Below are 40,581 nucleotides of genomic sequence, written 5' to 3'. Positions count from 1 at the left end.
TGCCCCCTGCCTCCTAACACCTGCCAGTAAAGTTGTCACAACACTATATTTTAAATGTGCCAGAAGCTTGATATGCTAAAAGCCGAGACTAGCTATATCGCCAAACCATGCCTGCGCCTACTATCAATCCTCAAATCACTTCCTTCCCTCTGACAGCCGTAGTCGGACAAGAAGCGATTAAATTAGCTTTGCTATTAGCTGCTGTCGATCCGGGATTAGGTGGAGTAGCGATCGCAGGTCGTCGCGGTACGGCAAAATCTGTGATGGCGCGGGCTATTCACGCTTTGCTACCACCTATTGAAGTTGTAAAAGACTCGATTAGCAACTGCGATCCCAATCAACCCCAAGAATGGGATGATTTACTTTTAGCAGAATACGCAGATCAAGATATTCAAGATGTCCCTACCGCCATTATCCCTGCGCCGTTTGTACAAATTCCGCTTGGCGTGACAGAAGATAGGCTTCTCGGTTCTGTGGATGTGGAACAATCAGTCAAGCAAGGAGACACGGTATTTCAGCCGGGATTACTCGCCAGCGCCAACCGAGGGGTGCTGTATGTGGATGAAATCAACTTACTTGATGACCAAATCAGCAATCAACTGCTTTCAGTATTATCGGAAGGACGCAACCAAATTGAACGGGAAGGAATCAGCTTTCAGCATCAGTGCAAACCGTTGTTTATTGCTACCTACAACCCAGAAGAAGGGGCGTTAAGAGAACATTTACTCGATAGAATTGCGATCGCATTATCAGCAGACGGAGTCCTGGGGTTAGATCAAAGAGTACAAGCAGTGGAACAAGCGATCGCTTATTCGGTATCTCCCCAAGAATTTCTCGCCCAATACAACGAAGACTTAGACGGACTAAAAACTCAAATTATCCTGGCGCGGGAATGGTTGAAAGATGTCATCATTACCCACGATCAAATTGCATATTTAGTCAATGAAGCAATTCGTGGCGGCGTTCAAGGACACCGCGCCGAGTTATTTGCTGTGCGCGTAGCTAAAGCCGCCGCCGCGTTAGATGGACGCAACACCGTCAACGCCGACGACTTGCGCCGTGCTGTGGAATTGGTAATTGTTCCCCGCGCCACAGTCGTGCAGACACAGCCACCAGAACAAGCACCACCCCCACCACCTCCGCCACCCCCACCACCAGAAAGTCAAGACGAATCCGAACAAGAAGAACAGGAAGAAGAAGAACAGGAACCAGAGGAACAAGAACAACAAGAACCACCCAGCATCCCCGAAGAATTTGTCTTCGATCCAGAAGGGGTGATTCTCGATGATAGTGTGCTTTATTTTGCACAGATGGCAAAAAGGCAAGGTAAATCTGGTAGCCGCAGTATTATCTTCTCAGAAGATAGAGGGCGCTACATTAAGCCGATGTTGCCGAAAGGAAAAGTCAGACGCATCGCCGTAGATGCCACATTAAGGGCGGCTGCCCCGTATCAAAAAGCACGTAGAGAAAGACACCCAGGACGCAAAGTCATCGTAGAACAAGGAGACATTCGCGCCAAGCGGTTAGTCCGCAAAGCTGGGGCCTTGGTAGTGTTTGTGGTAGATGCTTCTGGCTCAATGGCACTAAACCGGATGCAGTCAGCTAAAGGTGCAGTCATGCAACTTTTGACCGAAGCATATCAAAACCGCGACCAAATCGCCTTAATTCCTTTCCGGGGCGAACAAGCAGAGGTTTTATTACCTCCCACTCGTTCAATTGCCTTAGCGCGCAACCGTTTGGAAAGATTACCTTGTGGTGGCGGTTCCCCCTTAGCGCATGGTTTAACCCAAGCTGTACGCATTGGGTTAAATGCCCAAATGAGTGGTGATATTGGTCAAGTTGTGGTTGTAGCCATCACCGATGGCCGGGGTAATATACCCTTAGCCCGTTCCTTAGGCGAACCCCAGGAACCAGGAGAAAAGCCAGATATCAAAAGCGAATTATTAGAAATTGCGGCGAGAATTCGCGCTTTGGGAATACAGCTGTTAGTAATTGATACGGAGAGTAAATTTGTCTCTACAGGCTTTGCCAAAGAATTAGCGCAAACAGCCGGAGGTAAATACTATCATCTACCTAAGGCGACCGATAAAGCTATTGCGGCTATGACCAAAGGAGCGATCGCTGATTTAAAATCTAGGTAATAAATTTAAGGTTAAAAGTCAAGGGTCAAGGGTCAATGGTCAAGGGTTGATGAAATTTTGGACTTTGGACTATTGACTTTGGACTATTGACTTTGGACTATTGACTATGACCCACTAGCTACCGCTTGAGGTTGCAAATAGCTAATCAAATCTTGAATACCTTTTTGCAGATATCGCGTTACAGTCATCGGACTTGTACCGATATTTTTCGCCGCATCTTTGCGGGAAAGTTCTTTCAAAAAGACTAACTCAACAGCCATCCGGGGCTTTTCTTCTAATAAATTGATTGCACCTTGGAGTTGTTGACGTTCTTCTTCTTGTTGCTGAAGTGCGTTAGAACGAGGACAAGGTAAAGCTTCACCTAAAGTGATTTGGCAATCAACATAGTGAACAGCCGTAGCATCTAAACTTAAAGGCATCCGGTTTTGCGCCGCTAATTTAGTTTCTTGCCATTCTTGCACAGATACGCGCAATTCACGGGCAATTTCTGTGTCTTTGGGTGGGCGTCCCAAAGCAATAGCCAAGTCCTTGCGTACCTTTTGCCCTTCATTATATAGTTCTTGCCAACGCCGGGGAATTTTTAATAGAGTACTGCGATCGCGTAAAAAGTGCAGCATCTCTCCACGAATATATGGTACAGCGAAAGAACTAAACGCATATCCTTGACTGGGATCAAAACGTTCAATAGCTCTGATTAAACCAAAATAACCGATCTGTTCTAAATCTTCATAAGGTTCATTACATTGATGGCTAAATTTATGAGCCATCTTCCGCACTAAACCAGTATGTAGCTGCACAAGTTGATTACGCAGTTTAATAGAGGGATTCTGGTGGTATAAGTGTAATAACTCTATACCATCTATTCGCACAGAGGACTCACTTGCTGCCATATAAAAATTCCTTTGTTGTAACTCCTTTTCCTAAAAAAATGGAGTTGCGTATATTGTTATCAAAGCTGTCATTATTTTCCTTAGTCACCGTTGAATAAACCATCGTCGTTATACTGAACTTATCAGGGTCTCGCAGCGATTGTTCAGTATTTCTACGCATGATTTTTTATGAGTAACCCTGATTTTTTATCATCATTTAGTGCAGCTGACTTCTGTTTGATCAACCAGGATTCGCATTATTCATGGTCTTTTATCTGCTGGCAGAGAAATTATCCATTACTACAGAAAAATCTAGTAATTACACTACAGACATCTATCACAATCAGCAACAGATCAATTTCCCCTAGAGTTACCATTTTTCTGTGTCAGCAAGACCCAAGAATATGCTGTCAGTAGAAACAAGACTGTAAAATCTTTGGGTTTTATAAATGAGAAATTTTCAGCACAGAACCCTTGATTTATTTGACTGCTACATTCACAAACATGATTTATCTCGTTTGGCTGAGTGGTGATTAGCTCAGAATATTGGTAAAAATGGAACTATACAGGACGTTTCTCAGTAAAACAAGTTTTCCACATGAGCAACACCAGCAATTTTCGCGATGCTATCCGCGAGGCTAGAACTCAAGCCCTAGTAGGGCCTAATGTCATAGCTAATGCCCTACCCTATGTAGGTGGCGGTCTTGTACTTACCGCACTAGGAACCTACGGTGGTTTAGGAGTGATCCGCAATCATCCCGGACTGTTTTTCCCCACCTTTATTGGTGCAGTCATCGTTGAGTTAATTCTGTTCTTTGTCGCCCAAAATGTTGCCGAAAAAGGCAATAAAGGTCTAGCTCTTCCTTTACTGGCTACCTACAGCCTTTTATCTGGTTACACTCTCAGTGGCTTAGTCTTTGTCGCTTTGAGAACCCAAGGTGTTGGTATTCAAGGTATTGGCATAGCCGCCCTTGGTTGTGGCGTTACCTTTATTGTTGCTCGTCAAATTGGTTCCAATCTCTCGGAACAAGACGGGATGGCTTTGACAAAAACTATCTCTCTCGGCATCATTGCCTTGGTAGTTGTCTGTTTGACTCAATTTGTCTTTGCCTTATTCGGTGTCTATACGCCAACTTGGTTAGAAATCGCCATTTCCGGGTTGGGAGTATTTCTGTTTGCTGGCGCATCTGTGGTTGATTTCTATATCTTGCCACGTACTTATCGCAACGATCAGTACCTACCAGCAGCTTTATCTATGTACCTCACCTACATCAACCTATTCATCTTTATTTTGCGGCTATTAATTGCCCTCAATAGCCGCGATTAAATATCCGTAGGCACGAGATAAAAGTAAAGTTTTGTAAAAATTACCGTGGTCTAGCCTCAGCAGCCACGGTTTTTTCATGGGATGAGTGGTTGACCAACAACACCATAAATCAATACCGTTCAGTTAACGTCAAAAACCTTAAACTGCGTAGGTTGGGTTGAGGAACGAAACCCAACATTTTCGGCGATTTGTTGGGTTTCACTTCGTTCAAACGCCAGTTGCTACAACGGGGGGAACCCCCCTTCGGGGTTCGCCAGTCGCCTGCGGAGGGAAACCCTCCCGCAGCGCTGGTCTCACCGCAACGCACTGGCTCCCCAACCTATATTTATCCTTAACTGAACCGTATTGCACCATCAATATAGAGGCTGGAAACAAAGAACTTGCTCAACAACAGCTAAAATCAATAAAGCAAATAGAATTGAGAGCAAGTTCTTAACAATTAGACACGCTCTATCGTTAAGTAAGCAATATGGATGTTTTAGAACTCAAACGCGAAATCGAAACGTTGGCTTATCGCCTGGGTAAAACCCAGGACTATCTTTGACGTACCTGCACTGACAGCCAAAATTCAAGATTTAGAACAAATCTCTGCTCAACCAGAATTTTGGAACGACCAAACGACAGCCCAAGAAACATTACAAGAACTCAACGACCTTAAAGCCCACCTCCAGCAGTATCATCAATGGCAATCTAGTCTAGAAGATACGAAAGCTGTGGTTGAGTTATTAGAGTTAGAAACTGATGAAGGGCTACTGCAAGAAGCGGAATCTACTATTACTAAACTCAACCACGAACTCGATCAGTGGGAGTTACAACAATTACTTTCCGGCACCTACGATGACAAAGGGGCAGTACTGACAATTAACGCCGGTGCGGGTGGTACGGATGCTCAAGACTGGGCGTTTATGCTGATGCGAATGTATACACGCTGGGCAGAAGCTCACGGATATAAGGTGACTTTGGCAGAAGAGTCAGAAGGGGATGAAGCCGGGATTAAATCGGCGACTTTAGAAATTACCGGTCGTTATGCTTATGGTTATTTGCGATCGGAAACTGGTACACATCGTTTAGTGCGAATTTCCCCATTTAACGCCAACGGTAAACGCCAAACCAGTTTCGCTGGGGTGGAAGTTATGCCCCAAATAGATAGTTCTGTGCAGCTAGACATTCCCGAAAAGGACTTAGAAATTACTACATCCCGTTCTGGTGGTAAAGGCGGACAGAACGTCAACAAAGTCGAAACAGCCGTGCGGATTGTGCATATTCCCACTGGTTTAGCTGTGCGTTGTACAGAAGAGCGATCGCAGCTGCAAAATAAAGAGAAAGCCCTCACCCGTCTCAAAGCCAAGCTGTTAGTCATCGCCCAAGAACAACGCGCCCAAGAAATCGCCCAAATTCGCGGTGATATGGTCGAAGCTTCTTGGGGTAACCAAATCCGTAACTATGTATTTCACCCCTACCAAATGGTCAAGGATTTGCGTACCAACACAGAAACCACAGCCATTACCGATGTCATGAACGGCGACCTTGACGCCTTCATTCAAGCCTATCTGCGACAAGAAAATCAACTTGTGGAGAGTACGCCAGCTTAGGGGCTAGGGAAGGAGGACAAGGGGGACAAATGACAATTGTACAGACGCGATTCATCGCGTCTCTAACAAATGACAAATGACAAATGACAAATGACTATTGACCATTGACCATTGACGATAACTGTTACATTTATATATAAAAGAGTTTGTTATCGAATCATCATGAGCAGTTCTCCGTCAAAGGAAGCTCAACCGAGCTACGTTAAACTCGCCATGCGCAACATGGTGCGTAAAGGTGGTACTTCTGTTAAGCATTTTGTGCTTACTACTGTGGGACTTTTAGCTCTCTTCGTAGGTCTTGCTTACCTAACTCGCTGAACTTAAACCTAAACCTCGAGTTACTAGGAGACTTTGTAGCTAGTGCAAGTTGAACTAGATGTACAAGATTACTTTTATGAATCGTTCCCAGAAACAACAAAAAATTTTGGGACTAATGATAACCGCATTGCTGTGGAAACTTGGGAAGACTGGTTTAATAGCTGGCTAGAAATACTTCACCCTTATCTTCCCTCAGCACCAGGTTATGAAATCGGGTTGCGGTTCACGGATGATGTAGAAATTCAGTCACTCAATTCCCAATATCGTCACCAGGACAAACCTACAGATGTATTAGCTTTTGCTGCTTTAGAGGTGGACAGTCCTCACAATGAGGAAATGTTTGCCTCTATGCCTTTATATCTAGGGGATATTGTGGTATCTGTAGATACTGCACAGCGTCAAGCCCAACAGCAGGAGCATAGTTTGCAAACTGAATTGGCCTGGCTTGTGGCTCATGGTTTGCTGCACTTATTAGGCTGGGATCATCCTGATGAAGAAAGTTTGGTGAGAATGTTAAAACAGCAGGTAATATTGCTGAGACAAATAGGTATTTCTATTGACATAGAGTAACCTCTATTATTATTCTTTGCTACTCCTAAAACTTCCGGATAAAATTGCCTAAACCTAAATTAAGCCCTTAAAATCGGCAACACCAACAACTGTATCTACTTGATGTGAGGATCTTGAAGCCTATGTCCCAAAAAGTTTCGCCACCACCCACTAATAACCGCATACCAACACTAGTGACTAAAGAAAGAGAATTTTCTTGGCAAGTGGCGACTAATTTATTTATTAGTTTTAAGTATGCTTGGGCGGGAATTAGCTATGGTTTTAAAACTCAACGCAATTTTCGCATTCATGTAGGCGTTTGTGCTGTAGCGATCGCTCTCAGCATCATTTTACATTTATCACCTGTAGAAATCGCCATTATTGCTATAACTAGTGGTTTAGTTTTAACTTTAGAACTACTAAATACAGCATTAGAATCACTAGTTGATTTAACAGTTAAGCAAACTTACCACGAGCTAGCCAAAATTGCGAAAGATTGTGCGGCTGGTGCTGTACTTGTCTCAGCATTAGTATCGCTTTTGGTAGGTAGTATACTTATACTGCCGCCTTTGGCAACTTTAATTATCTCAGCTTTTTAAGTAAGATTGCTAACTTTGCTTATTTTCATTCGATAATTGATGACGTTTACAGCTCCAATCTGGTGACAATTAAACAAAATAATCAAATAATCTGACCAGGAGTTATTAGCTGTGATTATAGTCATCGACAATTACGACAGTTTTACTTATAATATAGTCCAATATCTTGGAGAGCTTGCCGCAGAATTTCCTGTAGCAGCAGATATTCGAGTTTTTCGCAACGATAAAATATCTGTAGACGAAATTAAAGCTTTAAATCCTGAATTTGTCGTCATTTCTCCCGGACCTGGTCGTCCAGAAGATGCGGGAATCAGTTTAGAGTTAATTGAACAGCTAGGATCTAGTTTGCCAATTTTGGGTGTCTGTTTAGGACATCAAAGCATTGGTCAGGTATTCGGTGGTAAAATCGTTTCTGCTCCTGAATTGATGCATGGCAAAACTTCTCAGGTGTCTCATACTGGGGTGGGAGTTTTCCAGGGATTAGAAAATCCTTTAACGGCTACCAGATATCACAGTCTGGTGATTGACCGCGAGACTTGCCCCGATGTGTTGGAAATCACTGCTTGGGTTGAGGATGGTACGATTATGGGAGTACGCCATCGGAACTATCCTCATATTCAAGGCGTCCAGTTTCATCCAGAGAGTGTTTTGACATCTTCAGGTAAGCAGTTGCTGCGAAACTTTCTGGAACAATTACAGTCGAGAGCGTAATTAATGAAACGACGACAGTTGATAGGCTATGCTGGGGCGGGTTTGGCTACAGCTTTTTTTACTACCTTAAGTTCTGAATTTCCATCCCAGGCCCAATCTAGCGGCTTATCAGTTCAGTGGTTGGGTCATACCTGCTTTCTGTTGACGGGTGGCGGGGTAAAGATTCTCGTCAATCCCTTTCGCACAGTCGGCTGTACTGCTGGATATCGTCCGCCAAAGGTTGCAGCAGATTTAGTGATGATTAGCAGTCAACTGCTGGATGAAGGTGCTGTAGACGGACTCCCCGGAAAGCCGAAACTAATCTATGAACCAGGGGTTTACGAATTCCAAGGAATTAAGTTTCAAGGAATTGGTATAGACCACGATCGCAAAGGTGGTAAACAATTTGGTATTAATACTGCTTGGAGTTGGAAGCAAGGCGGAATTAATATCCTACATTTAGGCGGCGCGGCTGCACCAATTTCGGTTGAGCAAAAAATTCTCATGGGTCGTCCTGATATCGCCTTTATTCCTGTGGGCGGTAGTGCTAAAGCTTATAATGCTCAGGAAGCCAAGCAAGCGGTGGAAATTTTAAATCCGAGATTGATTGTTCCTACCCATTATCGTACACAGGCAGCAGATGCGACTAAGTGTGATATTTCGCCGGTGGATGATTTTCTGAATTTGATGCAGGGTGTGACTGTACGTCGGGGTACTAGTGACAGTATTACTATTAGCTCTGGAAGTTTACCTGAAAATAGCGTAATTCAAATTTTGAGTTACAAATTTTAACTAAGTATCAACATAATTTGTAAGGGCGGGGAGACCCCGCCCCTACGATGTGGGATAATTGATTTGGTAGAATTCCCTCGATCCTGAGTTGTGTTCCGGCTCAGAATGAAACTTTTATGTAGAGATGGTATTGTGGCTTAACTCTACTCAACTTGGCTTTGTGCGATCGCTGATATTGCGTTATTAAAAACGCTACAGTCTTTGCGTGAATACCGATAAGCTAATTATTTTCTAGCAATCTAGAAGGTAACCCATTTTCTCAAGGGTGTACCATCTGGGCCGAGGACAGGATTACCATCTTCTCCTACTTGAATTGGGGAAAGTCTTTCTGTGTCTGCGATTGGAGTTCTGGTTACGGTTGTTCCGTCTGCATTTGTAATCCAAATTTCGTCCGCACCTGTAGCGTAATCGCGCCAGTAGATATCTGTTCTACCATCGTTGTTGAAGTCGCCAAATGTTGCTTGTGCGGTGGTGGAACTGGGTGCGAGGAAGGTTTCAGTGACAATTGAACCGCCATCCATCAACCAGGTGGTGTTTTCACCGGTTGTTTGATTACGCCAGAAGATATCTGTCTTACCATCGCCATTGAAGTCAGCAATGCTAGATTTCCAATTAGCATCTAGTGTTGTTAAAGAACCCTCGGTGAAGAAGATGTTATTGGGAATCAGGGAATTAGTTAACCAAACTTTGTTTTCACCTGTGGTTGTGTTGCGCCATAAGATGTCAGAACGGAAATCGCCGTTAAAGTCTCCTAAGCTGAAAGTCCAGCTGGCGTCTTGTGATTGGAGAGAATTCTTATTAACTTGAGTACCATCAAAGAACCAAGCGCTGTTTTCGCCGGTGGTGCTGCGCCAGAAGATGTCAGTGACACCGTTACCGTCGAAATCAACCATTGTTGGTGTCCAAGTAGCGTCGAGTCCCTCAAGTCTGATACCACTTTTAATGGGTTGGCTGGAGTTACTACCATCTACTAACCAAATGGCGTTTTCACCTGTGGCGTTATTCCGCCATAATATATCAGTTTTGCGATCGCCATCAAAATCGCCAATGAATGGTGACCAGTTTCCATCTAGTGGATCTAGTGAAATCAGATTTGTAAAATTGGTGCCATCCATCAATACCAGGGTATTAGCACCTGTTACTTTATTGCGTAACAAGAAGTCAGTCTTATTATCGCCATTGAAATCGCCGATTTTGTAATCTATTGAGCCAGGTGGGTTATTTGGATCGGCAGGAAAATTCCCTTTGGAGATAACAGTTGTACCATCCATCAACCAAATTTGAGTTTCGCCAGTTTGGGCATCAACCCAAATTTTATCTGTTCTACCATCACCGTTGAAATCTGGTACAATTGCGGCGCTGGTGATATAAGGATTAGGGTTTGGGTTAGCGTTAAATAAAGATTGTGATGATACTTGATTTCTATTTACTGGTTGATTTGACAGTGCTGAAGAAGAACTGGCACGGCTAAATGATGATGAAGAATTATCTTCAAAACCGTTGCTAATTTGTGCTGATTTTTCAAAAGAAAGCGCTGCCCAGCTATTTGTATCCAAATTCAATTCAGGCATGGTTTGTTTTTATAGCTTGTTGTTATCCAAGTTTTAACTTTTTCGGTTAAATATTTTCTGTGCTTTAATAACATTTGCTTAAAAAATATCTGTTTGACTTTTTCATGCTTTCATGTTTTTGCTCGTGCGAATACATATATATAAGTTGCTCTTTTCTAGCTAGCTTATTTAATTTTTTCAAGTTCCAGATAAGCATTTATGAAAATATTTTTGTTTATATCAGCATTTGTAGATAAGTCACAAAAGCCGGAAATAGCTTTAATTTAGAGGTTTTAGGCTAACAAGATAAATTTGTCTATCATCTAAAATGTAAGGTTATGCTGAATAATTACTGTTGGAAGTATGCCAAGTACAAACAGATATAGTCTGATGATTTCAGCAGCCAATTCTCAATATATATATGCTAGATAGCAGTTCAATTTTTTAGAGCATTTCCCGAATTAGTAAGGTATACTTATGGGCGCATACCTGGCGATATAATGTTGTACCTCATCTGATTGAGAAAAGCTATATAAAAATCTAAACAATTAAAAACATGACTTATTCAAAAAGTTACGCTCGTGCTTGCCAATGATTTATGATATGTATATAACAAGTTGGCATAAATATCAAAAAATGATAACTTTATGTTTCTAGACTTTAGTTTTAAATGTAAAATTATGAGATACAGATTGTCTTAATTTCATAACATGAATTTGACAAGATACAGGCAATATGTATTTGCAAATAATCGCAATATTAATCCTGAGATATAAATATCAAGCACAATGAATAACTATTAATTAAAACTGGATACATATTATTGATGTTGAGAGTGCTTGGCACTACATATAATATTTGTGATATATGCAATCTGTAGTGCGAAAAGGTTAAGATATCACCATAATTTGAAATATAAAGTAGCTATGCAAGCAGAATATCAGAAGCGTCGTCAGCAGTTGATGTCAAAACTTGGTAATGGTACGGCGATTTTTCGCAGTGCGCCAATGGCGGTGATGCATAATGATGTGGAGTACAATTATCGCCAAGACAGTGATTTTTTCTATTTGACTGGTTTTAATGAACCGCAAGCTGTAGCTGTGTTAGCACCTCATCACGCAGAGCATCAGTTTGTGTTGTTTGTTCAACCGAAGGATCGGGAAAAGGAAGTTTGGACTGGTTACCGTTGTGGAGTGGGAGCAGCGAAAGAACTGTATGGTGCTGATGAAGCTTACCCGATTACCGAACTTGATGAAAAACTACCCCAGTATTTAGAAAAAGCCGATCGCATTTTTTACCATTTGGGACGCGATCGCAATTTTAATGACAAAGTTCTCAAACATTATCAAAGTTTACTCCGCACCTATCCTAAACGAGGTACAGGGCCGATCGCTATTGAAGATACCAGCCCTATTTTAGGTAGCATGAGATTGATTAAAAGTAAAGCTGAGTTGGAATTGATGCGCCAAGCAGCTGCGATCGCTACAGAAGCGCACAGTTTAGCACAGCAAGTAACTGCACCCGGACGTTACGAGTATGAAATTCAAGCGGAAATTGAGCATATTTTTCGCTTGCGCGGAGCGATGGGGCCAGCTTATCCTTCAATAGTCGCGTCTGGTGTAAATGCTTGTGTGTTGCACTATATTGAAAACGATCGCCAAATGCAGGATGAAGATTTACTGCTGATTGATGCTGGTTGTGCCTACGGTTATTACAATTCCGATATTACCAGGACATTTCCTGTCGGTGGGAAGTTTACAGCAGAACAAAAGATATTATACGAGATTGTCTTAGAAGCACAAAAACAAGCGATCGCTCAAGTGCAACCCGGTAATACTTTCAACTCAGTTCACGATACAGCAGTGCGCGTCCTCACAGAAGGTTTAGTGGAAGTGGGTATTCTTAAGGGTGAAGTAGATAAGCTAATTGAAGAAGAAAAATATAAACCATACTATATGCACCGTACTAGCCATTGGTTAGGTTTGGATGTCCATGATGTCGGTGTGTATCAGCATGGTGATAACCCACAGATTTTACAACCAGGACAAATACTCACCGTAGAACCAGGACTTTATATAGTACCAGATACCAAACTGGCAGAAGATCAGCCAGCAACCGATCCGCGTTGGGTAGGGATTGGAATTCGCATTGAAGATGATGTGTTAGTGACTAGCACCGGACATGAGGTGTTAACTGCTGGGGTTCCTAAAGAAGTGGATCAAGTGGAGAGACGATAATAATTCTCCAAACCAGCGTTACAGGAAATATGGTAGGGTGGGCAATGCCCACCATATCTGAGTTTTTAGGACATTTCAGTTGTATAGGAATTTATGTAGGAGTTGTGAAAAGTATTTTTTTAATGGAACCGCAGAGACACAGAGAACACAGAGAGAGTAGAAAGTGGTTAACAACTTCGACCTATAATTTGAATTTTGTTTGTCTAAGTCAGTAGATATAAATAAACCAAACTATATAGCAATCCTATCTGAGTTGTGAAAATATTTTTTTAATGAACCGCCAAGAACGCCAAGGATAAGAGAAAAATACTGAGATTTGGTAAATTTTACAAATGATTGAGGATTGCTATATTACGAAACGTAAGTATATAGGACTTACGCAAAATCATGAAAAAACGAACCGCGAAGTACGCAAAGAACACGAAGTAAAGAGGGTTTGGGAGAGTTATCGCGTAAGTCCTGGTATATTTGAAACCCTTACCAATGACAAATGACAAATGACAAATGACAAATGACAAATGACAAATGACAAATGACAAATGACAGCCCTTAACAGTTATATTTAATTACGCCGACCTAGTTAACTAAGTTAAATGATATTTATTGAACTTGTATTACAAAACTTTGGCCCCTACGCGGGGAAACAGGTAATCAATCTTGACCCAAGAAATCATGAAAATTCTCGTCCCATAATTCTTTTAGGTGGGATGAATGGTGGCGGAAAAACAACTTTAATGGATGCTATTCGGTTAGCGCTTTATGGTCATCGCGCTCAATGTTCTACCCGTGGTAATTTAAGTTATAGTGATTTTCTCACGCAATGCGTTAATAGTAAGACTGACCCTGTTGAAAAAACTCGGATTGAATTAGTTTTTGAACATATTGAAAATGACCAGCCGATAAAATATCGGGTAGTGCGGACTTGGGAGAAAAATCCGCAAGATGGTAAAGACCATTTAGGGATTTTAGATGCTAATGAATGGTTAGATACGGCTTTAGTGAATATTTGGGATGAGTATATTGAAAATTTATTACCTTTAGGTATATCTAATTTATTTTTATTTGACGGCGAACAAGTTAAAGAATTAGCAGAACAGGAAACACCACCAGCAATTGTAGTCGATGCAATTAGCGGACTTTTAGGGTTAGAGTTAGCTGATAGGTTGGCTGTTGATTTAGATATTTTAGTTAATCGCAAACGCAAGGAACTGGCTGGTACTAAAGAATTAGCTAATCTGGCAGAAATTGAAGAGAAGTTACAAGGTTTACAAGAAACTTATAACCAAGAATTGCAAGCAATTACATCTTTGCAAGATGAATTAAAATCTGCGGAAATTCGGCAGCAGGAAGCTGTGAATAAATTTATTTCTGAAGGTGGGAAAATTGCCGGAGAACGCAGTCACTTAGAAAAACAAAAGAATGAAAAAACTACAGCAGCCGAGAAAGCGCGTCAGGTAATGTGCGATTTAGCGGCTGATGTTTTACCTTTAGCTTTAATTACACCTTTATTAAGTGAATCTCTGAATCAAGGAGAGGCAGAATTTCGGATTCAACAAATGCAGGTAGCTCACGATTTATTGGTAGAGAAAGAGCAGAAGTTACTGAATTTTATTAATCAATTAACTATTTCTGAGTCAGAAGTTACTCAAATTCAAGAATTTATCAAAAAAGAGAATCAAGATTTACATAACGCCGTTACCACCGAACCTTGGCTATTAGCTGATAGAGAAAGCCTGAATCAGTTAGATAATGTAATTTATCATTATCTGGGTTATGTGAAAACTCAGGCTCAAGAGAAAATTAAATTTCTCCAGTCTCAAGAAGAAGAAATTATCACTTTAGAAAGACAAATTCAAACCGCAGCTTCACCAGAAGAATATCAAAGACTGGCTGATGAATTGCAACAAGCACAACAGGAAGTTGCTGAAGCTAAGGCGGCTTATGAAGTAGCAAAACGCCGTTTAGTTGAATTAGAAACCGAGATTTACACTACTAAAAAAGACTTAGAAAGCTATACAGAGACAAGTCTAAAACGGCAAAATAAAGAACATATTATTGAATCGGCGGCGAGAGTGCAAGAAACACTCAAGGTTTTTCGCGAAAAATTAACTTTGAGAAAACTGAATAAATTAGAAGTGGAAGTAACAGAGTGCTTTCGTTACTTGCTACATAAATCTGATTTAGTTCATCGCGTTGCTATCGACAGTAATACATTTAGCCTGTCACTTTACGATTTAAAAGGTAAACCAGTCCCCAAACATCGCCTTTCTGCTGGGGAAAAACAACTATTAGCGATCGCCTTTTTGTGGGGTTTAGCACGAGTCTCCGGTCGTCGCTTGCCAGTAGCGATTGATACACCATTAGGTAGGCTCGATTCTTCTCACCGCAGTAACTTGGTAGAACGTTACTTTCCCTGCGCCAGTCATCAAGTAATTTTATTATCTACGGATACGGAAATTGGTAAAAAAGAAGTGCAAATACTGAGAGAGAATGAAGCGATCGCTCACGAATACCTTTTACAATATGACTCTGCAACTCGGCAAACAACAGTATTAGAAAATCAATACTTTTGGTAAGTAGATTATTTTACATTTGATTTGTATTTATGCCCACACTGACCGTAGAAACTCTCTGCTTAGAAGCAGGAATATTTTCAGCATCCGAGTCTCAACATTCAGAATCTCTACTTTATGGAGTTACAGACGGTAAAGCAGTTGGAACATATCTAGAGCAAAAATTTAAGCTTTATCTAAAAGAAAAATATGAGTTTTTGCAGGGTAATTCAGCAAGCGGTATAGATTTTCCCGGATTATTAGTAGATGTTAAAGTGACCAGTATTAGACAACCACAATCATCTTGTCCCTTCAAATCTGCGCGACAGAAGATTTTTGGTCTTGGTTACTCACTCATTATTTTTGTTTATGACAAAACAGACAATAGTGAAAATCGCACCGCAACTTTGAGTATCCTACACACAATTTATGTCAGTGCTGAAAAGACAGCAGATTTTCAAATGACTCGGGGAATTCGCAATATCTTAGAGAATGAGGGTAACAAAGATGATCTCATTGCTTTCATGCTAGATAAAAATCTACCTGTTGATGAAATTGAAGCAGGAAATATTGCGGATGAGATATTGATAAATCCACCAATGCAGGGATTATTGACTATTTCCAATGCCTTGCAATGGAGATTGCAATATAGCAGAGTTATCGATCGCGCTGGACAAGAAGACGGTGTAGTTGCTGTTTATAGGTTGATTTCATGACTCAAACTTTCAGGTCAAAAATAGAATATGGCGATTTTCAAACTCCTATAGAGTTAGCTGAAAAAATTTGCCATAAACTAGTTGAACTGGGTATTAAACCTGACATAATTATTGAGCCAACTTGCGGCTTAGGCAATTTTATTAAAGCCTCTGCACAAATATTTCCATCAGCAAAAAAAATTATTGGTATCGAAATCAATCAACATTATATAAATGTAATTAATAATGAAGAATTGCTTTTAGCAGACGAAAGAATTAAAGTTCAGCAAGCAGATTTTTTTCAGTTTGATTGGCAGTCAGTACTCAGAGAAAACCCAGAAAATATTTTAGTAATAGGTAACTTTCCTTGGGTTACTAACTCACGACAAGGAGTAATTCATGGTGTTAATTTACCCTTGAAAAGTAATTTTCAAAAGCTGAATGGATTAGATGCAATTACTGGCAAAAGCAATTTTGATGTTTCTGAATGGATGTTAATCCGTATAGTCCAATATTTACAAAAATGCCATGCCTATCTTGCCATGTTGTGCAAAACTTCTGTCTCAAGAAAGTTACTGAATTATATTCATGCTCAAAAAATCTCTCTAGAATATTGTGCAACTTACAAAGTAGATGCAAAAAAGTATTTTGGCGCAAATGTTGATGCTTGTTTATTATTATGTAAATTTGATTCAACTTCGCATAATTATTTTTGTGATGTTTTTAATAGCATTGAAGATAAAAATTACCAGCGAATAGGCTATCAAGACAACATTCTAGTGAAAGATGTATTGATTTTTGATAAATTAAAAGATTTATATGCTTTCAAATCAGCAGAAAAATGGCGTTCTGGTATTAAACATGATTGCTCAGATGTAATGGAGTTATCTAAAATTAATGATATTTATATAAATGGATTAGGAGAAATTGTTGATATCGAAGAAAAATTTATTTTTCCTTTAATTAAAGGTTCTGATGTAGCTCAAGGTCGAACGCGAGTTACCAATCGATATGTTGTAGTTCCTCAAAGATTTATCGGTGAGTCAACTGAATATATTAAAAATATAGCACCTAAAACCTGGAATTATTTAGAGTCTCATGCAAATTATTTAGATTCTAGAAAAAGTAAAATATATCATAATAACCCCCGCTTTTCTATATTTGGTGTCGGAAATTACACGTTTTTACCTTGGAAAATAGCAATTTGTGGATTATATAAAAAACTTAACTTCCAACTCGTTGGAACGCTCGATAATAAACCTACTATTTTTGATGATACTGTTTATTTTCTGGCTTTTGACAATGAGCAATCAGCCGTTCAAGCTTTAATTATTTTAAATTCTACCTTAGCTTCTGATTTCTACTCTTCACTGATTTTTTGGGACGAAAAACGCCCAATTAAATCTAGTATATTGAATAAATTAAATTTATCTGCCCTAGCACAGAGATTGAACCAGGTGCGATCGCTACAATAAATTAAAATGAAAAATGTCCATCATTTAAAGAATGGCTCAGACAATTTAAACATCAAAATCTACTCTATTGCCGGGTGACACTGTAAAAAGCTTGATAAATTTTAATCATGGAATCGCCAATCGAAAGAATAAAACTTTCCCAAACCGCTAAAGAGCAACTAGTCAAACTCCGTCGCAGCACCAAAATAGACCAATGGAATATATTATGCAGATGGGCTTTTTGTCGTTCTCTCGCAGAACCAACCCCACCTTCCCCTGTACCCATACCCCAAGATAGCAATGTGGAAATGTCTTGGCGCGTGTTCGGTGGCGAAATGTCAGATATCCTGCTCCTTGCACTCAAGCAAAGGTGTCACAACGACGGTTTCCCCATCGATCAAGAAACCCTTGCTAGCCAATTTCGCCTGCATTTACATCGGGGAATTGGCTACTTAGCCGGCGATCCAAATATCAAGAAAATTGAAGATTTAATTGTACTAGCGCTGAAAGATTGAAAGGATATTAGTTAACTGTTGACTGTTGAGTGTTGACTGTTGACTGAAATATTATGCCTGAAGCGTTAGACATCGAACGTCATCGAGCTGCGATCGCTCGCATTGATATCTCTCGTCCGGTACGATTGGCTATAGAATGGGCAATTCTCAATCCTGAAACTACCTTTTTTGACTACGGTTGCGGCTATGGTGGTGATGTCCAGCGCGTCGCCAATTTAGGTTACACTAGTGGCGGTTGGGACCCTTATTATTATCCTGATGCATCGATTACCTCTGCTGATGTGGTTAATTTGGGTTATGTTCTCAACGTCATCGAAGATCCCCAAGAAAGGCGAGAAAGCCTAGTTAAAGCTTGGGAACTCACCCACAAAGTTTTAATTGTCGCTGCGCAGGTTTTAATTAACGCGCCTAGCAAAACCCAAATAGCTTATAGCGATGGAATTGTCACCCGGCGCAATACATTTCAAAAATATTACCAGCAAGAAGAACTAAAAAGTTACATTGATGAGGTACTGAATGTAGATGCTGTACCTGTAGCATTAGGTGTCTACTTTGTCTTTCGCCATGAAGCCGAAAAAGAAAGTTTCAAAGCCATTCGCTTTTTTACTCGCAGTTCTACGCCCAGAGTTCGCATTCCTAGCAAGCGCTTTGAAGATTACCAGGAAATACTCGCACCATTAATGGACTTTTTCACCCAGCGTGGAAGATTACCAGTTAAGGGGGAATTGAGTAACGAACAGGAACTACTGAGTGAATTTGGTAACTTCCGCCGTGCTTTTGGCGTAGTATTACAAGCTACTGATGAGGCAGAATGGGATGCGATCGCTTATCGTCGCTCTCTGGATATTCAAGTTTACCTCGCCCTTACCCACTTTGAACAACGCCCCTCATGGCATAAACTAGCACCAGAAATCCGCTACGACATCAAAGCCTTTTTTAGTAGCTATGAAGAAGCTTGTGGTGTCGCCGATCAAAAACTCTTTAGCCTCGGTCAACCTAGAGTCATTCAAAATGCTTGCGACAAAAGTAAAATCGGTAAACATACCCGTGGCGCTTTGTATGTCCATGTTTCCGCCTTAACAGAACTTGATGCTTTACTGCGGATTTATGAAGGTTGCGCCAGCCGTACCATCGGGCGGGTAGATGGTGCTACCTTAATTAAATATTGCACCGATAAACCGCAAATTTGCTATCTCTTTTATCCAGAATTCAACACCGACCCCCACCCAGCTTTAAAAGCGAGTATCATAATTGACTTCCTCACCTTAAAAATTACTCACCGCGACTACCAAACCAGAGACAATCCACCAATATTGCATCGTAAAGAAACCTTTGTTACGCCTAACTACCCACTCTACGAACAATTTGCCCAACTTACCCAACAAGAAGAAGAATTAGGACTCCTCCAGCAGAAAAACGAAATTGGTACCCGCGAAGGTTGGGAAAAATGTCTAGCTAGCCACAAAGTAGAAATTCGCGGACATCAGGTTTATCGGAAATAGTCAGTTGTCAGTTGTCAGTTGTCAGTGGTTAAAAAGTCAACCGTCAACAGTCAACCGTCAACCATCAACAATCAACTCAACCCCAATTCCTGCTTTAACAACTCTGGGACATTTAGCGCTGTCTCTAATCCCCGGACTGTTTCCCATTGCTGTTTTTCTCCCCAAGTCATTTCTTTTAGGTTGGCTTCTGTGACATCTGCATTACTGAGAATGGCGTAGCTGAGGTTAGTATGGCTGAGGTCTGCACCATTGAGTAAAGCACCACTGAGATTGCTACCACTGAGATTTGCTTTGTTAAGATTGGCATAGCTCAGGTCAGTACCAAAAAGCATGGTATAACTTAAGTCAGCACCAGTGAGGTCAGCCTCACTCAGTAGAACACCACTAAGGTCAGCATCATTTAAGATCACTCCACTCAGGTCTACACCACTGAGATCGGCTCCTAAGAACATTGCGCCGTTGAGTTTGGCATAGTTAAGTTTAGCTCCATTTAGCTTGGCATAGCTGAGGTCAGCAGCAACTAAAATCGCATCGCTAAGATTAGTGCTAAAAAGAATAGTATCACTGAGGTTGGTACCGTTAAGAATAGCACGACTTAGATCGGCACCACTGAGGTCAGCACGACACAAGTCAGCATGGCTGAGGTTGACACTACTGAGTTTAGCTTCGCTGAGATTGGCACCGAAAACAATAGCGTGGCTGAGATTGGCATTGTTGAGATTAGCATCTTTCAGGTTACTACTACTGAGATCGGCATGGCTGAGGTGAGCATTTTTTAAGTTCGCGCTGCTGATATCCGCATGGCTGAGGTTAGCGCGGCTCAAGTCTGTGTGGCTAAAATTGGCACCACTGAGGTTGGCGCTACTGAGGTCAGCATGGCTGAGGTTGGCATTTTGCAAATTAGCACCACTGAGATTTGCATCGCCAAAGTTAGCACCACTGAGATTTGCATTAGTAAAATTCACGCCTGTTAAATTGGCATCTCCTAAGTAAGCACCACTGAGGTTGGCACCGCTAAAGTTAGCACCTGTTAAGTTGGCATTACCTAAGTAAGCGCCGCGAAAATTCCCTCCTTTGAGGAATTCACCGACAATACTAGTGAAATTACCAATTTCAATCGCATCGCTATAGTTTATTATCCGCAGTAGTTCGGAGGTGAAAAAACTTTCTGTATCTGGTTGGCTAGATGGATAAAAGTTAATTGACTGCTGAAGTTCATCTCGACCTTGGGCGTAGCGATGTAACTCCAATAGTAAAATTAATACATTCAATCCAGTATATATATCTACTTCCCTCAGTCCGATAGTTATATTTTGTGCTAACAGAGTTAACATTTTTTTCTGAGGTAAGTTATTATCAGGTGCAGCATCAAGAAACTCACCCTGACACCAGCGACGATAAAATTCCTCTAAACGTTGGAACAGGAGCAGTGGCTGAAATGTTTTCCGAGCTATGAGTAAATTTATTACCTGTTCAACTATATCTGGTGTTAAAGCTGCATGACCAAGTAGATCGTAAATCTCTTCATAAAATTGGCGCTGTTTGGGGGCTGTCACTATTTCGTTCTGAGCCGATAATAAACCATTACCGGGTTTTCCCCATTCTTCTAAGCTTTTTTGCAATTTTTGAATGAATAAAGAGTATTGTAAATTATTTTGAACATATCTAGGCTTTTTATCTAAATCTTGAGAAATTTTTGTACTAGGAAAAAGTGTTTGGGCTTTCACAGAGTTAGTCTGTGGCTTATCTGTTAACTTTTTACCCTGAGCGTAATTCCTGAAACGCTGCCAAATTTGTGATAAATATGACATTTTGTATTTTGGATTACTATTTAATTACTAATTTATGAAAAATGATTCTACAGTGTTGATGAACTCAGATGCGGCGGAAATTAATCAAATACTTGTATCGTATATGACTTTTGTAAAATAAGTGGCGATCGCCAAAGTGAAAAGTCTTTGAAGCTTAACTATTTTTCTCTGTATAAATTGAAATTGATAACGTGAGAAGTGGTGCATTTGCCAGTAATTTCCTTGGTTTAATCCAGATTGTTATACTTTTTTATCAGCAAGTTTACTAGTCTGATGTCAGAATAATACGTACTGTAAGCTACAGATACAATTGTTAGCAAAAATACTACAGGAAAACTGGCTAATAAAATTGCAGAATCGTGATGATAGCTGAAATGAAAAGTTTACTGCTGCATATCAGACAGCTAACAATATTTTTTAAATAAGCTTATGTTAGATAACAGCAAAGCCGATGGACTTTGCCAATAATGAAAAATAGCTAATGATTGTTGTCGGGGGTAGATTAGATGAATAAATTAAGTCTTTATGTAATTTTATTGTCTGGTTTGTTTTTGGGAGTAACAACTGCTAGTGCTAAGTCATCGCCTCCTAACAAAATAAACACTGAGTTACATAACCAACAAAAACAAGATAGATTTGGTGTAAATCAGACTACACCAGGAGTTATAGCGCCGTCTTCTAATGGTAAGTCAAGTTTAAAACCATTAAATAAATTAGATAATTCTGCTAAAAAACCTGCTGTACCAACATCTCAGTTATCTAATTCTAGGGGAAAAGGCGGACAGCAAGTTTGGGTAATGAATCAAAACCAACAGCTACAACAACAACCGTTTAATTGGATCGTTACTAATCCTAAAGAAGCGGGAAAACAACCGTTGTTAGTAGCGGGAAAAACTCCAGAAAAGCCTAATGAAAAACCCAATACATCGACTAAACCACCAAAGAAGGACGATCTAGAAGCTTTTGATGAAGTTACAAAAGATACAGAAAAGCAACAGGGACTATTCACCATTTATCGCCAGAAAGAAAAGAATAAAATTTATTTAGAAATTCAGCCAGAGCAACTCAATAAAAATTATTTAGCTACATCCACCTTAGAATCGGGGATTGGCGAACAGGGTATTTATAGCGGGATGCCTTTGCAGGATTTTTTATTTTATTTCAAACGGGTAGACAATAATTTACAATTTACTGTGCGGAATGTAAATTTTCGTACCAAAGACGGAGATCCCCAGGCGCGATCGCTCGCTCGGTCGTTTAGCGATTCTATACTCTACACTATCCCCATTAAAAGCATTCATCCAGAACGCAAAACCCTGCTAATTGACTTAGGAGATTTATTACTCACAGATTTAGCTGGTTTATCTTTGAGTTTGGGGATTCCTGGCGGTACAGATCAATCTTATTTTGGCAGCGCGAAAGTCTTTCCCGAAAACTTAGAAGTCCAGACAGTATTAAATTTTTCTGGTGGTGGGAGTAGCAGCAGTCGGGAAAATCCGATGCTGAATTTTGAGTCTCTAGCAGACAGTCGTGGCTTTACTTTACGCATCCACTATAGTCTTTCACAACTGCCAAATAATAAATATCAACCGCGTTTAGCAGACGATCGCGTCGGTTATTTTATCACAGCCTATCAAGACTTATCCAAAGACGATCGCGGCGATCCATTTGTCCGCTATATCAATCGCTGGAACTTGGAAAAAGAAGACCCCCAAGCACCTATATCTCGACCGAAAAAGCCGATAGTCTTTTGGATTGACAACGCTGTCCCTTATGAATACCGCGATGCGATTAAAGAAGGGATACTAATGTGGAATAAAGCATTTTTGAAAGCAGGATTCAAAGATGCGATCGAAGCTCGGCAAATGCCAGATAATGCTACATGGGACCCTGCGGATATTCGTTACAACACAATTCGCTGGATTAATACCATCGACGGCTTTTTTGCTAGGGGGCCATCCCGCGTCAATCCCTTAACTGGGGAAATTTTGGATGCAGATATTTTAGTCGATGGTAGTTTTGTCCGCGTCCTCAAAAATGAGTATCGCCAAATAGTACAACCCAACCAAGTACAAGGACGTAGTTCTTTAACAGCGTTGATGCAAAATAATACGCTGTGCGTCAATAAATTGGGCGGAAAAACCCAAAACAATCAGCAGCAGCAACAGCCAATGTTGAATCGGTTAGCTAAAATGGCTGGGGAGTCAGATTTGTGTTACGGAATCGAAGCTTCTAACCAGTTTGCTTTGGGTGCAATGGCGATGACATTGTTAGAAGACAACACCACCACTCAAGAGCAACTTAAAGAGTATATCCATCAATATCTACGTTTAATTATCGCCCATGAAGTCGGACATACCTTAGGGTTACGCCATAACTTCCGGGGTAGTAACTTGCTACCACCAGAGGAGTTAAACGATAAGCAAGTTACTAGTAATAAAGGTTTAACTGCTTCAGTTATGGATTATATTCCGCCAAATATTGCACCCCAAGGGACAAAGCAGGGCGATTATTTTCCAAGTATAGTAGGGCCTTATGATGACTGGGCGATTCAGTATGGCTATATGCCAACTCAAGCTTCAACTCCCATCGCCGAAAAGCCAATTTTAGACGAAATTGCCGATCAATCCGATCGCCCAGAGTTCAGTTACTCTACAGATGAGGATCGCTACGATCTCGATCCTACAGCTAACGCTTGGGATAATAGCGGTAACGTTCTCCGCTATGCTCAATGGCAATTAGATAATTCTCGCGTCATGTGGGATAGGCTGAACAAACGTTATCCAGTAGCAGGTGAAAGTTATAGCGATCTTAGCGATCGCTTTGGTTCAGTATTGGGTAACTATTTCCAAAATATATTTTATACCACTAAATATATTGGCGGTCAGTCTTTTTATCGCGTCCATGCGGGGGAACCTCCTAGCAAAGCAGGTATCCGTCAACGTCGGTTACCATTTGAACCTGTACCCTTAGAACAACAACGCCAAGCTTTAGAAACCTTACAAAAGTATGTATTTGCTGAGGATGCTTTTAACTTCTCACCAGAACTGCTGAATAAATTAGCCCCTTCTCGTTGGTATCATTGGGGCAGTTATCCCTTAGTTGGACGTTTAGACTACCCCATTCACGACTTGGTTTTAAACCTGCAAAGTGCGGTATTGGTAGATTTACTTTCAGGCGATCGCCTTTCTCGTCTCAAGGACATCGAACTCAAGAGTCCCCAAGGTAAAGCTTTGAGTCTGCCTGAATTATTTGATACTTTGCAAACTGGTATTTGGACAGAAGTTCTCAAACCCAAAGGCAAGCCCCTGATGATTTCTAGCCTGCGTCGCGGATTGCAGCGTGAGTACGTAAATATACTAAGCGATATTATATTACGGAAAGAATACGTACCCGAAGATGCACGTACCTTAGCCTGGTATAAAATTCGCCAACTCAACGAGAAATTAGCAGGAGTAAATTCTGAAGATGAGTATACCAAAGCCCATATTCTCGAAACACGCGATCGCATTGAGAAAATTTTGAATGCGCCGTTAAGGAGTAATTAAAAAGGGCATGGGGCATGGGGCATGGGGCATTGCTCAGGTTCCTGCCCTTGTCTTTGCTTGTACAGTAGCTTGCAAAATACCGCAGATTGCCAGTTGGTGAGGTACAGATGATTGTTGATTGTAGGGGCACTGGCACTGCCATGCCCCGAAGCGCTTACCTCATTTACCTGAAATATGCTGTATATCTAAATACCAATTTAAATAGTGTTGGCGGCACATCAATATATTCTAGAGGGCATGGCATTGCCATGCCCCTACCATTTGTCGCATTATTTTTTCAAATAAATCTAATCATTTACGATGTTGAAACAGAGGAAATTATTCTATGGCAGACTTAAACCAATACCGTGAATGTATTCGGCAATTGCTGACAGAATATGCCCAGCTTACTGCATCTAATGATGAGATAGAATCACAAACAATTTTTGATGTAGAAAAAGACCATTACCAACTAATATATATCGGTTGGCAAAATAAACGCAGAATTTTTGGCCCGGTGATGCATTTTGATATTAAAAACGGCAAAATTTGGATTCAGTGGAATGGAACTGAAGAGGATGTAGGCGAAAAGCTAGCTGCAATGGGAGTACCAAAACATGATATTGTAGTCGGATTTCATCCGCCTTATATCCGTCAGTATACAGATTATGCCGTGAGTTAAATATCTACAAATTATTGAGGCAATAAAATCTTAGTCAGAAAGCAATTTTTTCAATTAAAAAAATAGGGAGAATTGCTAGGGCACAATATTATTGTGCCCACATGTTTTAACTACTCAAAGCCTTTAAGAACCGTTGTAAACCCTTCAGTACGCTAGGCTTTTTCGCAGGTGCAGTATCGATTGCTGTTTGCGGCTGTCCTTTCATGAGGATGAGATCTAAGTCATCACCAGATGGCTTTGTCGCTAATTCCGCAATTTTTTGATACTCATCACCCTTTTCTACCCAAACTGACCACTGTCCGGGATAGCATCGAAAAACGGCAGTTTGGTCATCTACAGGGCGTAAGTAGTAGCAAGATTCGATGTTACCAATAAAACGCTGACGCACTTGTCTGGCGGCATAACCCAAGCCGACTACACCATAATCTTCTAAGCGAGGATTTAAGAAAATTACAGGGCGATCGCCAATTTCTGCCATTAACTTTTCCATTTGCGGTACTTCCACAGAAGTTGGTGCAATAAACAGAAAAATTTCATCCTCTGGTTTAATTTTGGTACTAGGCGCATTAGCTCTACCCGTACCAATATCTGTAATTTTAAATGCAGCGTCTTTCCATTGGTTGCGCGCCAAAGCTGCTGCACCCGCATCAGCAAAGAAAACCTTCAAGCCTGAACCATATTCAGCAAATACAGGCAAATAATCTTCCGCTACTAGCATAAATTTGAGTTCAGGAAACAAAAACTCAACTTGTAGGCGAGTTTGTCCATCTGCTAAGGCTGCTTGGGTAGCTACGCGAGATTGGGCGATCGCTTCTTCAAGACTCTTGGGAAGTTCACTCATAATCTGGCTCTTACTCTGGCTCGTAATTTGGTGTCTACTTTCATTGTTTCAGGATTAGCGATCTAAGTTAGCAACCCTTTGTTGCTAAATGTAGTTCAAATTTGTCACCCTGGAGCTTAAAAATTGAGTCAGTCTTGAGGATAGTTAGATATACAGCCTAGAGGCAGATTAAATCTGCCAAATTTTTGCATAAATTAATCTGGGATGTCTGTTTAAGCACCAGGATATAATCAGGCTTGGCTCAATGCCGAGCCTTTTTTTTGGATGAAGTAGCCGTCATGAATTGCTTACACCAGAACGGATGAAAAAACTTTCTTAAGAGTCAACAGTCAACAGTCAACAGTCAACAGTCAACAGTGCTAAACAGTAGTTGGTTGTAAAAAAAGCTTCTCCCAGTCAATGAAAGTCGGTCTTGTTCCTTTATTCGCCAATTCATAAATTTGTCTTGCAGTTGCTGGGATAAAAATGCATTCTACACAAGCTGATGCGACATCAATGCGGCTAGCATCACCTGCAAGTTTATCGCCTTGACCGATAACTACACCTAATTTACTATCGGTTTTGGCTTTTAAAAGACTGTTGAGGTCGTATGAGGTATAAGGGCCATCAATCAAACGTCCCGGACGGATAATAGTGTAGGGTAATCCAGAATTAGCGATCGCTTGTTCACCTTTTTGTTTCGCATCCAGCACGCCAAAACCATTGAGAATATTAAAAGGCGGCTGATCTTTACGCAAAACACCACAAGAAGACACAAACACAAATCGCTGAAGATTAGGCGGTGCGGCTGCTACTAAATTAATTACACCTTGCGCATCAACTTTTTGGGGACTGTTCTTTGCTCTAGATTCACGCAACTGCGGATCAAATAGTAGTTGCGCCCATTCAATCCAACTAGGATCGGGATCGAATTCCCATCTCCCAGAAGGAAAAGCAGTAGTACCAGTACAACAGATAATATGAGTAACATTTGTCATTGCGGCGGGTAATGTAGCGGCGTCGCGAATATCACCAACAGCAATTTCCACGCGATCGTTAAACATCTTTTGGGCTTTTGCAGGATTCCTTGTGAGAATGCGAACCCCTAAGCCTTTCTCTAGTAGTTCACCTACTACTAATTGTCCTACACCACCAGTAGCACCAGCAACCAGCACCAAATCTTTAACTGAAGAAGTCATAATAGCCCTTAATATCTTTATCTACTGCTTAATTTAATTAAAAATGCTGTGCTTGCCATCGCTCCCAAGGCATTACTCAAGCATTATTAAATTATTTCATTCAAACTATTTCAATTCTTAGCCCCCTCCTCGCTTGCGGGGAACTCGGGGCCCCCACTCTGTGGGGATTAGGGGCAGGGGTTGGGGGTGGGGTTCTACCGACTTTGCAGCTCATGCACAATCTTTACCAACGTCTCATCAATTGAATTCAAAACATCCTCATTTTTCAACCTCATCACCTTTAACCCAAGACTTTCCAAAAATTCTTGACGAATTGCATCTTCTTGTTGGGTATATTCGTGAATTCCACCATCAACTTCAATAATCAAATGCGCTTGTTGACAGTAAAAATCCACAATAAAGCGATCGATTACATGCTGACGGCGAAACTTAAAACCTAGTAGTTGCTTAGATCTCAACTTCTGCCATAGTTTCTTTTCTGCAAGTGTCGGTTCGCGCCGCATCTGTCGTGCTAATGGCTTGAGTTTTTCCCAAAGTTTTGGTGGTGCTTGCCAAGGAACCCCACCCCCTAACCCCTGCCCCTAATCCCCACAGAGTGGGGGCCCCGAGTTCCCCGCAAGCGAGGAGGGGGAATCGAAATTGGAATTTGATTGTTGGCTTTGAGACATTTATTTTTGCCTAATTTTTTTCTTTGTCTATTGAGTTTTCCCAATCTTCGTGCTGCTAAAACTAGAACTACTCTGCTCCATGAATCAACTTGCGGCTTTACTCTATAAAATCCATTGATTAATGACTCATGTTTAAAAATATTGACTTTTATTCTCAAAAGTTTTAGATTGCTTTAAGGATTTACTTGCAACTATTTTGCAAAATTTTTGAGAAAAGTTCTTAATGGAGAGTGAGCAATGAGTGTGAGGAAAAAGGGCTTGTTGGCTGCTGGGGCTGCACTAACTGCCCTTGCAGGTTTTGCAGTCAGCACTTTTGGTGGATTAGAACCAATTACTGCTAATTCAACTATTAGTCAACAAGTTAATCAACAAGCACCTACTTTGCTTGCCCAAAGACAAAACATCACTTCTTTAACAGTAGTTTTCCCTAGTAGATCTGATTCCACTGATTTGCAAAATAAAGCCAATGCTGTAGGCGCGTTTTTATCTAAAGAATTGGGAATCCCAGTTAAAGCACAAGTGGGTGATGATACAGCTGCGGTGGAAGCATTAAGAGCAAATCGTGCTGATGTCGCTTTCTTGAGTAGCCGTCCGGCGTTGAAAGCAGAACAATTAGCTAATGCTCGTTTGTATTTAGCTGAAGTGCGCGATAACTATTCCGGAAGATACACCTATAGCTCAGTATTTGTAGTTCCCAAAAATAGCCCTTTAAAAAGTAGAAACAACGCCAAAGGCACCCTAGAACAACTACGCGGTAAAAGAATGGCGTTTACTTCTCCTACTTCTGGTTCCGGGTTTATTTTCCCCACTAGTGAATTAGTTAAACAGGGATTTGTCCCCGATAAAGACCGCTTAAATGGGTTCTTCGGTCAAGTTAGCTATGGTGGTAATTACAGCAAAGCACTGCAAGCTGTACTGCGAGGACAAGCAGATGTAGCTGCTGTATCAGAATATGCGCTAAATCCTCCGTACATTACCGCAGAAGAAAAAAATCAGTTGCGCGTACTGCATAGAATTGCTGGCGTACCTGCTCACGGTATCGCCATTGATGATGATGTTCCCGCACCCATGCGCGAAAAAATTATTAATGCCCTACTCAAGTTAAATCAATCACAAAACAATCAGCTACTACGTAACTTATATAACTCTACAGAATTGGTGAGAGTAGATCACAATCGTCACCTAGCACCAGTACGGAATGCACTGGCAAGTATTGGTATTGAACCGTAGTTGATAAAGGGCATGAGGCAGAGAGGGACAAGGGAAGGAGGACAAAAACAATTGTAGAGACGCGATTAATCGCGTCTCTACCCAATGCCCAATGCCCCTGCCCCTGCCCCATGCCCATTTTGATAACCTTACATACTGGTGGAATTAATTTAGGGATGAACGATTATGTAATTGAGTGCCATAACTTAGAGACAGCTTATGTAAATTCTCTCAATCGCCCGATTCTTAATGGCATTAATTGTCAAATTAATCGGGGCGAATTTGTCGTCTTATTAGGACTAAATGGCGCTGGTAAATCTACCCTACTGCGATCGCTTGTAGGATTAGTACCGTTAGTTAAGGGTGAAATTCAAATTAATGGTGTGACAATGACACCCCGCACATTACCAGCAATCCGGCGTGATGTGTCGATGCTATTTCAAGGTGGCGGGTTAATTCGCCAGTTATCTGCTATCGAAAATGTGCTTTGTGGACGCTTGGGTACAAAGACAACTTGGCAAACTTTATTTGGTTTTGGGCGACGCGATCGCCTTTTGGCATTAGATTTATTAGAACAGTTGGGTTTAAAAGAATTCGCTGAACAAAAAACCAGCCAACTCAGTGGGGGACAACAGCAACGAGTGGCGATCGCTCGTGCTTTAATTCAATCACCACAAATTCTCTTAGCTGATGAACCCATCACCGGCTTGGATGTCATCGCTTGTCAACAAGTGATGCAGACTTTATCAGAATTGCATTCTCAACAAGGCATGACAATTGTCACGGTATTGCACGATCTAGGGATTGCAGCAGAATATGCTCAAAGAGCGATCGTAGTCGATGCTGGATGTATTGTTTATGACGGTGCTTGCGACAACCTGCAAGCAAAATTTTCCCAATTATCCCAAGTGTAAAGTATAAGCGCGTAAATACCCATTATGAATTACTTATTTAATTCCCATCCTCTCCGGCGCTACCCTTGGGTAAGTTTTTTAATTTTTCTGTTAATAGCCGTTGTCGTTTATAGTTGGGCATTACAAGGACTCAAAGTCGATTTTGCCTTAGTTTCTAACAGCTGGCCTTATATAACTGACTTTATATCCCGATTATTCCCACCAGATACAACAGTTTTAGATATAGCAATTCAAGCGCTAATTGAAACTGTACAAATGTCACTGTGGGGAACTACTATCGGTGCCATTATTTCCGTACCAATTGCTGTAGCTAGTGCCAACAATGTAGCCCCAAAATGGTTGCAATGGTTAGCCAATTTACTACAAAATACTGTTCGTTCCGTCCCTTCAATTATTCTGGGGTTAATTTTTGTCGCCGCTACAGGATTAGGCGCACCAGCAGGGACTTTAGCCTTAGGAATTTATACTATCGGCTACCTGGCTAAATTTTATCAACAGGCGATTGAGTCCGTGAATTCGCGCTCCATAGAATCTTTAGAAGTCATCGGTGCATCTAAATTACAAATTGCCCAATATGGAATTTTGCCTCAAGTACTACCTTTGGGATTAGGTTATACATTTTGGATGTTTGAATATAATATCCGTGCTGCTTCTGTGTTGGGTGTCGTCGGTGCAGGTGGTATTGGCTTTCAGTTGAAAAGTTACATTGACGGTTTTGAGTACAACAAAGCTACAACCATGATGCTTGTACTTTTAGTAGTCGTCACAGTTATCGATGCGTTTAGTAGCCAGTTACGCCGCCGTCTTGATTCTATGTAGTTCTATTTGATGTGTGAACAAAAGGGACAAGGGAGACAAGGGAGACAAGGAGGAAAAACAAATGACTATCGACTATTGAGCAATGCCCAATGCCCAATGCCCAATGCCTATTTTTACGGCTTGTCTATTGTTTTTTCAAATCGTTATTACTTCCAGCATTGATTTTTAAAAGTACTAGTTTTGCAAATATTTTGCAAAAAATTTGCAAAACTATAGTACCCAAAATAAAAAGGAAACACTAAAAAATTTCTTGTAATATATTCTCATTAACGAGTGGCAATTCCACTAGCTATAGATTGTATTGGAATAGGTACTTCTGTTACTTCTTCTAACTGGCGTTCTGTATTGCGATCGCCAAAATGTTTATCTATGACTTTGGGGACTTGTGCGGCACTAATGCGAGTGTAGCGGGTTTTATCGGGCATAACTACGTTAGGGCCTGCTTTGCAGTTTTTCATACAGCCAGTACCTTTGATGGTAACTTGGTCTTCTAAACCGCGATCGCTTAAAGCAGCTTCCAACGCCTGACAAACTCCCTTACCACCGCGTTTCATACAGTCAGATTTTTGACATACCAAAATCGTACTTTTACCTTTACTTGGCTTGGCGTTATCTTGGGTAATTGATGAAGGTTTCGCTTGGTGAGAGATAGGTGAAGGAATACCCATCTGTGTAATTTTCTCATTTGCCGTATCTTGTCGCGCTGCCATCACCCGTTCAGCTTTAAATGTGACTTCACCCGATGATAATTTGTGCTTTTTCTTACCTACAATTTGCAGCCAAGTACCTCGCGGTAAGCGCAAATCAAAAGCAAATCTTAAATGTTTCGCTAATTTTATATAACATTCGCCCTCAGCCGTCCATATCTGCAAGCCTTTAAGCTTATACCCATCTTTAATCACAAAATCCATAAACCTGCCCTCAAGGCAAAAATCTGATATTTGCTGATTGTGGTATTCACTCATGTCTTTGTACCTAATTATATTTATTGGGACATAGTATTCAGAGAGAAAGTCTTAGCGGTAGGGACTTTGCCAGCATTTTTCCAGACTCCAAATTAAGTCTTGACGCGCAAGTGTAAATTGACGCATCAAGCACCAAAGTTGAATAGCCGCTAGAGAATTGCTAATTTCAACTTTCAACGGCTGATTAGGCTCACACCAACAAGGAATATCTAGTTCTTGTAAACGTTGATACACCTGCCAGCGATCTACCCAATTCACCTCTAAAACATGCTTGCTTTCGACTTGTGAGCTAGACGGTTTCAAGAAATGTACCCTCAAAGTGCAACAAACTTGCAGTAACTACCGCGCTTTAATTCGCTGCTGTTTCCCATTTTGGGGACTTCAGCTTTATAAACCAGCATAACCTAAGTGCAAACAATTCTCATTTATTTTAGATAAGAATCTCAAATACTTGCAATGATCTCCCATCAAAGGGGCAGGGGAAAAGGAGGAAAAATGACGACTGTAGGGGCGGGTTTACCGACATTGGTGTCCAATTAACGCGAAACCCTTGCCAAGAATCGAATCGATGAGCGAATTTCATCGCCTATCATCAATATCCGCGTTACCCCACCCCAGTTTTATCTAAAGCCAAAACTTCCCCTCCCCGTTAACGGGGAGGGGTAAAAGGCTTGTGAGGTAAGCGTTTGAACTTAAGTTGACAGCAATGGTTTACCGATATCCTCGTTTATTAACAAAGATCCAAAGAAACCCGCTTCTACTGCACTAATGACTAATGACTATTGACTATTGATACACTTCACGAAATGAAGAATGTTAATGAGAAAAATTTAAAATACCATCAAATTAATTAGAATTGCGTTTAATTTTTAGAGTGTTAATATGTAGAAATTCAGCAGTTAAACTTAACTGATAGAAGCGAGGAGAACCATGTCTGAAACCACAACAGTGTTACGAAACTTTGGTGATGTTTATGACAATCCTGTCTTATTAGATCGCAGTGTAACTGCACCTGTTACAGAAGGATTTAACGTTGTTTTAGCTAGTTTTCAAGCACTTTCTTTGCAATATCAAAAACATCATTTTGTAGTTGAAGGTGCAGAATTTTACTCATTACATGAGTTTTTTAATGACAGCTACAAAGATATCCAAGATCATATTCATGAAATTGGCGAGCGCTTAGATGGATTAGGTGGTGTACCAGTTGCTACCTTCAGCAAATTGGCAGAATTAACTTGTTTTACGCAAGAGCCAGATGGCGTATATTCTTCGCGTCAAATGGTAGAAAATGACCTAGCCGCAGAACAAGCTATTATTGGTGTAATTCGTCGCCAAGCTGCTCAGGCAGAGAGTTTGGGCGACCGGGGTACACGCTATCTCTACGAAAAAATCCTGTTAAAAACTGAAGAACGGGCTTATCATTTGTCCCACTTCCTCGCTAAAGACAGCTTAACCTTGGGTTTTGTCCAACCTGCGCAAAACTAAAACTCTCATAATTTCGATAAGTTGCTTTTAACAGCATAAAAACTAGGCAGAAATAAGTCTTAAGAAAATATTAAATTTTGCAGAGAGTAGGCTAACTACATCTCTGCAATTTTTAATGATTAATGTATACCAATTAACAAAATATTGAAGATTATAAAATATTCTTTATTAGCTACTTAGCAATATTTTTATTTAATGTTACCGTAATTTAATTACTTATCAACTATATATTATGTACAAACTTCAGAATCTTTTGCTAAAAATTGTCATTTTCAATAAAAATTAGTCATTAGTCATTGGTCAATAGTCAATAGTCAGTAGGGGCGGGTTTATTTGGATCTTTGTTAATAAATGAGGATATTGGTGAACCCGCCCCTACAGTCGTCATTTGTCCCCCTTCCCTTGTCCCCCTACCCCCTACCCCCCCCACTCTGTCATCAAACTTAGAAAACTTGATAATAAAAGGCGTGACCAGGGATAAACAATCTTAAAATAATCAGGATTTGTATTCTCGTACTCCATCCCAAAGACTATGCCCCGCCGTCAAGATCTCCGGAAGATACTGCTTTTAGGTTCTGGCCCGATTGTAATTGGACAAGCCTGTGAATTTGACTATTCTGGTACTCAAGCTTGTAAGGCTTTACGTGAAGAAGGTTATGAAGTGGTGCTGGTGAATTCTAACCCAGCAACTATCATGACCGATCCGGAAACAGCCGATCGCACTTATATTGAACCGCTAACACCGGAATTAGTCGCTAAAGTTATCGCTAAAGAGCGCCCTGACGCTTTACTACCCACTATGGGCGGACAAACCGCTTTAAACATCGCCGTAGCTTTGGCGAAAAATGGTGTTTTAGACGAGTATGGCGTGGAGTTAATTGGCGCTAAACTCCCAGCGATTGAAAAAGCTGAAGATAGAAAACTCTTCAATGATGCAATGGCGAAAATTGGGGTGCATGTCTGTCCTAGCGGGACAGCTTCATCTTTAGAAGAAGCCAAAGCGATCGCTCGTCGCATTGGGACTTATCCTTTAATTATCCGTCCTGCTTTCACAATGGGTGGTACGGGTGGCGGTATTGCTTACAACCAAGAAGAATTTGAAGAAATGGCGCAGGTTGGTATCGATGCTAGCCCAGTTTCCCAAATTCTCATTGACCAATCTTTACTCGGTTGGAAAGAGTATGAATTAGAAGTAATGCGAGATTTAGCAGATAACGTGGTAATTATCTGCTCCATCGAAAACTTTGACCCGATGGGTATCCACACCGGCGACTCAATTACCGTAGCACCAGCCCAAACCCTCACCGATAAAGAATATCAACGCCTGCGGGATATGGCAATTAAAATCATCCGCGAGATAGGTGTGGAAACTGGCGGTTCTAATATCCAGTTTGCCGTGAATCCGGTTAACGGGGATGTTGTTGTCATTGAAATGAACCCCCGTGTATCTCGCAGTTCCGCCCTGGCTTCTAAAGCCACTGGCTTTCCCATTGCCAAAATGGCGGCGAAGTTAGCTGTGGGCTATACCTTGGATGAAATTAGAAACGATATCACCAAGCAAACCCCGGCATCCTTTGAACCGACAATTGACTATGTAGTTACCAAAATCCCCCGGTTTGCGTTTGAAAAATTCCCCGGTTCGGAAGCGGTGTTAACTACGCAAATGAAGTCCGTCGGTGAAGCCATGTCCATCGGGCGGACTTTCAACGAATCATTTCAAAAAGCCCTGCGTTCCTTAGAAACCGGACGCGCTGGCTGGGGTTGCGACAAAGCCGAGAAATTACCCAGTGGCGAACAAATTCGCGCTCAATTACGCACGCCGAACCCTGAGCGGATTTTTGCTTTGCGTCATGCTTTATTACTGGGGCTAACTAATGACGAAATCTATGAACTGACAGGAATCGATCCTTGGTTTCTCGATAAATTGCAACAAATCCTCGAAGTTGAGAAATTCCTCAAACGCACGCCGTTGCAGCAATTGACAAAAGAACAGATGTATGGTGTGAAACGTGAGGGATTTAGCGATCGCCAAATTGCCTTTGCCACCAAAACCACCGAAGATGAAGTGCGGACATATCGCCAACAATTAGGAGTCATCCCGGTTTACAAAACTGTAGATACCTGCGCCGCCGAATTTGAAGCGTTTACGCCTTATTACTATTCCACCTACGAAGACGAAACGGAAGTTTTACCCACCACCAAGCCAAAAGTGATGATTTTAGGTGGAGGCCCCAACCGCATCGGCCAGGGAATTGAGTTTGATTACTGCTGTTGTCACGCCGCCTATGCCCTCAAAGGTGCTGGATATGAGACGATTATGGTCAACTCTAACCCAGAGACAGTCTCTACAGATTATGACACCAGCGATCGCCTGTACTTTGAGCCGCTAACCAAAGAAGATGTCCTCAACATCATCGAAGCTGAAAACCCTGTAGGCATTATTGTCCAATTTGGCGGACAGACACCCTTGAAATTAGCTGTACCTTTACAAAAGTATTTGCAGCAATTAGAAGCCGGGGAAAATTCTGTCATTCCCCAAATTTGGGGAACATCGCCCGATTCTATCGATATGGCTGAAGATAGGGAAAGATTTGAGAAAATTCTCAACCAATTAAATATTGCTCAACCACCCAACGGAACCGCCCGCAATTACGAAGACGCGCTGATTGTCGCTAAACGCATTGGTTATCCCGTGGTAGTGCGTCCCAGCTATGTATTGGGAGGAAGGGCGATGGAAATCGTCTACTCCGATACAGAATTAGAACGCTACATGACCTTTGCAGTACAGGTAGAACCAGATCACCCGATTTTGATTGATAAATTCTTAGAAAATGCCATCGAAGTTGATGTAGATGCGATCGCCGACCACACTGGCCGCGTTGTGATTGGTGGTATTATGGAACACATCGAACAGGCGGGGATTCATTCTGGTGATTCTGCTTGCTCCTTACCTTCCATTTCCCTTCCCCCAGCAGTGCTAAATCAAATTCGCACTTGGACAGTACAACTAGCACAGGCGCTTTCAGTAGTCGGGCTGATGAACATTCAGTTTGCTGTTGTTGGTGCTAGTAGCTACTCGCCGCAAATTTACATTCTTGAAGCCAACCCCCGCGCCTCTCGGACTGTACCGTTTGTGTCTAAAGCCACTGGTGTGCAGTTGGCAAAACTAGCATCCTTAATTATGTCCGGTAAAACCTTAGAAGAGCTAGGCTTTACCCAAGAAGTAATTCCCCGTCACATAGCAGTGAAAGAAGCCGTACTGCCATTTAATAAATTCCCCGGTACCGATACCATATTGGGGCCAGAAATGCGCTCCACAGGTGAAGTTATGGGAATTGACAGCGACTTTGGCCGCGCCTATGCCAAAGCCGAAATTGGTGCGGGGGAACGGTTACCCTTATCAGGAACCGTCTTCGTCTCCATGAACGATCGCGATAAAGCCCCAGCAGTTAACGTCATCAAAGAATTTATCGATCTAGGCTTTACGGTAATGGCGACATTTGGGACACGCAAAGTCCTGCAGGAACATGGCTTAGATGTGGAATTAGTCCTAAAACTCCATGAAGGGCGTCCCCACGTTCTCGACGCTATCAAAAACCAGAAAATCCAACTTATTATCAACACTCCATCGGGAGAAGAAGCCCATACTGATGCTAGGTTAATCCGCCGCACAGCCTTGGCTTACAAAATCCCCATCATCACCACCATCGCCGGTGCCAAAGCCACCGTCGCCGCCATTCGTTCTCTGCAATCTACCACTTTAGATGTAAAAGTCCTGCAAGATTATTGTGCTTAAGTAGGGCATAGGGCATGGGGCATGGGGCATGGGGAGTCAACAGTCAACAGTCAACAGTCAACAGTCAATTGTTCCCTAACCCCTAGCCCCTAGTCCCTAACCCCTAACCCCTAACCCCCAGCCCCTAGCAAAAATTAAGCAATTGTTATAGATGATTCTTTATAGAAACCATTGAGTTATTTTAAGAAATATGAGAAATAGTCACTGCCGTCAGCAAAACCTATTCTGAGCTACTAAACCCTATCTAAATATATGACTGCCTTACATCAACTGAAACCGCCTGTAACATCGAGGCAAATCAATGATCCGATTTCTCTCATAAATGTTACAATTATTAATGATGAAATAATCCAAAAAATGTACTACTCATTACGGTTTATCTAACTCTAGATACTTGTGCAACCTGGTGAATAACTGTAACGTCTAGAACAGTTAAGCACCAAATTGAATTAATATGACCAGCCGAGCTTCTCGGACAAGTAAATCGCCAACTATAGCCTGGGTTCTCCTTTCAACTGGGTAGCACCCTAGCAAAGCATCTATCACTTAATCACCCCACTGTCAAATCCAATAATTAGCAATGAGTAGCGCCATGAAGACCGCTCAGACAGCCACGGACCTCGTGCGGACTTACCTGCGTGAGATTGGCCGTGTGCCACTCCTGACCCACGAAGAAGAGATTTTTTATGGCAAACAGGTGCAGCGTTCAACTGCTTTGCATGATTTAAGAGAGGAGCTAGCCACCCAGTTAGGTCATCAACCAACCTTAGAAGAATGGGCAAAAGCATCACAGTTAGAATTGGCTGAGTTAAACGAAGCGATCGCTGATGGTGAATATGCCAAGCGAAAGATGGTAGAAGCTAACTTGCGGCTGGTAGTATCTGTTGCCAAAAAGTATATTAAGCGTAACGTCGATCTACTTGACTTGATTCAAGAAGGTAGTATCGGGATGCAACGCGGGGTAGAGAAATTTGACCCCACAAAAGGCTATAGATTTTCAACTTATGCTTATTGGTGGATTAGACAAGCGATTACAAGAGCGATCGCGGAAAAAGCGCGGACAATTCGCTTACCAATCCACATCACCGAAAAACTTAATAAAATTAAAAAAGCCCAGCGACAATTATCGCAAAAACTAGGACGAGCGCCTTCGGCTGGTGAACTAGCGCAAGAATTAGATTTGACACCGAAACAGGTAAGAGAATACCTCGAAAAAGCCCGTCTACCCCTATCCCTTGATTTGCGCTTGGGAGACAATTATGATACAGAACTCGGAGAAATGCTAGAAGATCCCGGTGCTTCTCCAGAAGAGTTTGTCATGCAATCTTCCCTATCCAACGACTTAGAACGCTTGATGGGAGATCTCACACCCCAACAGAAAGAAGTAATCACTCTCCGCTTTGGCTTAATGGATGGACAAGCTTTAACATTAGCGAGAATTGGCGAAATCCTCAACATTAGCCGCGAACGAGTCAGACAAATTGAACGGGAAGCCTTAACCAAACTGCGCAAATCTAAAGCCAACATGGATGAGTATTTGGCGAGTTAGTCATTTGTCAGAGACGCGATTAATCGCGTCTGTACAATTAATTTTCAATTATTATCTGTCTTCTCTCACAAAGCCTGAGCTGAGTCTGTCTTAGCTCAGGCTTTGCGCTTTATTATATGACCTATGCCCAATGCCCCATGCCCAATGCCCCATGCCCAATGCCCTATGCCCAATAGGTGAGAAAACACCAATCCTTTTGGTACGGTTACACCGACTGACTATAAATATATAACTTGTTACATTAGTTGACAGGAACAGGAAAGCACTAGCTAAGGTCAATTAAGGGTAGGCGTTGATTTGGAACCTTCATCAACACCGCAGCTAGTAGTATTAGTCAAGGAGTTGAAACGTGAGTAACCCATCCAATCGAGTCTCAGAATTTTTTAACAGTGAGTCAGAAACCAACGATACACTCTGGCAATATGTTAAGTCTTTGAGTCCAGAGACAGTTTCCCAGCTATCTAAACCGACTTCTGGAGAAGTGCTTCAGGTAATGGAACGCAATATTGTGGGGCTATTGGGTAATCTCCCTTCAGAACACTTTGGCGTTACCATCACTACTAGTAGAGAAAGTCTCGGTCGGCTTTTGGCTTCGGCAATGATTAGCGGTTACTTTTTGCGTAACGCTGAACAAAGAATGAATTTTGAAATGGTCTTACAAGGCACAGAAACCAACGATAGCGAAATTGAATAACAATGCTGTTGAGTTTATTTATAGACTCAGCCAAGCTGATATCAGTGACAAATATTTCTCTGCAAAATCCTAATCTCCTCCTCATAATTTACCCCTAACTCATGGATGAAAATAAAATCAATGGTTGGGGGTTAATCATATTAAAACTAGCATCCGGCAAGAAAATACTCATTATCAAGAATTAAAGTAACAACAATAGGTAGAATAAGTAGGCAAATCTACTCGGCAGATATAGATACTTTGCCGGGTTACAGCGAATTGCAAGTTGGTGAGGTAAAGATAATCGTTGATTGTAGGGGCATTGGCACTGCCATGCCCCAAAGTGCGTACCTCATTTACCTGAAATATGCTGTAGGTTTTTGAAATGCATGTATTAAGGACTTCAGTCCTGACTAAAAATACATAAACACGCAGCCCTACTAATTTTTAATTTCCCCATTAACTATGAGTGAAACCATTTTTCTCCTACCCCACAAAATTATCGGTGTAGCTGTAATTTGGAATGACCAAGAGCAAATTTTAATCGATCGTCGGCGTGCTGGGGGAGCAATGGGAGGTTTATGGGAATTCCCAGGCGGAAAAATCGAGCCTGGTGAAACTATAGAAGAATGTATTCAACGGGAAATTTATGAAGAACTGGGAATAGAAATTGCTGTAGGCGAACATCTCATTACCATTGACCACACTTATACAGAGTTGCGCGTTACTCTGACAGTACATCACTGTCGCCATCTATCAGGTGTTCCCCAAGCCATAGAATGTGACGAAATTCGCTGGGTAAGTCTAGCAGAATTAGAAAATTTTGCTTTCCCCAAAGCCAATGTGGAAATTATCGCCGCGCTGAAGCAGGGTGTAGGGGCTAGAGGATGAGGCTGGGGGGCAGGGAGCAGGGAGCGGGGGGACAAGGAGGACAAAGAATTTTAGATTCTAGATTTGTGATAGCGCAGCGTTAGCGAGTATACGAGCGTCTTTTGGATTCCAATCTAAAATTTAAAATCCAAAATCCAAAATTGTTTCAATGCCCCATGCCCAATACCCAATGCCCAAGTAACGATGTATTA

General features: G+C 41.4%; 31 protein-coding genes and 1 pseudogene. 24 read left to right on the top strand and 8 right to left on the bottom strand.

Annotated elements, in window-relative coordinates; all coding sequences use genetic code 11:
• The first annotated feature begins 107 nt into the window (after positions 1-107).
• Positions 108-2,141, top strand: a complete 2,034-nt coding sequence (gene bchD / locus H6G08_RS01035) for a magnesium chelatase ATPase subunit D (protein ID WP_190538436.1) — start codon at positions 108-110, stop codon at positions 2,139-2,141.
• 104 nt (positions 2,142-2,245) lie between these two features.
• Here the strand turns inward: bchD and H6G08_RS01030 are convergent, their stop codons facing one another.
• Positions 2,246-3,031 carry an RNA polymerase sigma factor SigF gene (locus tag H6G08_RS01030; protein ID WP_190538435.1) on the bottom strand — a complete coding sequence of 262 codons (786 nt, stop codon included), beginning with the start codon at positions 3,029-3,031 and terminating at the stop codon, positions 2,246-2,248.
• Positions 3,032-3,608: 577 nt separating this feature from the next.
• Here H6G08_RS01030 and H6G08_RS01025 point away from each other — a divergent pair.
• The 7 genes from H6G08_RS01025 to H6G08_RS00995 all read left to right on the top strand — a co-directional run bounded on the left by H6G08_RS01025 (position 3,609) and on the right by H6G08_RS00995 (position 8,877).
• Positions 3,609-4,337 carry a Bax inhibitor-1/YccA family protein gene (locus H6G08_RS01025; protein ID WP_190538434.1) on the top strand — a complete coding sequence of 243 codons (729 nt, stop codon included), beginning with the start codon at positions 3,609-3,611 and terminating at the stop codon, positions 4,335-4,337.
• A gap of 469 nt (positions 4,338-4,806) precedes the next feature.
• A protein-coding gene (gene prfB, locus H6G08_RS01020; RefSeq protein ID WP_190538433.1) for a peptide chain release factor 2 occupies positions 4,807-5,929 on the top strand; the annotation gives its coding sequence in 2 pieces (ribosomal slippage) (positions 4,807-4,878 and positions 4,880-5,929; 1,122 coding nt in all).
• A 162-nt stretch (positions 5,930-6,091) separates the two neighbouring features.
• Entirely contained in the window at positions 6,092-6,247 is a 156-nt protein-coding gene (locus H6G08_RS01015) for a DUF3285 domain-containing protein (RefSeq protein ID WP_190538432.1), read from the top strand.
• Between the two features lie 42 nt (positions 6,248-6,289).
• Complete coding sequence (gene ybeY, locus H6G08_RS01010; RefSeq protein WP_190538431.1) at positions 6,290-6,817, top strand: rRNA maturation RNase YbeY; 528 nt, start codon at positions 6,290-6,292, stop codon at positions 6,815-6,817.
• Between the two features lie 122 nt (positions 6,818-6,939).
• Positions 6,940-7,395: a diacylglycerol kinase family protein gene (locus H6G08_RS01005; RefSeq protein ID WP_190538430.1), complete on the top strand. Its 456-nt coding sequence runs from the start codon at positions 6,940-6,942 to the stop codon at positions 7,393-7,395.
• 111 nt (positions 7,396-7,506) lie between these two features.
• On the top strand, positions 7,507-8,106 hold the full coding sequence (locus tag H6G08_RS01000; RefSeq protein WP_096644721.1) for an anthranilate synthase component II: 600 nt from the start codon (positions 7,507-7,509) through the stop codon (positions 8,104-8,106).
• 3 nt (positions 8,107-8,109) lie between these two features.
• Positions 8,110-8,877 carry an MBL fold metallo-hydrolase gene (locus H6G08_RS00995; protein ID WP_190538429.1) on the top strand — a complete coding sequence of 256 codons (768 nt, stop codon included), beginning with the start codon at positions 8,110-8,112 and terminating at the stop codon, positions 8,875-8,877.
• A 239-nt stretch (positions 8,878-9,116) separates the two neighbouring features.
• On the opposite strand, the gene H6G08_RS00990 is transcribed toward H6G08_RS00995, so the two are convergent.
• Positions 9,117-10,448, bottom strand: coding sequence for an FG-GAP repeat domain-containing protein (locus tag H6G08_RS00990; RefSeq protein ID WP_190538428.1), 1,332 nt, complete (start codon positions 10,446-10,448; stop codon positions 9,117-9,119).
• A gap of 905 nt (positions 10,449-11,353) precedes the next feature.
• On the opposite strand from H6G08_RS00990, the gene H6G08_RS00985 reads away from it, so the two are divergent.
• The 6 genes from H6G08_RS00985 (at position 11,354) to H6G08_RS00960 (ending at position 19,382) form a co-directional block, all read left to right on the top strand.
• Entirely contained in the window at positions 11,354-12,664 is a 1,311-nt protein-coding gene (locus tag H6G08_RS00985; RefSeq protein ID WP_190538427.1) for an aminopeptidase P N-terminal domain-containing protein, read from the top strand.
• 593 nt (positions 12,665-13,257) lie between these two features.
• On the top strand, positions 13,258-15,240 hold the full coding sequence (dndD, locus tag H6G08_RS00980; RefSeq protein ID WP_190538426.1) for a DNA sulfur modification protein DndD: 1,983 nt from the start codon (positions 13,258-13,260) through the stop codon (positions 15,238-15,240).
• Positions 15,241-15,269: 29 nt separating this feature from the next.
• Positions 15,270-15,932 (top strand): type II restriction-modification system restriction endonuclease, encoded by a 663-nt coding sequence (locus tag H6G08_RS00975; protein ID WP_190538425.1) that lies wholly within the window; start codon positions 15,270-15,272, stop codon positions 15,930-15,932.
• Positions 15,929-17,386, top strand: a complete 1,458-nt coding sequence (locus tag H6G08_RS00970; protein WP_190538424.1) for a class I SAM-dependent methyltransferase — start codon at positions 15,929-15,931, stop codon at positions 17,384-17,386. Before H6G08_RS00975 ends, H6G08_RS00970 begins: the two co-directional genes overlap by 4 nt.
• Positions 17,387-17,493: 107 nt before the next feature.
• Positions 17,494-17,880, top strand: a complete 387-nt coding sequence (gene dndE, locus H6G08_RS00965) for a DNA sulfur modification protein DndE (protein ID WP_190538423.1) — start codon at positions 17,494-17,496, stop codon at positions 17,878-17,880.
• Between the two features lie 53 nt (positions 17,881-17,933).
• Positions 17,934-19,382, top strand: a complete 1,449-nt coding sequence (locus H6G08_RS00960) for a DNA phosphorothioation-associated putative methyltransferase (protein WP_190538422.1) — start codon at positions 17,934-17,936, stop codon at positions 19,380-19,382.
• Between the two features lie 71 nt (positions 19,383-19,453).
• Here the strand turns inward: H6G08_RS00960 and H6G08_RS00955 are convergent, their stop codons facing one another.
• The gene (locus H6G08_RS00955) at positions 19,454-21,193 is read right to left on the bottom strand and encodes a pentapeptide repeat-containing protein (RefSeq protein ID WP_190538421.1); all 1,740 of its coding nucleotides are present in this window, start codon (positions 21,191-21,193) and stop codon (positions 19,454-19,456) included.
• 506 nt (positions 21,194-21,699) lie between these two features.
• On the opposite strand from H6G08_RS00955, the gene H6G08_RS00950 reads away from it, so the two are divergent.
• Both H6G08_RS00950 and H6G08_RS00945 read left to right on the top strand, forming a co-directional pair.
• On the top strand, positions 21,700-24,741 hold the full coding sequence (locus H6G08_RS00950; RefSeq protein ID WP_190538420.1) for a zinc-dependent metalloprotease: 3,042 nt from the start codon (positions 21,700-21,702) through the stop codon (positions 24,739-24,741).
• Positions 24,742-25,066: 325 nt separating this feature from the next.
• Positions 25,067-25,402 carry a XisI protein gene (locus tag H6G08_RS00945; RefSeq protein WP_190538419.1) on the top strand — a complete coding sequence of 112 codons (336 nt, stop codon included), beginning with the start codon at positions 25,067-25,069 and terminating at the stop codon, positions 25,400-25,402.
• 106 nt (positions 25,403-25,508) lie between these two features.
• Here H6G08_RS00945 and H6G08_RS00940 read toward each other — a convergent pair whose 3' ends face one another.
• From H6G08_RS00940 to H6G08_RS00930, 3 genes and pseudogenes are all read right to left on the bottom strand, one after another.
• The gene (locus tag H6G08_RS00940; protein ID WP_190538418.1) at positions 25,509-26,243 is read right to left on the bottom strand and encodes a DUF1995 family protein; all 735 of its coding nucleotides are present in this window, start codon (positions 26,241-26,243) and stop codon (positions 25,509-25,511) included.
• A gap of 359 nt (positions 26,244-26,602) precedes the next feature.
• On the bottom strand, positions 26,603-27,421 hold the full coding sequence (locus H6G08_RS00935) for an SDR family oxidoreductase (RefSeq protein WP_190538417.1): 819 nt from the start codon (positions 27,419-27,421) through the stop codon (positions 26,603-26,605).
• A 194-nt stretch (positions 27,422-27,615) separates the two neighbouring features.
• Positions 27,616-27,936: pseudogene (locus tag H6G08_RS00930) on the bottom strand (endonuclease domain-containing protein); the annotation flags it as partial.
• Between the two features lie 390 nt (positions 27,937-28,326).
• On the opposite strand from H6G08_RS00930, the gene H6G08_RS00925 reads away from it, so the two are divergent.
• The 3 genes from H6G08_RS00925 to phnE all read left to right on the top strand — a co-directional run bounded on the left by H6G08_RS00925 (position 28,327) and on the right by phnE (position 31,031).
• On the top strand, positions 28,327-29,319 hold the full coding sequence (locus tag H6G08_RS00925; protein ID WP_190538415.1) for a phosphate/phosphite/phosphonate ABC transporter substrate-binding protein: 993 nt from the start codon (positions 28,327-28,329) through the stop codon (positions 29,317-29,319).
• 155 nt (positions 29,320-29,474) lie between these two features.
• Positions 29,475-30,212 (top strand): phosphonate ABC transporter ATP-binding protein, encoded by a 738-nt coding sequence (locus H6G08_RS00920; protein WP_190538453.1) that lies wholly within the window; start codon positions 29,475-29,477, stop codon positions 30,210-30,212.
• A gap of 24 nt (positions 30,213-30,236) precedes the next feature.
• The gene (gene phnE / locus H6G08_RS00915; RefSeq protein WP_190538414.1) at positions 30,237-31,031 is read left to right on the top strand and encodes a phosphonate ABC transporter, permease protein PhnE; all 795 of its coding nucleotides are present in this window, start codon (positions 30,237-30,239) and stop codon (positions 31,029-31,031) included.
• Between the two features lie 266 nt (positions 31,032-31,297).
• On the opposite strand, the gene H6G08_RS00905 is transcribed toward phnE, so the two are convergent.
• Together H6G08_RS00905 and H6G08_RS00900 are read right to left on the bottom strand one after the other, a co-directional pair.
• Positions 31,298-31,996: a (2Fe-2S) ferredoxin domain-containing protein gene (locus H6G08_RS00905; RefSeq protein ID WP_190538412.1), complete on the bottom strand. Its 699-nt coding sequence runs from the start codon at positions 31,994-31,996 to the stop codon at positions 31,298-31,300.
• Between the two features lie 51 nt (positions 31,997-32,047).
• Complete coding sequence (locus H6G08_RS00900) at positions 32,048-32,299, bottom strand: Asr1405/Asl0597 family protein (protein ID WP_190538411.1); 252 nt, start codon at positions 32,297-32,299, stop codon at positions 32,048-32,050.
• Positions 32,300-32,926: 627 nt separating this feature from the next.
• On the opposite strand from H6G08_RS00900, the gene dpsA reads away from it, so the two are divergent.
• The 5 genes from dpsA to mutT all read left to right on the top strand — a co-directional run bounded on the left by dpsA (position 32,927) and on the right by mutT (position 40,390).
• Complete coding sequence (dpsA, locus tag H6G08_RS00895; RefSeq protein WP_190538410.1) at positions 32,927-33,481, top strand: DNA starvation/stress protection protein DpsA; 555 nt, start codon at positions 32,927-32,929, stop codon at positions 33,479-33,481.
• Between the two features lie 532 nt (positions 33,482-34,013).
• Positions 34,014-37,277 carry a carbamoyl-phosphate synthase large subunit gene (gene carB, locus H6G08_RS00890; RefSeq protein WP_190538409.1) on the top strand — a complete coding sequence of 1,088 codons (3,264 nt, stop codon included), beginning with the start codon at positions 34,014-34,016 and terminating at the stop codon, positions 37,275-37,277.
• Positions 37,278-37,869: 592 nt separating this feature from the next.
• Positions 37,870-38,826 carry an RNA polymerase sigma factor, RpoD/SigA family gene (locus tag H6G08_RS00885; protein WP_190538408.1) on the top strand — a complete coding sequence of 319 codons (957 nt, stop codon included), beginning with the start codon at positions 37,870-37,872 and terminating at the stop codon, positions 38,824-38,826.
• A 349-nt stretch (positions 38,827-39,175) separates the two neighbouring features.
• On the top strand, positions 39,176-39,520 hold the full coding sequence (locus H6G08_RS00880) for a DUF760 domain-containing protein (RefSeq protein ID WP_190538407.1): 345 nt from the start codon (positions 39,176-39,178) through the stop codon (positions 39,518-39,520).
• 444 nt (positions 39,521-39,964) lie between these two features.
• Positions 39,965-40,390 carry an 8-oxo-dGTP diphosphatase MutT gene (gene mutT / locus H6G08_RS00875; RefSeq protein WP_190538406.1) on the top strand — a complete coding sequence of 142 codons (426 nt, stop codon included), beginning with the start codon at positions 39,965-39,967 and terminating at the stop codon, positions 40,388-40,390.
• Positions 40,391-40,581: the final 191 nt, after the last annotated feature.

It is taken from the genome of Calothrix anomala FACHB-343, assembly GCF_014696435.1.
In the GTDB taxonomy this organism is placed as follows: Bacteria; Cyanobacteriota; Cyanobacteriia; order Cyanobacteriales; family Nostocaceae; genus Aulosira; species Aulosira anomala_A.
The sequence above is the reverse complement of the archived record's forward strand: the minus strand, read 5'-3'. Positions and strand labels throughout refer to the sequence as shown.

Excerpts from the sequence above, each read along its gene's own strand:
- bchD (WP_190538436.1), top strand. The coding sequence starts at position 108 with ATGCCTGCGCCTACTATCAATCCTCAAATCACTTCCTTCCCTCTGACA.
- H6G08_RS01030 (WP_190538435.1), bottom strand. The coding sequence starts at position 3,031 with ATGGCAGCAAGTGAGTCCTCTGTGCGAATAGATGGTATAGAGTTATTA.
- H6G08_RS01025 (WP_190538434.1), top strand. The coding sequence starts at position 3,609 with ATGAGCAACACCAGCAATTTTCGCGATGCTATCCGCGAGGCTAGAACT.
- H6G08_RS01015 (WP_190538432.1), top strand. The coding sequence starts at position 6,092 with ATGAGCAGTTCTCCGTCAAAGGAAGCTCAACCGAGCTACGTTAAACTC.
- H6G08_RS01005 (WP_190538430.1), top strand. The coding sequence starts at position 6,940 with ATGTCCCAAAAAGTTTCGCCACCACCCACTAATAACCGCATACCAACA.
- H6G08_RS00995 (WP_190538429.1), top strand. The coding sequence starts at position 8,110 with ATGAAACGACGACAGTTGATAGGCTATGCTGGGGCGGGTTTGGCTACA.
- H6G08_RS00990 (WP_190538428.1), bottom strand. The coding sequence starts at position 10,448 with ATGCCTGAATTGAATTTGGATACAAATAGCTGGGCAGCGCTTTCTTTT.
- H6G08_RS00985 (WP_190538427.1), top strand. The coding sequence starts at position 11,354 with ATGCAAGCAGAATATCAGAAGCGTCGTCAGCAGTTGATGTCAAAACTT.
- dndD (WP_190538426.1), top strand. The coding sequence starts at position 13,258 with ATGATATTTATTGAACTTGTATTACAAAACTTTGGCCCCTACGCGGGG.
- H6G08_RS00975 (WP_190538425.1), top strand. The coding sequence starts at position 15,270 with ATGCCCACACTGACCGTAGAAACTCTCTGCTTAGAAGCAGGAATATTT.
- H6G08_RS00970 (WP_190538424.1), top strand. The coding sequence starts at position 15,929 with ATGACTCAAACTTTCAGGTCAAAAATAGAATATGGCGATTTTCAAACT.
- dndE (WP_190538423.1), top strand. The coding sequence starts at position 17,494 with ATGGAATCGCCAATCGAAAGAATAAAACTTTCCCAAACCGCTAAAGAG.
- H6G08_RS00960 (WP_190538422.1), top strand. The coding sequence starts at position 17,934 with ATGCCTGAAGCGTTAGACATCGAACGTCATCGAGCTGCGATCGCTCGC.
- H6G08_RS00955 (WP_190538421.1), bottom strand. The coding sequence starts at position 21,193 with ATGTCATATTTATCACAAATTTGGCAGCGTTTCAGGAATTACGCTCAG.
- H6G08_RS00950 (WP_190538420.1), top strand. The coding sequence starts at position 21,700 with ATGAATAAATTAAGTCTTTATGTAATTTTATTGTCTGGTTTGTTTTTG.
- H6G08_RS00945 (WP_190538419.1), top strand. The coding sequence starts at position 25,067 with ATGGCAGACTTAAACCAATACCGTGAATGTATTCGGCAATTGCTGACA.
- H6G08_RS00940 (WP_190538418.1), bottom strand. The coding sequence starts at position 26,243 with ATGAGTGAACTTCCCAAGAGTCTTGAAGAAGCGATCGCCCAATCTCGC.
- H6G08_RS00935 (WP_190538417.1), bottom strand. The coding sequence starts at position 27,421 with ATGACTTCTTCAGTTAAAGATTTGGTGCTGGTTGCTGGTGCTACTGGT.
- H6G08_RS00925 (WP_190538415.1), top strand. The coding sequence starts at position 28,327 with ATGAGTGTGAGGAAAAAGGGCTTGTTGGCTGCTGGGGCTGCACTAACT.
- H6G08_RS00920 (WP_190538453.1), top strand. The coding sequence starts at position 29,475 with ATGAACGATTATGTAATTGAGTGCCATAACTTAGAGACAGCTTATGTA.
- phnE (WP_190538414.1), top strand. The coding sequence starts at position 30,237 with ATGAATTACTTATTTAATTCCCATCCTCTCCGGCGCTACCCTTGGGTA.
- H6G08_RS00905 (WP_190538412.1), bottom strand. The coding sequence starts at position 31,996 with ATGAGTGAATACCACAATCAGCAAATATCAGATTTTTGCCTTGAGGGC.
- dpsA (WP_190538410.1), top strand. The coding sequence starts at position 32,927 with ATGTCTGAAACCACAACAGTGTTACGAAACTTTGGTGATGTTTATGAC.
- carB (WP_190538409.1), top strand. The coding sequence starts at position 34,014 with ATGCCCCGCCGTCAAGATCTCCGGAAGATACTGCTTTTAGGTTCTGGC.
- H6G08_RS00885 (WP_190538408.1), top strand. The coding sequence starts at position 37,870 with ATGAAGACCGCTCAGACAGCCACGGACCTCGTGCGGACTTACCTGCGT.
- mutT (WP_190538406.1), top strand. The coding sequence starts at position 39,965 with ATGAGTGAAACCATTTTTCTCCTACCCCACAAAATTATCGGTGTAGCT.